The sequence below is a fragment of the Streptomyces anthophorae genome (assembly GCF_049310305.1).
Lineage (GTDB): Bacteria > Actinomycetota > Actinomycetes > Streptomycetales > Streptomycetaceae > Streptomyces.
Genome location: NZ_JBLWQQ010000001.1, coordinates 5,209,967 through 5,266,321, shown reverse-complemented (window position 1 = coordinate 5,266,321; position 56,355 = coordinate 5,209,967). Strand labels below are relative to the sequence as shown.

Genomic DNA, 56,355 nt, shown 5'->3' with positions numbered 1-56,355 from the left:
GTCCTTCACGCCGTAGTCGGCGAGCGGGGATTCGGAGGAGGCGTGCTCCTTCGTCTTCTGGTCGATGCCCTTGTCGTGGGCGACCTTCTCCAGTCCGTCGGGGTCGGCCGAGGCGTAGAAGGAGACGAAGCCGGCGAGGACCACGGAGGCGGCCAGGCCGATGGCCCAGACCTTGCGGTGCGAGCGGGCGGCAGCCACCGGAGCCGCCGCGGGCGCGTCGACCAGTTCCCCGTTCACCCTCAGTTTCAGCGGCTGGTGCAGGCCCCGGGCCCCGTACACGAGGTCGGGCCGCACGGCCACGACGGCGCCGACGGTGAGCGCGGTGATCACGGCCTCGCCGATGCCGATGAGGACGTGCACGCCGACCATCGCGGTGGCGACCTTGCCGATGGAGACGTCGGTCGTCCCCCCGATGGCGTAGATCAGGGTGAAGACGACGGCGGCGGCCGGGACGGACAGCAGCGCCGCGACGAAGGACGCCACGGTGATCGAGCGGCGGGTGCGCGGCAGCAGCTTCACGAGGCCGCGGAAGACCAGGTAGGCGACGACCGTCGTGGTGATCGCCATGTCGGTGATGTTCACGCCGAGCGCGGTCAGGCCGCCGTCGGCGAACAGCACGCCCTGCATGAGAAGGACCACGGACACACAGAGGACCCCGGTGTAGGGGCCCACGAGTATCGCGGCCAGCGCCCCGCCCAGGAGATGTCCGCTGGTGCCCGCCGCGACGGGGAAGTTGAGCATCTGCACGGCGAAGATGAACGCCGCGACGAGGCCGGCGAGCGGCGCGGCCCGCTCGGAGCCCAGCTCGCGGCGGGCGCCGCGCAGGCTGACGGCGACGGCGCCCGCGGCGACGACGCCCGTGGCGGCCGACACGGGGGCGTTGATGAATCCGTCAGGGACATGCATCGTTCGATGATAGAGGCTTGTTGCGAATGCCTTGCAAGAGCCTCCCGGCACCAATTGGCCCCGATCTTCCCCGGTCGTCCCTGGTCTGTACACCTCTACATATGCGACATTTGTGAACATGACGGTTGTCGAGCAGTACGTAGAGCAGTACGCCCGGGCGCGAGTCGTCACCGACTCCCCCGAGGCGCACCGGGCGGTCCCCGTCGTACTGCGCCACGAGGGCGGCACGGTCCGTGTCGCCCTGCCCGGCTCCGGCGAGTGGGGGGCCTTCCCCCGCGACCTCCTCGAAAGCGGACTGCGCACCCCGGTCTCCGGCGGCACCGTCCGGATCTGGCCGTGCGGGCGCGTCCAGACGGTCATCGAGTTCCACGCCCCGCACAAGCCGAGCGGGGTGACGGTCGTGCAGTTCGACACGAAAGCGCTGGTCCGCTTCCTGCGCCGCACCCACACGGCCGTCACCCCGGCCCGAGCCCCTCAGGGCGTCACGCGCTGACGAGCTCCCGGTCCTCCTCGGGACGCTGATCGCCGGAAGCCGTCCGCAGGCCCTCGCCCTCGACGTCCACGTTCGGCAGCACCTTCGCCAGCCACTTCGGCAGCCACCAGGCCTTCTTGCCGAGCAGCGCGAGCACGGCGGGCACGAGCGTCATGCGCACGATGAACGCGTCGAAGAAGACGGCGATGGCGAGGCCGAAGCCGATCATCTTCACCATCTGCTCCGAGCTTCCGATGAAGCCCGCGAAGACCGCGATCATGATGACCGCCGCGGCCGTGACCACCCGCGCCCCGTGCCGGAACCCGGTGACGACGGCCTGCGCGGGCCGCTCGCCGTGCACGTACGCCTCCCGCATCCGGGTCACGAGGAACACCTCGTAGTCCATCGCGAGGCCGAAGACCACGCCCACCATGAAGATCGGCATCATCGACATGACCGGACCGGTCTGCTCGACGCCGAACAGCGAGCCGAGCCAGCCCCACTGGAAGACGGCGACGACCGCGCCGAGCGCCGCGAGAACCGAGAGCAGGAAGCCGAGCGCCGCCTTCAGCGGAACCAGGACGGACCGGAAGACCACCATCAGGAGCAGGAACGCGAGGCCGACGACGAGCGCCAGGTACGGGATCAGCGCGTCGTTGAGCTTCTGCGAGACGTCGATGTTCATGGCGGTCGAGCCGGTGACGCTCAGCTCGGCGCCGGTGTCCGCCTTGATGTCCTTGCCGGCGTCACGGATGTCGTGCACGACGTTCTCGGTGTCGACCGACGACGGCTTGTACTTCGAGACGACGCTGATGACGGCGGTGTCCCCCGCCTTGTTGAACGTCGCCGGGGTGACGGCCGCGACGCCGTCCGTGCCCTTGATCTCGCGGACGACCTCGGAGACGGCGGCCTTCGGGTCGGCCGCGCCCTTGGCGTCGACGACCGTCATGAGCGGCCCGTTGAAGCCGGGCCCGAAGCCCTCGGAGAGCAGGTCGTACGCCTTGCGCTGGGTGGTGCTGGTGGGCTGCGAGCCGTCGTCGGGCAGGCCGAGTTCGAGCGAGGCGACCGGGACGGCCATGGCGCCGAGGCCGAGGATGCCCGCGATCAGGACGGTGACCGGGCGGCGCAGCACGAAGCGGGCCCAGCGGGTGCCCATGTTGACCTTGGGCTCCTTCTGCTCGCCCAGATCCTTGCGGGCCTTGCGGCCGTGCACGCGCTTGCCGACGTAGCCGAGCAGCGCCGGGATCAGGGTGAGCGCGATGAGCACCGCGATGGCGACGGTGCCAGCGGCCGCGACGCCCATCTTGGTCAGCATCGGGATGTTGACGACGGCGAGACCGACGAGCGCGATGACGACGGTCAGGCCCGCGAAGACGACGGCCGAACCCGCGGTCCCGACGGCCCGCCCGGCCGCCTCCTCGCGCTCGCGGCCCTCGGCCAGTTCGGCCCGGTACCGGGACACGATGAACAGCGCGTAGTCGATGCCGACCGCGAGGCCGATCATCATCGCGAGCGTGGAGGTGGTGCTGCCCAGGTCGAGCACGTTGGCCAGCGCCGTGATGGTGGAGACGCCGATGCCGACACCGATCAGCGCGGTCAGCAGCGGGAGCCCCGCCGCGATCAGCGAGCCGAAGGTGATCACCAGGACGACGGCCGCGATCGCGATGCCGATGATCTCGGTGGCGCCGGTCTCCGGCATGGCCTGGAGCGCGTCACCGCCGACCTCGACGGTCAGACCGGTCTGCTTCGCCTCGTCGATGACGTCCTGGAGCGCGTCCCGGTCGGCATCGGTCAGCTCCATGGAGGAGACCTTGTACGAGGCCGACGCGTAGGCGATCCGCCCGTCCTTGCTGATCGTCTTGGCGGCGAACGGGTCCGCGACGGAGGCGACCTGCTTCGAGCTGGACTTGAGGGAGGCGACGGTGTCCTGGATGTCGGCCTTGTTGCCGGCGTCGGTGAGCTTCTCCCCCTTCGGCGCCTCGAAGACGACGCGGGCGGTGGCCCCGTCGGCGGCGGAGCCGGGGAAGCGCTGGTCGAGCAGGTCGAAGGCCTTCTGGGCCTCGGTCCCCGGTATGGAGAAGGAGCTGGAGGCCGCGGTCGGCGCGGAGGCGGCGCCCACGCCCGCGAGCGTGAGCAGGGCCACCCAGATCAGCGCGACGAAGTGCCGTCGACGGAAGGCGAGTTTGCCGAGTTTGTAGAGGAATGTGGCCACGGAGGCGTACTCCCGGTCAGGTCGTGGGTCCAACAGGACAGCAGGGCATGGGTGATCGGCCCGACGACATGAGCGGTTGTGCGTCAGGTGGAACAGCTGGGGAGTCGGGGAACGGTCAGGCGCTGAGGGCGGGGAGGACCACAGCGTCGATGTACGAGACGAGGTACTCCTGCGTCGGCGGCTCTTCGTCGATGAGCGTGCGGGTGGCGAACGCGCCGATCAGCATGTGGATCAGATAGCCGAGCGCCGGGTTGTCGGCCCGGACCTCGCCCCGGTCCACCGCTCTGCGCACCATCCGGTCGACGCCCGTCATCTCGGGCTCGACGATCCACTCCTTGAAGGCCGCGAGCAGATCCGGATTGGCGTGCACGGCCACCATCAGGCCGCGCATCAGGGCGCTGTTCTGCTCCATGTGACAGTCGTCCTCACGGAACGCGATCGCATGCAGATCACCGCGCAGCGAGCCGGTGTCGACCTCGTCGAAGTGCGGCTTCTGGCTCCGCAGCGCCTTCACCACCAGCTCGGCCTTCCCGCCCCACTGGCGGTAGAGCGTCGCCTTGCTCGAGCGCGTGCGGGTGGCCACGGCGTCCATCGTCAGGGCGTCGTAGCCGACCTCACGGAGAAGTTCGAGCACGGCGCCGTACAGCTCGGCCTCGCGCTCGGGCGTGATCCGGCTGCGACGCGTCGTTGCCTCCGCGACCATGTCACCCACCTGACCTCTCCGTATGCGTACGCCATAAAAGTACCCTGCCCGCTAGCGAAACGAAACGGTTTCGTACGTGCGCTGCGCCACACCGGTCCCGGCCACCCTTCTCAGCGAGTCCCGGTTGCCGGAGCCCGCCTCGCGGAAAAGCATGAGGAGGTGACTGAGGTGACTGAGGAATCCGATGCTGCCGACGGCCGGGCGTACCTGCGCTTCCCCCACATCAGCGGCGAGCGGCTGTGCTTCGCCGCGGAGGACGATCTGTGGGTCGCGCCGCTCGACGGCTCGGCGCGGGCCTGGCGGGTCACCGTCGACCGCACCAAGGTCAGCCACCCGCGCTTCTCCCCCGACGGCCGGCACATCGCGTACACGACGTGGCGCAGCCTCGACCCGGAGATCCATGTGGCGCCGGTCGACGGCGGCTCCGCGCGACGCCTGACGTACTGGGGCAGCGTCGACACCCAGGTGCGCGGCTGGTCGCCCGACGGGGACATCCTCGCGGTGGCCTCGCACGGCGAACCGTTCTCGTACTTCACCTTCGCCTACAGCGTCCCCACCGACGGCTCCCCCGGCGGCAAGCTGCCCTGGGGCCCGGTCTCCGACATCCAGGTCGCCGACATCGACGGGGAGCGGCAGACCCTCCTGCTGACCGGTACGCCGCCGCACGAGCCGGCCGCCTGGAAGCGCTACCGGGGCGGCGCGCAGGGCCGGCTCTGGGTGCACGGGCAGCGCATCCTCGCCGACCTCGACGGGCATCTCGACGACCCGATGTTCGTGGACGGCCGCATCGCGTTCCTCTCCGACCACGAAGGCATCGGCAACGTCTACTCCTGCCTCCCCGACGGCACCGACCTGCGCCGCCACACCGACCACGACTCGTTCTACGCCCGGCACGCCACGACCGACGGCAGCCGCGTCGTCTACCAGTGCGCGGGCGACCTGTGGATCCTCGACTCGCTGTGCGCCGACTCCGCGCCGCGCAGGCTGCGGGTCCGGCTCGGCGGTCCGCGCGCGGGCCGCCGCAGCTACCAGGTGCCCGCCGCGAACCACGTCGACTCGCTGTCCGTCGACGAGACGGGCCGGGCCAGCGCCGTCGTCGTCCGCGGCAGCCTGTACTGGCTCACGCACCGCGACGGCCCCGCCCGCACCATCGCCGACACCCCGGGCGTGCGCGTGCGCCTGCCCGAGATGCTGGGCTCCGGCGGGCAGGTCGCCTACGTCACCGACGCCGACGGCGAGGACGCGGTCGAGATCGCCTACCTGCCACGGGCCAGCGGCGACCGGCCGCCGCGCCGGTTCGCCTCAGGGCAGCTCGGCCGCGTCCAGGAGCTGGTCTCCGACCCGGCGGGCGAACGCCTCGCGGTCGCCTCGAACGACGGGCGACTGCTCCTCATCGACGTCGGCGAGGACGAGGGCGGCGAGGCACCGCTGGAGGAACCCACCGTCACCGAGCTGATCCGCTCCACGAACGGCCCCGTCCGCGATCTCGCCTTCTCCCCCGACGGCGCCTGGCTGACCTGGTCGCACCCCGGCATCGGCCGCTCGCTGCGGCAGATCAAGATGGCCCGGATCAACCGGGGCGGCGGCTCCACCGCGCTCGGCGCGCCCAAGGCCGAGACCGCGACGGTCGTCGACGTCACCAACGGCCGCTTCGAGGACGAGAACCCGGTGTTCACGCGGGACGGCCGCTACCTCGCCTTCCTCTCCTGGCGCGGCTTCGACCCGGTCTACGACGTGCACACCGGCGACCTGTCGTTCCCGCTCGGCTGCCGCCCCTACCTCGTACCGCTGTCGTCCGCGACGCCGTCGCCCTTCGCGCTCTCCCCCGACGGGCGGACGGCGGCGGGCGGCCTGGACCCGGTGGAGGACGCGGGCGGCGACGGCACGCCGACCGTGGAGATCGAGGGGCTCGCCAACCGTGTCGTGCCGTTCCCCGTCTCGGCGTCCAAGTACTCGTCGCTGCACGCCGTGGCCGGCGGCGGCCTCGTCTGGCTGCGCTGGCCGATCTCGGGCGCGCTCGGCGAGACCTTCGCCAACCCGGCCGACCCCTCGGCCCAGCCCACCCTCGAACACTTCGACCTGGTGAAGGGGAAGAAGTCCCAACTCGTCGCCCACATGGACTGGTTCGCGGTCAGCGGCGACGGCACCCGGCTCGTCGTCGTCGACGAGGGCGAACTGGAGGCCGTGCCGTCCACCGAGGCGGGCGACAACGACACGACGGTCTGGATCGACCTGCGCCGCATCCTGCACGAGGTCGACCCGGCGGCCGAGTGGCGGCAGGCCTACGACGAGGCGGGCCGGATCATCCGCGCCTACTTCTGGGAGCCGCACATGTGCGGCATCGACTGGGACGCCGTTCTCGACCAGTACCGGCCGCTCGTCGAACGCGTCGCGTCCCCCGACGAGTTCGCCGATCTCCTGCGGGAGGTCCTCGGCGAACTCGGCACCTCCCACGCCTACGTGGCCGCCGCCCGCCGCAACGAGGGCCCGCCGCACTACCAGCGCGCCCAGGGCCTGCTCGGCGCCAACTTCGTCTGCCGCGACGGGCATTGGACGCTCCAGCGGATCCTGCCCGGCGACTCGTCCGACTCCAAGGCCCGCTCCCCGCTCGCCGGTACCGGCATCCGCGACGGCGCCGTCCTCACCCACATCGACGGCCGCCCGGTCGACCCGGTCAAGGGCCCCTACCCGCTGCTCGCGGGCGCGGGCGGCACGACCGTCGAGCTGACCTTCACGCCCGCCGAGGGCGGCGGCCGGCCCCGCCGCGTCGCGATCGTCCCGCTCGTCGACGAACGCCCGCTGCGCTACCAGGACTGGGTGGCCAAACGCCGCGCCGTCGTCCGCGAGCTGAGCGGCGGCAAGTGCGGTTACCTGCACATCCCCGACATGGGCGGCTCCGGCTGGGCCCAGTTCAACCGGGACCTGCGCATGGAGGTCTCCCGGCCCGCCCTCATCGTCGACGTGCGCGGCAACGCGGGCGGCCACATCAGCGAGCTGGTCGTCGAGAAACTCACCCGGAAGATCATCGGCTGGGACCTGACGAGGAACGCGCAGGCCGTCTCGTACGCCTCGAACGCCCCGCGCGGCCCGGTCGTCGCGCTCGCGGACGAGGCGACCTCGTCGGACGGCGACATGATCGCCGCCGCGTTCAAGCTGCTCGCGCTCGGCCCGGTCGTCGGCCAGCGCACCTGGGGCGGCGGCGTCGGCATGACAGGACGGCACAAGCTCGGCGACGGCACGGTGATCACGGTGCCGATGAACGCGGCCTGGTTCCCCCAGTACGGCTGGTCCATCGAGAACCGGGGCGTGGAACCCGACATCGAGGCCCTGCGCACCCCGCTCGACTGGGCGGAGGGCCGCCACGCCCAGCTCGACGACGCGGTGGAGCTGGCGCTGAACCTGCTGGCGGAGCAGGGCGCGACGACCCCGCCCGACTACTCGGACGTCCCGGACCTGCGGCGGCCGCAGCTGCCGCCGCGGTGACCGGCCCCTCCGCGGGACCAATGTCCTGCGGAGGGCTTACCCCGTTCCGCCCCGGCATGACAGATTCTGGGCGCGCACATGGCGATGTCACGCTCAACTGCCGTTCACCCAGGGGGCTTTCATGTCGCACGGCTCACGAAGAGGAATCCTGCTCGGCGCCGCGGGAATCGGGGCGGGCCTCGCGCTCGGCGGCGGGAGAGCCGCGGCGTCGGCCCCCGGCCTGCCGCCCGTCCTCATCACCGAACAGGCGAGCAAGCGGCTGCTGGTGATGGACCCGCGGGTACGGGTGTGGGACCCGGCCGCGGACCCCGGCGTGGTGCGCTGGGCGTTCTCCCCCGTGGGCGACGCCCGGTACCGGGACACCGAGCCCGACATCAGCTGGGTGTACCCGAGCGAGGCGAAGGTGCGGCGCCATCGCGGGCGCACCTACGTGCTGACCACGGCCTCGTTCGGGTTCGTGGGCGTGGTCGAGTGGCCGAGCGGGCGGCGGTACTGGGCCGGGGCGCTCGGCCCCGGGGACGACCTGATCAACCCGCACACCGCCGAGATCCTCCCCGACGGGAACGTCGCCGTCGCGTGCAGCACGGGCGCGCGCGTACGCCTGTACGCGGCCTCCCTCGGCCCGCACTCCACGCGGTACACGGAGGCCGAGCTGAAGGGGGCCCACGGGCTGCACTGGGACCCGGTGCGCGAGGTGCTGTGGGCCATGGGCGACGACGAACTGGTGGCCTACCGCGTGGAGGGAACGCGCGTACGCCCCTCGCTGGCGCGGCAGTACGCGGTGGCCCTCCCTGTCGCCACTGCGGGGAAGTCCGCCGGTGGACACGACCTGTTCCCCGTGGCGGGGGTGCCGGCGCGGATGTGGGTGACGACCAGCGCGTCCGTGTTCCAGTACGACATCGTCGGCCAGGGCTTCACACAGGACTTCGCGGGGGCCTCGGAGATCGTCCGCAAGTCCGTGAAGTGCGTGGGGGACGATCCGCGCACCGGGCGGGTGGTCACCACCGTGCCGGAGAAGGGGCTCGGCGAGACGTGGTGGACGACCACCGTGAGCCTGCACCGGCCCGCCGGGGCCTTCCGTTACGTCAACGGCGGTATTTACAAAGCCCGTTGGTGGCTACCCAGGTGACCCGTCGGGCGCGTCCAGCCTGCGGTCGAGCGCCAGGGACAGCTCCGCCTCCACCACACCCTTGGCGAGCGGGCGCAGCCGGCCGATGTCCTTGTCGGAGGCGTGCTCGGCGACGAGGTCGGTGAAGAGCGCGGCCAGCGCCTCGGCGTGGTCGCGCACCCGCCTGGCCGCCGCGAGCACGTCGGCCAGCGGGATGCCCTCGCGGACCAGGGCCGCCGAGATGTCGAGGAGCCGGCGGCTGATGTGCACGATCTCCTCGCCGTCGATGCCCAAGTAGCCGAGATCCAGGGCGGCCTGGAGGTTCTCGGGCGTGACGTCGTCCGCGAAGTAGTCGGCGAGTTCGGCGGCGGAGAGCCGGACGGGGACCTCCTCCGTGGGCTGCACGCCGAGGAGTTCGCCGACGTCGCGGCCGCGGTCGAAGGCCTCGGACAGCTCGCTGATCCCGCTGAGGGTGTGGCCGCGGTCCAGGAGCGAGGCGATCGTGCGCAGCCGGTCCAGGTGCGTCTCGTCGTACCAGGCGATGCGGCCCTCGCGGCGGGGCGGCTTGATGAGCCCGCGCTCACGGTAGAAGCGCACGGTGCGGACCGTGATGCCGGCCGCCTTCGCCAGCTCCTCCATGCGGTACTCGCGCCTGCCCACGTCTTCTTTCACGTCTCCTCCCACGCGGGGAACCCTATGACAAGTACTGCGGCCCGGAGGGCCCCGTTGAGGGGCGGTGGTCGGGCGACGGGCGGGCGTACCGGGAGTAACTTTCCTCGGTCCGACCCCTACCCATGAGTACGTACAGCCTCTACTCTCCGAATTACGCCAGTGTTCACTGGCAGAGTCGCAGCGGCAAGGGAGGCGCCGGGATGCCCGAGCAGGAGCACGAACACGTACGAGTGGCGGTGATCGGATCCGGCTTCGGCGGCCTCGGCGCGGCGGTCAGGCTGCGCCGCGAGGGGATCACCGACTTCGTGGTCCTGGAGCGGGCCGGCTCGGTCGGCGGGACCTGGCGCGACAACAGCTACCCGGGATGCGCCTGCGACGTGCCGTCCCACCTCTACTCCTTCTCCTTCGCGCCCAACCCGGACTGGCCGCGGACGTTCTCCGGACAGGAGCGCATCCAGGAGTACCTGGAGCACGTCGCCGACACCTTCCGGCTGCGCCCGCACATCCGCCTCGATTCCGAGGTCGAGCAGCTGCGCTGGGACAACGAGAAGCTCTGGTGGGAGATCGACACCGCGAAGGGCACACTCACCGCCGACGTCGTCGTCTCCGCCACCGGACCGCTCTCCGACCCGAAGACACCCGACATCCCCGGGATCGACACCTTCCCCGGCAAGGTCTTCCACTCCGCGCGGTGGGACCACGACTACGACCTGCGCGGCAAGCGCGTCGCCATGATCGGCACGGGCGCCTCCGCCATTCAGATCGTGCCGGCCATCCAGAAGGAGGTCGGCAAACTCACCCTCTTCCAGCGCACGCCGCCCTGGGTGATGCCGCGCGCCGACCGGGCCATCACCAAGGCCGAACGCTGGCTGCACCGGCAGCTGCCCTTCACCACCCAGGCCCGCCGCGGACTCCTGTGGGGCATCCGGGAGTTGCAGGTCCAGGCGTTCACCAAGCACCCGAACGAACTCGGCATGGTCGAGCAGCTCGCCAAGCGGAACATGCACCGCGCGATCAAGGACCCGGGGCTGCGCGCCAAGCTCACCCCCGACTACCGCATCGGCTGCAAGCGGATCCTGCTCTCCAACACGTACTATCCGGCGCTCGCCCAGCCCAACGTCGACGTCGTCGCCTCAGGACTCAGCGAGATCCGCGGCAACACCCTCGTCGCCTCCGACGGCACCGAGGCCGAGGTCGACGCGATCGTCTTCGGCACCGGCTTCCACGTCACCGACATGCCCATCGCCGACCGCGTCATCGGCGCCGACGGCGACACCCTCATGCAGTCGTGGAAGAACGGCATGAAGGCACTGCGCGGCGCCACCGCCGCCGGATTCCCGAACTTCATGACCGTCATCGGCCCCAACACCGGCCTCGGGAACTCCTCGATGATCCTCATGATCGAGGCCCAGCTGAACTACCTGGCCGACTACATGCGCCAACTGCACGTCCTCGGCGGCCGCGTCGCCCTCACCCCGCGCGAGACCGCCGTCACCGGCTGGAACAACCGCGTGCAGGACCGCATGAAGCGCACCGTGTGGAACACCGGCGGCTGCAACAGCTGGTACCTCGACGAGAACGGGGTCAACACCACGGTGTGGCCCGGCACGACCACCGAATTCCGGCACGCCACCCGGCATGTCGACGTAGGCGAGTACGAGGTGGTGCGCGCACCCGCCGAGCCGGCCGCGCCCACGACACGTACCAAGAAGAAGGCCAAGGTGAACGCCGCATGAGCCGCCTGATGCGCCATGTCACGACGGGACCGTACGCACCGCCCGTCGCCACCCGCGAGCTGACCGTCACCTCCGCGGACGGGGCCCGGCTGCACGTCGAGGTGCACGGACCCTCCGAGGACACGGCTGCCCCCGCCGTCGTGCTCTCGCACGGCTGGACCTGCTCGACGGCGTTCTGGGCCGCGCAGACCCGCGCCCTCGCCACCGACCACCGGGTGATCGTCTACGACCAGCGCGGACACGGCCGCAGCCCCGCCGCCACCACCCTCCCGTACACCACCGACATGCTGGCCGACGACCTGGAGGCCGTGCTCGGCGCGACCCTGGAACCGGGCGAACAGGCGGTGCTCGCCGGGCACTCCATGGGCGGCATGACGATGATGGCCGCCGCCGGACGTCCCAAGTTCCAGGAGCACGCGGCCGCCGTCCTGCTGTGCAGTACCGGAAGCTCGCAGCTCGTCGCCGAGGCCACCGTGGTGCCGCTGATGCGCGCGAGCAACCTGCGCACCCGCTTCACCCGCGCGATCCTCGGCTCCAAGGCACCGCTCGGCCCCGTCACCCCCATCGGCAAGCGGGTCCTCAAGTACGCGACGATGGGCCCGGGGTCGGCCCCCGACAAGGTCGAGGCCTGCGCACGGATCGTGCACGCCTGCCCGCGCGGGGTCCGGTACGGCTGGTCGCACGTGCTCGAACACCTCCAACTGGACGCCGGTGTCGCACAGCTGACGATGCCCGTCGCCGTCGTCGCGGGAACCGCCGACCGGCTCACCCCGGTCGCGCACGCCCGGCGGATCGCCGCCGCGCTGCCCGACTGCGCGGGCCTGACCGAGCTCGCGGGGCTCGGCCACATGACCCCCGTCGAGGCCCCGGACGCCGTCACATCGAAGATCCGCGAACTCTCCACCCAGTACGTGAAGTCGCAGTCGCAGTCGGACAAGGGAGCAGACGCCGCATGAGCAAGGTCAGTCTCGAAGGACAGGTCGCGGTCGTCACGGGAGCCGCACGCGGCGTGGGCGAACTCCTCGCCCGCAAGCTGTCGGCACGCGGCGCCAAGATCGCACTGGTCGGCCTGGAGCCGGACGAACTGAAGCAGGTGGCCGCACGGCTGCACTCCGACGCCGACTGGTGGCACGCGGACGTCACCGACCACGTGGCCATGGCCCAGGTCGCCCAGGAGGTCAAGGACCGCTTCGGCAAGGTCGACATCGTCGTCGCCAACGCGGGCGTGGCGACCGGCGGCCCCTTCGCCGAATCCGACCCGGTGGCATGGCGCCGCGTCATCGAGGTCAACCTCATCGGCTCCGCCGTCACCGCCCGCGCCTTCCTCCCCGTCCTGACGGAGTCCCGCGGCTACCTGCTCCAGATCGCCTCCCTCGCCGCGATCACCCCCGCCCCGATGATGACCGCCTACTGCGCCTCCAAGTCGGGCGTCGAGGCCTACGCACACAGCCTGCGCGCCGAGGTCGGCCACAAGGGCGTCCGCGTCGGCGTCGGCTACCTGTCCTGGACCGACACCGACATGGTGCGCGGCGCCGACCAGGACGACGTGATGCGCGAACTGCGCCAGCAGCTCCCGTGGCCGTCGAACAAGACGTACCCCCTCGGCCCGGCGGTCGACCGCCTCGTCGCGGGCATCGAGCGCCGCTCGCCGCACGTGTACGCGCAGTGGTGGCTGCGCGGCATGCAGGGCATACGCGGCTACCTGCCCTCGGCGATCGGCATCGTGGGCCAGCAGCGCGTGAAGCGCTTCGAGGGCCGCATGGGCGGCATCTCCAAGGGCCTCGTGGGCGCGGGCGGAGCCGCCGACGAGGCCTCGCGAGGCCGCTGACCTGCGACTTCCCACACCCACCCACGGTCCGTCACTGATCGAAATGCGACATATCGGCCGCCATGTCAGTCTGATCGAGGCCCACCCCCCATCCTTCATGGAGTGCATCAAATGGGTATCTCTGACCAGTTCAAGGACAAGGCCGAGCAGCTTCAGGACAAGGCCAAGGAAGCCATGGGCGGCTCCGAGGGCAAGACCGAGGAAGGCAAGGACCGCGCCAAGGAAGGCATGGACCAGGCCAAGGACAAGGCACAGGACGCCGCCCAGGAGGCCAAGGACCGCTTCCAGCAGTGACGCCACCTGAACACACATGACGGGGCCCCGCCCGGAGATCCGGACGGGGCCCCGTCATGTCGCCTCACCGGCGCCGACGCCTACTCGTACACGACGGTGACGGGCGCGTGGTCCGACCAGCGCTCGTCGTGCGTGGCGGCCCGCTCGACGAAGCCCTTCACCGCTCGCCCGGCGAGCCCCGGCGTCGATACGTGATAGTCGATGCGCCAACCTGAATCGTTGTCGAAGGCCCGCCCCCGGTACGACCACCACGAGTACGGTCCCTCGACGTCCGGGTGCAGGGACCGGACCACGTCGACGTAGCCGCCGTCGGACGGGGCGAAGACGGAGGACAGCCACTCGCGTTCCTCCGGGAGGAAGCCGGAGTTCTTCTTGTTGCCCTTCCAGTTCTTGAGGTCGGCCTCCTGGTGGGCGATGTTCCAGTCGCCGCAGACCACGACCTCGCGGCCGTCGGCGGCGGCCCGCTCGCGCAGTTCCTTCAGGTAGGGCAGGAACTCGCCCATGAAGCGGATCTTCTCGTCCTGGCGCTCCGTGCCGACCTCGCCGGACGGGAGGTAGAGGCTGGCGACGGTGACGCCCGGCAGGTCCACCTCGACGTAGCGGCCGCTGTCCGCGAACTCGGCCGAGCCGAAGCCGATCTGCACGCGCTCCGGCTCGCGCCGCGTATAGAGGGAGACACCGGCCCGGCCCTTGGCGGCGGCCGGCGCGTGCACGACGTGCCAGCCCTCGGGCTCGCGCACGTTCTCGGGCAGCTGGTGCGGCTCGGCGCGCACCTCCTGGAGACAGACGGCGTCGGCGGAGGTCTCGGCGAGCCACTCCACGAAGCCCTTCTTGGCGGCGGCCCGGAGCCCGTTCACATTCACAGAGGTCACAGTCAGCACCCCGGCACGATACCGGCAGACTGGACGGGACAGCCGCAAGCACCCGCATAGAGTTACGATGTTCCGTATGACTATTCAGCTTCCCGGAGTCGGGGCGCCCAGCCTGCGCCCCACCTCGTTCGGCCACCGCGACGCGATCGCGCTGAACGACCGCGTCCAGCTCGAATACGCGGAGCGCTACGGCGACGAGGGCGATGTCACGCCCCTTGACCCGACGATGTTCGAGCCGCCGCGCGGCCTCTACCTGATCGCGTACGACGCCGCGGGCACGCCGCTCGCGACCGGCGGCTGGCGCGGCCAGGAGGCGAACGACGAGGGGTACGCGGACGGCGACGCCGAGCTGAAGCGCATGTACGTCACCCCGGAGGCGCGCGGCCTTGGCCTCGCCCGGCAGATCCTCGCGGCGCTGGAGGAGGACGCCCGGGCGGCGGGCCGTACCCGCATGGTTCTGGAGACGGGCCTCAAGCAGCCGGAGGCGATAGCCCTCTACACGTCGAGCGGTTACGAGCCGTGTGCGAAGTTCGGTCACTACCGGTTCGACGAGTTGAGCCGGTGCTTCGCGAAGAGGCTCTGAGCAGAAGGGGCGCCGACCGGAAGAAGCTCCGGACAGAAGAGGTTCTGGACAGAAGAGGCTCTGGACATGCGAAAACCCCGGCGGTTTCCCGCCGGGGTTTTCGTTGCTGTGGACGTGAGGGGATTCGAACCCCTGGCCCCCTCGATGCGAACGAGGTGCGCTACCGGACTGCGCCACACGCCCTTGCAACGAGTGAAACTCTAGCACCCCGATCCGGGTGCTTGGAAATCCGTTCCCTGGCTGGTCAGCCGGGCGGGCTCCGAAGTGGTCCGGCTCACTCGTTGGCGGCGCGCGGACGCCCGTCGGCGTCGTCGTCGAACTGGTCGAAGAGCGGCGTGCGGCCGCGCTCGCGGGAGCGGCGCGCGGAGGCGGCGCGGCGGGCGTCGCTGCGGCCGTCGTCGGCGGCCGGCTCGGCGGATTCCGCGGCGGACTCCTGGGCGCGCTCCTCCTGCGCCTGCTGCTGCGCGGCCTGTTCGGCGGCGGAGGAGCGGGCGGAGCTCCACGTCTCGGGCGCGTTGTAGTCGATGCCGCCGGTGGCGCGCGGGGCGACGGGGGCGGTGACGTAGGTGGGCAGCGGCACGGGGACCGGGTCCCAGCTGTCGCCGGGTCCGGGGTGGCGCTGCCGTTCGCGCTGCTGGTCGACCCACTCCTGGTGGTCGGTCTGTTCGACGAGGGCGCGGCGGTCGGCGGCGAGGGCCTCCAGGCCGGGGTCGGTGGCGGTCTCGTCGACCGCTGGGCCGCCCTCCTGGTCCTCGGCCGCGGCGCGTGCCGCGGCCGGCTGCCGCCTGCGGGGCTGGCGTTCGCGCAGTCGTTGCGCGGCGACCTCGGCGCGGCGGCGGTCCATGACGTAGGCGAAGCGGCGGCGTTCCTGGGTGCGCAGGTAGACGATGTACGCGCTGAGGAGCAGGGCGGGGGCCGCGGGCGCCCAGAGGAACGCGACGCCGCCGACGGCGGCCACGACGGCGCCGACGGTGAAGGCGGCGAAGAGCAGCACGGTCGTGCGGCGGCGGCGCGCGAGCACCTTGGTGCGCCGGGCGCGCGCGGCCTGCGCCTCGGCCGCGGCGGCGGAAGTGGCGCGGGCGGCGCGGGGCTTGGCGGGTGCCGGGGGTTCGGCCGCCGGTTCGGGTTCGCGGGCGGGTTCCGCGCGCTCGTGGGCCGGTTCCGCGAACTCTCGGGCGGAATCGGGGTGTTCACGGCTTTCGCGGCGTTCGCGTCCCGGGTGCGGCGCGCGCCGCTCCCCGGACGGAGACATGCCGACGTCCCGGACGTCCACCCCTTCGGTGGGTGCGTCCGGGTCGACCGGGTCGCCGCGCCGCTCGTCCGACTCGGGCGAGCGCGCCTGCAGGTCCTTGGCGTACCGGCGCTCCATGCCCGCCCGACCGGAGAGAAGCCGGATGGCGGTGCTGAAGCGTTCCGTCGGACGAGCTTCGTTCAACTCGTCCTGCCTACGGAGCCACATCGGCACCAAGTAGGCGGCCCAGGCCCCGACGATGACTGCGTAGATGAGGCCGCTGCTGCTCACGGACACACCGTAGAGGGGTTTACGCGGGGCCATCCGCCAATTGAGCCGGTGTGTCGCACGATCTGGCTGATAATCCGAGCTTTTTTGCGATGGATGTGATCAACGGGCCGACCTTCGGGGGAATTCAATGACCCCTGACGGTGCCTCATCGATCAATTTCGAACATTTATTTCATTTCCAGGGGGTGCCCGGATCGACCGCATTGGGGGCACTCGGACCTGCGGTACCGCGCCGCTCACGACGGCGTCGCCTCAGGAGCCCCTCCGGGACCTCTTCGGCGGTGAGCGCGAAGACGAGATGGTCGCGCCAGGCCCCGTCGATGTGAAGATATCGTGGACGCAGGCCCTCCTCGCGGAATCCGAGTTTCTCCACGACCCTGCGGCTCGGCCCGTTCTCCGGCCGAATACAGACCTCGATGCGGTGCAGGCCCACGGTCCGGAAGCAGTGGTCGACCGCGAGCGCGACGGCCGTCGGCATCACGCCGCGGCCCGCCACCGACTGGTCCACCCAGTACCCGACGTGGCCCGAGCACATCGATCCCCAGGTGATCCCGGCGACGGTCAACTGCCCGACGAGGCGGCCCTGGTACTCGACGACGAAGGGCAGCATCCGGCCCGCGTTCGCCTCCGAGCGCAGGTGCCGCACCATTTGACGGTATGTCGGGCGGTGGGTGATCGGTCCGCTCGGCGTGGGCGGCGGGATGGTCGCCTCCCAGGGGCGCAGCCAGTCGCGGTTGCGCCGGTTCACTTCGCGCCAGGCACGCTGGTCGCGCAGCCTTATGGGGCGGAGGACGACTTCGCCCTCCACCAGCACGACGGGCCACGACGGGCTGTTCAGTGCGCACCCCCGGGTGCCTGGGCGTCGGGTCTGGACCCGCTTCCGTCGGGTCCGGAATCGCTTCGCGGATGGTCGCCGCCGTGGATCTGGTCGACGGCGTGGGTCAGCAGCGGCCCGAGGACGGCGAGCCCGTCCTTCACACCCCCGCTGGAACCGGGCAGGTTCACGATCAGTGTGCGCCCGGCGACCCCCGCGAGGCCACGCGAGAGCGCCGCCGTGGGCACTTTCTCCCGGCCGTACGCGCGGATCGCCTCCGGAATGCCGGGTACCTCGCGGTCGAGGACGCGGGCCGTCGCCTCGGGGGTGCGGTCGGTGGGCGAGATGCCGGTGCCGCCGGTGGTGATCACGACGTCGTACGCCGCCCCGACCGCGGCCCGCAGCGCTGCCTCCACCGGATCGCCGTCCGGAACCACCTGGGGGCCCTCGACGGCGAAGCCCAGCTTTCTGAGGCCCGCGGCGATCAGGGGGCCGCCCTTGTCCTCGTAGACCCCTGCGGCGGCCCGGTTGGAGGCCGTGACGACGAGGGCGCGGTAGCCGTCGGTCATGACCGCGCCTCCCGGTTCCAGACCCCGGACTTGCCGCCGGTCTTCTCCTCCACCCGTACGTCCGAGATGACGGCTCCCTTGTCTACGGCCTTGACCATGTCGACGACGGTGAGCGCGGCGACGGAGACCGCGGTGAGCGCCTCCATCTCGACGCCCGTGCGGTCCGTGGTCTTCACGGTGGCGAGGATCTCCACGGCGTCGTCCGCCACGGACAGGTCGAGCTTGACCCCGGACACGGCCAGCGGGTGGCAGAGCGGGATCAGGTCGGGGGTGCGCTTGGCGCCCATGATCCCCGCGATCCGCGCCGTGGCGAGCGCGTCGCCCTTGGGCACGCCCTCGCCGCGCAGCAGCTCCACCACGCGCGGCGAGACGAGCACGCGGCCGCTGGCGCGGGCGGTGCGTGCGGTGACGTCCTTCTCCGATACGTCGACCATGCGGGCGGCACCGGCCTCGTCGATGTGCGTGAGCCGGTCGGTCTGGTCCTGCTGATGCTGCGAAGTGCTCATGGTGCTGTGGCGCTCCCGATCCGAGCCGTGCGCGGTGCGGCGCGCCGGACGATTTGTGCGCGACACGCTATCGCGAGCCTCCGACAGTCGGCCCTGTCAGCCCAGCAGGACCACGTCCACCTCGGCGCCGGGTTCCACCGACGTCGTGTCCTCGGGGACCACGATCAGCGAGTCGGCCTGCGCGAGCGCCGCGATGAGGTGGGAGCCGGCGCCGCCGACGGGGGCGACCTCGCCGGCCTCGGCGTCGTACACACCGCGCAGGAACTGGCGGCGGCCGGAGGGCGAGGTCAGCGCCTTGTCGGCGGTGAGGGTCGCGCGGGCCTTCGGGCGGTGCACGGCGTCCTCGGGCAGGCCCATCAGGGCGCGGATCGCGGGGCGTACGAACAGTTCGAAGGAGACGTACGACGACACGGGGTTGCCCGGCAGCGCGAGCAGCGGGGTGTGGTCGGGGCCGATGGAGCCGAAGCCCTGCGGCTTGCCGGGCTGCATGGCGAGCTTGCGGAACTCGACGCCGCTGCCGGCCCCGATGCCCTCCTCGTCGTCCGGGTCGCCGATGCCGCTCAGGGCCTCCTTGACCACGTCGTACGCGCCGACGCTGACGCCGCCCGTCGTGACGATGAGGTCGGCGCGGATGAGCTGGTCCTCGATGGTGGAGCGGAGCGTCTCGGCGTCGTCGGAGACCGCGCCCACCCGGTAGGCGATGGCTCCGGCGTCGCGGGCGGCGGCGGTGAGGGCGAAGCTGTTGGAGTCGTAGATCTGGCCGGGCGCCAACTGTTCGCCGGGCTGGACGAGTTCGGTGCCGGTGGAGACGACGACCACGCGCGGGCGCGGGCACACGCGTACGGTGCCGCGGCCGATGGCGGCGAGCAGCGCGATCTGCGGCGGGCCGAGGACGGTGCCGACGGAGAGCGCCCGGTCGCCCGCCTGCACGTCGCTGCCCTGTGCGCGTACGTGCGCGCGTGCCTCGGCGGGGCGGTGCACGCGGACCTCGCCCGACGCACCCTCAGGGGCCGTGCTGTGGGCGGGCATCGAGGTGACGGGGCCCGCGCCGAGTCCTCCGTCGGTCCACTCGACGGGGACGACGGCCTCGGCGCCGGGCGGCAGCGGGGCGCCGGTCATGATGCGGGCGGCCTCGCCGGGGCCGACGGTGGGCTGTTCGGCCTGGCCCGCGGCGACGTCCCCGATCACCGTGAGCACGGCGGGGAACTCCTCGCTCGCGCCCGCGATGTCCGCGACGCGCACCGCGTAGCCGTCCATCGAGCTGTTGTCGAACGGCGGCAGCGACAGCGGGACCGTCACCTCCTCGACGAGCACACAGCCCTGTGCGTCGAGGAGTTGGAGCTCGATGGGGTCGAGAGCGTGGACGGCGGCGAGGATGTCGTCCAGATGCTCGTCCACCGACCAGATCTGCGCCTGGTCCTCGGTGGCACTGAAACTGTTCACTGCTGCTCCCCTGCTCCTCGTGCCGGTGTACTGAATCTTCGGCGTATACCGGTGTTACTACCACGGGCGATATGTGACGCCCCGGAGGCGGTGTGCCGTACCGGGGCGCAGGTCCACCGGGGAGCGGGTGCCGGACCTCGTCGGGTCAGACCTCCTCGGCGACGTAGCCGCGCAGCCAGGTCCGGAACTCCGGTCCCAGGTCCTCACGTTCGCATGCGAGGCGGACGATCGCCTTGAGATAGTCGCCGCGGTCGCCGGTGTCGTAGCGGCGGCCCTTGAAGACGACGCCGTGCACGGGGCCGCCGATCTTCTCGTCGGCGGCGAGCTGCTGGAGCGCGTCGGTGAGCTGGATCTCGCCGCCGCGGCCGGGCTCGGTCTTGCGCAGTATGTCGAAGACGGCGGGGTCGAGGACGTAGCGGCCGATGATCGCGTAGTTGGAGGGGGCGTCGGCCGGATCGGGCTTCTCCACCAGGTCGGTGACCTGGACGACGTCCCCGTCCTCGGTGGCCTGGACGGCGGCGCATCCGTAGAGGTGGATCTGGGAGGGCTCCACCTCCATGAGCGCGATGACGCTCCCGCCGTGCTCCTCCTGGACCTCCACCATCTTCTGGAGCAGCGGGTCGCGGGGGTCGATCAGGTCGTCGCCGAGCAGTACCGCGAAGGGTTCGTTGCCCACGTGCGGGGCGGCGCACAGGACCGCGTGGCCGAGGCCCCTGGGGTCGCCCTGGCGCACGTAGTGGATGGTGGCGAGGTCGTTGGACTCCTGGACCTTGGCCAGGCGGCCCGCGTCGCCCTTCTTCTGAAGCGCCGCCTCCAGCTCGTGGTTGCGGTCGAAGTGGTCCTCCAGCGGGCGCTTGTTGCGACCTGTGATCATCAGTACGTCGCCGAGCCCCGCCGCCGCGGCCTCTTCGACCACGTACTGGATCGCCGGCTTGTCGACGACCGGGAGCATCTCCTTGGGAGTCGCCTTCGTGGCGGGCAGGAACCGGGTGCCGAGGCCCGCGGCGGGGATGACAGCCTTGGTGATCCTGGTGTGCGCGTCAGTCATGCGGGTCACCATATCCGGCTGCTATGGGCGGAATCTGTGGGTCCGCTTTGTAGGCACATATATGCGTCGAATAGGAGAGGTTTGTGACCCGGCTATGAGTCCGCACACCGATGAGCCCGCAGCTGAACCGCGCGGCGTCCACCCTGACAAGCGTTCCTTGCGCAGGGAGTTCCTCCAGGTGAGGAACGCATTGACGGAGGATGACGTACGGGAGGCGGAGCGGGCCGTGGCCCGCCGGGCTCTCGAACTCGACGAGTTGGCGAAGGCCCGCACGGTGGCGGCGTACGTCTCCGTGGGCGGCGAGCCCGGGACCGGCGCGCTCCTCGACGCCCTGCGCGCGCGGGGTACGCGCGTGCTGCTGCCGGCCCTGCTGCCCGACAACGACCTGGACTGGGGCGGGTACGACGGGGCGGCCTCGCTCGTCACGGTGCGGCACCCGGGAAAGATGGCCCTGTCGGAGCCCGGCGGCGAGCGGCTCGGCCCCGATGCCGTCCTGGAGGCGGACGTGGTGCTGCTTCCGGGGCTCGCCGTGGACGCGCGCGGGATGCGGCTCGGCCGCGGCGGCGGCTCGTACGACCGGGTGCTCGCGCGCCTGGAGGCGGCCGGTGCGCGGCCCGCGCTGGTCGTGCTGCTCCACGACAGCGAGGTCGTCGCACACCTCCCCCAGGAGGCTCACGACAAGGCCGTGGACGCGGTGGTGACGCCCTCGGGCGTGCGGCGCTTCTAGACCCCCGCGCCCCACATGCCGAAGGGGCCTGCACGCGCGCGTGCAGGCCCCTTCGGCATGGTGCGCTGTTATGGCTTCAGCACCAGTGAGTCCTCGGTGCTGTCACCGACGGCCTTCTCGGAGAAGTTCCACGGCAACAGGTCACCCTTGATCCACTTCTCGGTCTGGTCCGTGTAGTGGTCGCTGAAGGTGTGCCCCGAAGCGCCCGTGAGGTTGATCCACTTCGACTTGTCGAGGTCCGCCATGTTGACCACCATCCGCATGGACGGCACCCAGTCGACCCCGTAGCCGCCCGCCGCGTTCCAGCCGGTCGCGTTCACGGCCGCCTCGCCGCCGCCCAGCTTCCAGGGGCCGCGGTTGAGCACGTACTGGAGCCAGCCCGGGCCCTCGGTGCCGAGGGTCTGGTTCTTCAGCTCCAGCTTGTGCAGCCGGCCCCAGCTCCAGGTGTCGATGTCCTTGCCGAGCTTGGCCGTGAGGTCCCAGCGGGCGTCCTCCATGGCGCGCGCGAACAGCTGGTCACGGTTCTCGGTGGGGGCGTTCGTGCGGCTGCCCGGCGTCTTCCACCAGTCGTTCTTCGGATCCTTGATGATCTTGCGGACGACCTCGAACCAGCGGTCGCCGCCGTCCGGCTGCGCCGAGTGCGTGTCCCGCTCGCCGCACTCGCGGACCTTGCGGTCCTCGTCGGCGGGGCCCGTCTTGTCGACCGGCTCGACGCTCAGGCACTGGCCGTCGACACGCAGCTCCTTGGGCAGCTTGTTGCCGAAGGCGAGCTTGAGGATGTTGCGCCACACGGCGTTGAAGTAGGCCGCGGCGGCCGAGTCCGGGTTCTGGGTGTAGTCCCAGTTCTCCAGGAGCTGCTGCGCGTCCCTGACGTCCTTGTCCTGGACGTCGATCTTTTGCAGGTAGGGCACCAGGAGCTTCGCGATCTCGCTGCTGTTGTCCATCTGCATGGTGCGCATGTCGTTGGTGGAGACCTTCCCGCCGTCCTTGATCTTCGACTCGATCAGGTCGGTGATGCGCTGGCTGCGGGTGCCGTAGCCCCAGTCCTTGGTCAGCGTGTACGGGTAGCTGTCGTCGACCACGGCCTGGTTGGCGGTCACGATGTAGCCGCGCTTCGGGTTGAACTCGTAGGGCAGCTCGTTCTGCTTGATGTAGCCGGTCCAGCGGTACTTGGAGTCCCAGCCGGGAGACGGCAGGGAGCCGTCGCCCTCGCCTCGGGTCGGGATCCGGCCCGGCAGCTGGTAGCCGATGTTGCCCTCGGTGTCGGCGTAGGTGAGGTTCTGCGAGGGCACCTGGAAGTCGGCGGACGCCTTGCGGAACTCGGACCAGTTCGACGCCTTGTCGAGCCCGAAGACGGCGTCCATGGTGTTGCCCGGCTGGAGCGCGGTCCAGCGCAGCGCGATGCCGTAGCCGTCGCCGCGGTCGGGGGCCGCCGCGTCCACGCCGGCCTTCTTGCCGACCTTCACGAGTTCGGAGTTGCGGTCGGACAGCAGCGGCCCGTTGTCGGTCTCGCGCACCGTGATCGTCTTGGAGTCGCCGCCCGCGACCTTGATGGTCTCCTTGCGGGTCTTGAACGGCACCGTCTTGTCGTCGACCAGATAGCCGTCGCCGCTGAACTTCTCCAGGTAGAGGTCGGTGACGTCGACGCCCGAGTTGGTCAGGCCCCAGGAGATGTTCTGGTTGTGGCCGATGACCACGCCCGGCATGCCCGCGAAGGTGTAGCCCGAGGTGTCGTACTGGCACTTGCTGGAGACGCTCGTGCAGTGCAGGCCCATCTGGTACCAGACGGACGGCAGTTGCGGCGCCAGGTGCGGGTCGTTGGCGAGCAGCGGCTTCCCGGTGATGGTGTGGTCGCCCGAGACCACCCACGAGTTGGAGCCGATGCCGTTGCCGTTGGGTCCGAGGCCCGCGGAGTCGGGGATCTCGTCCAGGACCTTGGAGAGGCCGCCCAGCTGCCCCTGGAGGCCGCTGGGGGCCTGTGCGTCGCCCGCCAGGCCGGTGCCCGCCGCCCCGGCCGACTGGGTGCCCGTACCGCCGCCGGAGGACGCGTCGAACGACTTCGTGGCGCTGTCGTAGCCGCCCTCCTGCACGATCGGCTTGTGCCGCGTGTACGGATAGTCGGGGTACAGGTCGGCGATCTGCTTCGGGCCGAGCCGGCTCGTCATCAGCGAGCGGTCGATCTCCTCCTGCATGTTGCCGCGCAGGTCCCAGGCCATCGCCTTGAGCCAGGCCACCGAGTCCACCGGCGACCACTTCTGCGGCTTGTAGTCGTTCTCGAAGCCGAGCGCGACGTACTCCGCGGAGATCGCCTTGCCGCTCTTGCCCCCCAGGTAGGAGTTGACTCCCTTGGAGTACGCCTGGAGGTACTTCTTGGTCGAGGGCGACAGCTTGGTGTCGTACTCCTTCTGCGCCACGCGATGCCAGCCCATGGTGCGCAGGAACTCATCGGTCTTGACCTGGCCCCTGCCGAACATCTCGGAGAGCCGACCGGAGGTCGTATGGCGCCGCACGTCCATCTCGTAGAACCGGTCCTGCGCCTGCACATAGCCCTGCGCCATGAACAGGTCGTGGTCCGTGGACGCGTAGATCTGCGGGATCCCGTAGCTGTCCCGCTTGACCTGCACCGGTCCGTCGAGCCCGTCGAGTTGGATGGACCCGGTCGTCTGCGGCATGGACGCCCGCACACTGTCGACGCTCCAGTAGGCACCGAATCCGATGCCCGCAAGGACGGCCAACACGAGGACGATCACGATCAGTCGGGCTCGGCGCCCCTTCTTCTTGCCGGGCGGGCGGCCGGCAGAGGCGTTCGTAGTGGAGGGCATCGCGGTCCTTGCTGTCCTTCGCTAACCGGGCTGGGCGAGAGCAACCTTACGAGCAGTGCGCTGTGGCTCCGGACGCGGAGTCGAGAAGCAGGGTTCTACGGAGAACGGCGTGACGTATCCGGCATCAAGAAAGCGTTAACGATTAGGTAAGGTAACGAAGTAACTTGCCTGTCGCAGTGCCCCTCCTGGAAGGAACGGCCCCTGACTGTCCACCAGCTCAACCAGCTCCTGCTCGTCGGCGCCCTCGTGCTGCTCGTGGCGGTCGCCGCCGTGCGCATCTCCTCGCGCAGCGGACTGCCCAGCCTCCTGCTCTATCTCGGCATCGGCGTCGCCATGGGCCAGGACGGGTTCGGTCACGTCGACTTCAGCAACGCCGAAATGACGCAGGTCATCGGCTATGCGGCGCTCGTCGTGATCCTCGCCGAGGGCGGTCTGGGCACGAAGTGGAAGCAGATCAAACCCGCGCTCCCCGCGGCCGCCGCCCTGTCCCTCGTGGGCGTCTCGGTGAGCGTGGGTGTGACGGCGGCAGGAGCGCACTACCTGGTGGGCCTCGCGTGGCAACAGGCACTGATCATCGGCGCCGTGGTCTCCTCCACGGACGCGGCGGCGGTCTTCTCCGTTCTCCGTAGGGTGCCGCTCCCCGCGCGCGTGACCGGCGTCCTGGAAGCGGAGTCCGGCTTCAACGACGCCCCGGTCGTCATCCTCGTCGTCGCGTTCTCCGCCGCGGGCCCCATGGAGCACTGGTACGTCCTCGTCGGCGAGATCGCCCTGGAGCTCGCCATCGGCGCCGCCATCGGCCTCGCGGTCGGCTGGCTGGGCTCCTTCGGCCTGCGGCACGTGGCCCTGCCCGCCTCCGGCCTCTACCCGATCGCCGTCATGGCCATCGCCACCTCCGCGTACGCCGCGGGCGCCATGGCCCACGGCAGCGGGTTCCTCGCCGTCTACCTGGCCGCGATGATGATGGGCAACGCCAAGCTGCCGCACTGGCCGGCCACCCGAGGCTTCGCCGAGGGGCTCGGCTGGATCGCGCAGATCGGCATGTTCGTCCTGCTCGGCCTGCTCGTCACCCCGCACGAGCTGGCCGACGACATCGTGCCCGCGCTCCTCATCGGCCTGGTCCTCACGATGGTCGCGCGACCCCTGTCGGTCGTCGTCAGCCTGGTGCCCTTCCGCATACCGTGGGCGGAGAAGGCCCTCATGTCATGGGCCGGGCTGCGCGGCGCCGTGCCCATCATCCTGGCGACCATCCCGATGGTCACGGGCGTCGCCGACAGCCAGCGGATCTTCAACATCGTCTTCGTCCTGGTCGTCGTCTACACCCTCATCCAGGGCCCGACACTGCCCTGGCTCGCCGGGAAGCTGCGCTTGGCCGGCACCTCGGACACCGCCGACCTCGGCATCGAATCGGCGCCCCTGGAGCGGCTGCGCGGGCACCTGCTGTCCGTCTCCATTCCGGAGGGCTCGCGGATGCACGGCGTGGAGGTCGGCGAACTTCGGCTGCCCAAGGGGGCCGCCGTCACGCTCGTCGTCCGCGACGGCGCCTCCTCCGTGCCCGCACCCACCACCGTGCTGCGCAAGGGCGACGAACTCCTGGTCGTCGCCACCGACCCGGTGCGGGACGCGGCGGAGGCGCGCCTGCGGGCCGTCGCCCTCGGCGGAAAGCTGGCCGGATGGTTGGGCACGGCGGGCCCGGGAGCCCGTTAGCATGGATGCACAGACCATGTACGACCGACTCTGCCTGACGTAGAGCCGGCGCGACCGCAAAGCGGCCGCGGTCCCCTTGCAGCGCCGTGCTTCACGGCCTGACCTGCTTGGCCCAGGGCCTCTCCTGGCGCGGACCGTAGGTATCACTCGGTTCCCGGCGCATGAGGACGGCTCTCGGCGCGCACCCCTCAACCAGGAGGACCGCGCGCTACCAGGCGGCAGAAAGGCAAGGACCGTGCCACAGAAGGACACGGTCACCGAACCCGGCACCCAGCGGGCCGCACGCCCCGGCTACGGGCAGCTCCTGCGCACCCGCGGGGCCTGGACGTTCCTGCTTCCCGGCTTCGCGGCCCGCCAGCCGTTCGCGATGCTCACGATCTCCATCGTGCTGCTCGTGCAGCACACCACCGACTCCTACGGCACCGCGGGCGCGGTCTCCGCGACGACCGGTGTCGCCATGGCGCTGTTCGCGCCCTACAGCGGTAAGCTGGCCGACCGCTTCGGGCAGCGTGCCGTGCTGCTGCCCGGCGTGCTCGTGCACTCCGCGGCGGGTCTCACGCTCACCGCGCTCGCGCTCTCCGGGGCGCCCACCTGGACGCTGTTCCTGGCGGCCGTGCCCACGGGTGCCTCGACACCGCAGATCGGGCCCATGGTGCGGGCCCGCTGGGGCGTGAAGCTCCAGGGTTCGCCCCTGATGCAGACGGCCGCCGCCTTCGAGTCGGTCACCGACGAGTTCACGTTCGTGCTCGGACCGCTGTTCGCGACGGCCCTGTGCACCGGCATCGACCCGGCCGCGGGCCTGCTCACCGAGGCGGCGCTCACGCTCGTCGGCGGCCTCCTGTTCGCCACCCAGAAGGCCACCCAGCCCCCTGTGGCCGGCCTGGAGGGGCACGCGCGCGTGCAGCACGCCTCCGCGCTCCGCGTCCCCGGTGTGCGCGTCCTGATCGTCACGTTCCTCGGCATCGGTTCCGTCTTCGGCGGCATGCAGGTCTCGCTCGCCGCGTACACCGAGTCGATCGGCGAGCCCGGCCTCAACGGCGTCCTGTACGGGATCTTCGCCGCGGGCAACATGCTCTCGGGCCTGGTCTGCGGCGCCATCGCGTGGAAGATCGCCCCGCAGCGCCGGCTCCTCGTCGGCTACACGGCCCTCGCCGTCATGGCCTCCGGGCTGTGGGCGGCGCAGTCCGTGGTGCTGCTCGCCGGGCTCGGTCTGCTGGTCGGCGTGTGCATCGCGCCGTCCCTGATCACGGGCTACACGCTGGTCGAGAAGATCGTCCCCGTGGGCTCCCGCACCGAGGCCTTCACCTGGCTGACCGGCGCGGTCGCGCTCGGTCAGGCGGCCGCCGTGTCGGTGGCCGGACAGCTGGAGGACCGCCTCTGGGACGGCGCCGGATTCCTCGTCCCGATGGGCGGCACCGTGCTCGCCCTGATGGTCATGTTCCTGCTGCGTTCGCGGCTCACTCCGACCTCGGTGGGGCGGACCGTGGCACGTGGTGTGGGTCACCGCGAGCCCGTGGCAGTGGACTGATCCCGCGGAATAGGTCACTATGGATCGTCGTTAGCACTCAACGAGTGAGAGTGCCAGGAGGAAGACACAGTGCCGACTTACCAGTACCAGTGCACCGAGTGCGGCGAGGGCCTCGAGGCGGTGCAGAAGTTCACCGACGATGCCCTGACCGAGTGCCCCAGCTGCAACGGCCGCCTCAAGAAGGTGTTCTCGGCCGTCGGCATCGTCTTCAAGGGCTCCGGCTTCTACCGCAACGACAGCCGCGGTTCCTCGTCGAGCAGCAGCCCGGCGTCGGCCTCGAAGTCGTCGACCGGTTCCGAGTCGAAGTCCTCTGACTCGAAGCCGTCCTCGGACTCCAAGCCGTCGACGTCCGCTTCGTCCGCGTCTTCGTCGAGCTCGTCGAGTTCTTCGACGTCCTCCGCCGCGTAAGCAGCGCGACCAGCGCGAACAGCGCCGCGAATTCTTACGAGACCCTGTCGTCTTCGGACGGCAGGGTCTTCGGCGTTCCCCGCGTGACTACCGTGCTGCACCATGGCGACCAACTCAGGCAACACGAACGCAAGCGCCGCCGCCGAGATCGGCGTGATCGGCGGCTCCGGCTTCTACTCGTTCCTGGACGACGTGACAGAGGTCCACGTCGACACCCCCTACGGGCCGCCGAGCGACTCGCTCTTCCTCGGTGAGGTGGCGGGGCGCCGGGTCGCCTTCCTGCCCCGGCACGGCCGCGGCCACCATCTGCCGCCGCACCGCATCAACTACCGCGCCAATCTGTGGGCGCTGCGCTCCGTGGGCGTGCGCCAGGTCCTCGGCCCGTGCGCGGTGGGCGGCCTGCGGCCCGAGTACGGGCCGGGGACGCTGCTCGTGCCCGACCAGTTCGTGGACCGTACGAAGTCGCGGGCGCAGACCTACTTCGACGGCCGGCCGCTCCCGGACGGGACGGTGCCGAACGTCGTGCACGTGTCGCCCGCCGACCCCTACTGCCCCACCGGGCGCAAGGTCGCCGTGAAGGCGGCACGCGGCAAGGACTGGGAGCCGGTGGACGGCGGGACGCTCGTGGTCGTCGAGGGGCCCCGGTTCTCCACCCGCGCCGAGTCCCGGTGGCATGCCGCCATGGGCTGGTCGGTGGTCGGGATGACCGGGCACCCGGAGGCGATGCTCGCCCGTGAACTGGAGCTCTGCTACACGTCGTTGACCCTCGTCACGGACCTGGACGCGGGCGCGGAGAGCGGCGAGGGCGTCTCGCACGACGAGGTGCTCCAGGTGTTCGCGGCCAATGTGGACCGGCTGCGGACGGTGCTGTTCGACGCGGTGGCGGGGCTGCCCGCGGAGGCGGAGCGGGACTGCCCGTGCACGGGGGCGCTCGGCGGGATGGACCCGGGGTTCCGGCTGCCGTGACGCCGGGCTCCCGGTACCGGAACTCCCACTTCGGGTGAGGGAGTTGTCCACAACCGCTCGGTAGTGCACGGGCTCCGGCGGGATGCGGCGCGGAGGCGGATCGTGAGCGGCGAGACGGGCGAGGTGCCCGTCCGGCCCGACCGATCCGCAGGCGGTGACGACTGTGTCCGCATCTGTACCTGTCCCGTACGAGCTCGGCATTCCCCCGACGTCCGAGGTGCCGCCCTTCCCTCCCGTGCGGGTGCGCGGCGCGCGGTGGCGGCCGGGGCGCTCGGGCCGGCGTCGGCGCCGTCCTGCCGTGGCGGCGGGGCTCGTCCTGGCCGCCGCGGCGCTGGCGGCCGCGGTGCCGTCCTCCGGCGCGGGAGGCGGTCCCGAGCCCCCGCACGCGGGAGCGGCGCCGGGCGGTCGGGCCGCCGCGTCCGCCGTGACGGTGTCGGCGCCGGTGCGGATCGCGGACGCGGGTGCGGTGCGGCTGCTGCGGCCGGGCGACCGGGTCGACGTGGTGGCGGCGCGGGCGGACGGCGGGCCGGGGGTGCGGGTGCTCGCGTCCGGCGCCCGCGTGGCATCCGTTCCGAAACCGGGGCCAACTCTCGGTCAAGGCGGCGATGTCGGCGAAACCTCGGCTGCGGGCGGGGCGTTGGTGGTGCTGACGGTGGAACGCGCGACCGCGGCGCGGCTCGCGGGCGCCGGAGCCGCCTCTAGGTTGGCGGTGACGGTGTGGTGACGTATATCTCGTCAAGTCCCCCGATCGAGCTACTGAATTGGACAGGTCTGACCCGAACTGTCGTAGGTTGCGGAAGCGTTTGCTCCACAACCTGGACATGTGAAGAGAGGCCTTCTGGTGAGCGAGAACAACGGACCGAGCCTGTGGGAGGGCTTCAAGGCCTTCCTCATGCGGGGCAATGTGATCGACCTCGCGGTGGCCGTGGTCATCGGCGCCGCATTCACCAACATCGTGAACGCGGTGGTGGAAGGGGTCATCAACCCGATCGTCGGCGCGTTCGGCACGCAGGACCTGAACAAGTACGCGTACTGCCTGAAGGGCACGTGCGAAAAGGGCAGCGACGACAGCATCCAGATCATGTGGGGCACGGTTCTCAGCGCCGCGATCAGCTTCCTGATCACGGCCGCCGTCGTCTACTTCCTGATGGTGCTGCCGATGGCCAAGTACCTCGCCCGGCAGGCCGCGAAGAAGGCCGAGAAGGAGGGCACCCAGGAGGTCCTGGAGGTCTCCGAGCTGGAGGTGCTCAAGGAAATCCGCGACGCGCTCGTGGCGCAGCGCGGTTCGGGGCACACCGAGCCCTAGCAGGGCTCGCCGCGGCCCTTCAGATGTGGTGGGGCGGCTTCTCGTCGAGGAAACGGGCCAGGTCGGCGGCGCTGTTGTCGCCGGCTGCCGGCCGCTCGCCCCAGCCTCGGTCCGTGTCGTCGGAGGACTGCGCCGTCAGCGGATCGTCGAAGATCAGCGCGGCCTTGGGGTCACGCTTCTTCGGATCGCGCTTCTTGGGGTCGGGGGCGGGGCTGCTCATGGCTCCAGGGTACGTCGCCGGGGGCGGCGGCCCCCTGGGCGCCGGGTCAGACGGCCGTGAGGCCGTGGGACTCGAAGATCGCCTTGGCGGAAGCGACCTGCTCGGGGGTGGGCGAGGGGGTGTCGTGCAGCGTGAAGGTCTTGCCGAGCGCCTGCCACTTCGCCTCGCCGAGCTTGTGGAAGGGCAGCACGTCGACCCGGGAGACGTTGCCGAGGGAGCCCGCGAAGGCGGCGACGCCCTCGATGTTGGCGGGGTCGTCGGTCAGGCCGGGGACGAGCACGAAGCGCACCCACACGTTCTTGCCGAGGTCGGCGAGGCGGTGCGCGAAGTCGAGGGTGGGCTGAAGCGGGCGCCCGGTGACGTGCTTGTACGTGGCGCGGTCCCAGGACTTGATGTCGAGCAGCACGAGGTCCACGTCGCGCAGCAGGGCGTCGGTGGCGCGTACGCCGAGGAAGCCCGAGGTGTCGAGGGCGGTGTGCAGGCCCAGCTCGTGCTTGAAGCGGTGCAGCAGCTCGCCGGCGAAGACCGGCTGGAGCAGGGGCTCGCCGCCGCTGATGGTGGCGCCGCCGCCGGCCGCCTCGATGAACCGGGTGTACTTGGCGGCCTCGGCGACGATCGCGTCGGCTGCGGTGCGCTTGCCGTCGCGCATCTTCCAGGTGTCGGGGTTGTGGCAGTACAGGCAGGTCAGCGGGCAGCCGGAGAGGAACGTCACGAAGCGGGTGCCCGGCCCGTCGACGCCGGTCGACAGGTCCCAGGAGTGCACCGAGCCCTCGATGGGGCGACGGGTCGCGGCGGCGGCCGGGGTGGCGGCGTCGTTCGCGGTGAGGTTCTGGGTGAGCAGCACGGTCATGGCGTTCCTCCTCGTGTCCTACGGGGTGTCTCGGTCGGGAGGAGCGGCTCAGAGGGAGCCGTGGAAGGTGCGGTGGATGACGTCCAGCTGCTGCTCGCGCGTCAGGCGGACGAAGTTCACCGCGTACCCGGAGACCCGGATGGTGAGCTGCGGGTAGTTCTCCGGGTGCTCCATGGCGTCCTCGAGGGTGGCCTTGTCGAGGACGTTGACGTTCATGTGGAAGCCGTCGCTGGCCATGAAACCGTCGAGCACGCCGGACAGGTTGCCGATCCGCTCGGTGGGCGTGCGGCCGAGTGCGTCCGGGGTGATCGTGTTGGTCAGCGAGATGCCGTCCTCGGCGTCGTCGTAGGGCAGCTTCGCGACCGACAGGGCGGAGGCGATGTAGCCGTGCTCGTCGCGCCCGTTCATCGGGTTGGCGCCGGGGGCGAAGGGGGTGCCGGCGCGGCGGCCGTCCGGGGTGTTGCCGGTCTTCTTGCCGTAGACGACGTTCGAGGTGATCGTGAGCACCGACTGGGTGTGCACGGCGTTCCGGTAGGTCGGGTGCTTGCGGACCTTCTCCATGAAGCCGTGGACGATGCGCTTGGCGATGTCGTCGGCTCGGTCGTCGTTGTTGCCGTAGGCCGGGTAGTCGCCCTCGATCTCGTAGTCGACGGCGAGGCCGGTCTCGTCACGGATCACCTTGACCCTGGCGTGCTTGATCGCCGACAGGGAGTCCGCGGCGACCGACAGACCCGCGATGCCGCACGCCATGGTGCGCAGGATCTCCTGGTCGTGCAGGGCCATCTCGATACGTTCGTAGGCGTACTTGTCGTGCATGTAGTGGATGACGTTGAGGGCGTGGACGTACGTCTTCGCCAGCCAGTCGAGCATCGCGTCGTAGCGGGCGGCGACGGTCTCGTAGTCGAGGTATTCGCCCTCGATGGGCTCGAAGCCCTCGACGACCTGCTTGCCGGACTTCTCGTCGCGGCCGCCGTTGATCGCGTAGAGGAGCGCCTTGGCGACGTTCACGCGGGCGCCGAAGAACTGCATCTGCTTGCCGACGGCCATCGCGGAGACGCAGCAGGCGATCGCGGTGTCGTCGCCGTACTTGGGGCGCATCAGCTCGTCGGACTCGAACTGGATGGCCGAGGTGTCGATGGCGACCCGGGAGGCGAAGTCCTTGAAGCCCTTGGGGAGTTCGCGCGACCAGAAGACCGTCAGGTTCGGCTCGGGGGCCGGGCCGAGGTTGTAGAGAGTTTGCAGGGCGCGGAAGGTGGTGCGCGAGACGAGCGGGCGGCCGTCCTCGCCGATGCCGGCCATCGACCAGGTGACCCAGGTCGGGTCGCCGGAGTAGAGGTCGTTGTACTCGGGGGTGCGCAGGAAGCGGACGATGCGGAGCTTGATGACGAAGTCGTCGATGAACTCCTGGGCCTCGGACTCGGTGATCCGGCCGGCCTCGATGTCGCGCTGGAGGTAGATGTCGAGGAAGTTGTCGATGCGGCCGATCGACATGGCCGCGCCGTTCTGCTCCTTCACGGCGGCGAGGTAGGCGAAGTAGAGCCACTGGACGGCCTCGCGTCCTGTGGTGGCGGGTCCGGAGATGTCGTAGCCGTACGACATGGCCATGGCCTTGAGCTCGTTCAGCGCCTTGATCTGCTCGGAGATCTCCTCGCGGTCCCGGATGACGTGCTCGGTGGGCCAGGCGGCGGCGAGTTCGTCCTTGTCGGCCTGCTTGGCGGCGATGAGGCGGTCGACGCCGTAGAGGGCGACGCGGCGGTAGTCGCCGATGATGCGGCCGCGGCCGTAGGCGTCCGGCAGTCCCGTGATGATGCCGGAGGAGCGGCAGGCGCGGATCTCGGGGGTGTAGGCGTCGAAGACGCCCTCGTTGTGGGTCTTGCGCAGGTGGGTGTAGATCTCGCGGACCTCGGGGTCGGCCTCGTAGCCGTAGGCGTTCAGGGCGCCCTCGACCATCCGCCAGCCGCCGTTGGGCATGATCGCGCGCTTGAGCGGGGCGTCGGTCTGGAGGCCCACGATGAGGTCGTTGTGATTCGCGGGCGTGCCGTCGATGTAGCCGGGCCTGAACGCGTCGATGCGGGAGGGGGTCTTCACGTCGACGTCGTGGACGCCGCGCTCGATCTCCGCGGGGAACATCCCGAGGAGCTTGTCCCACACGGCGGTGGTGCGCTCGGTCGGTCCGGCGAGGAAGGAGCCGTCGCCCTCGTAGGGGGTGTAGTTCCGCTGGACGAAGTCGCGGACGTCGACGGCGTCGCGCCACAGCCCTCCCTTGAAGCCGTCCCAGGCCTCGCCGTGCGTCGTCTTTTCCGCGGGAGTGGCAGTCATCTGCGGCACCTTCCCCATCTCTTCGACCGGTGGGTTGCTACGTGTTCATTGCACTCCTGCGGGGCCCCTTGGAGGGGCGGCGATGGTCCTGAGTTCAGGACCATAAGGCCCTGCTTCGGGCCCAAATCCGCCACAACATGCGGGCTGACCTGGGGGTTTCCTCGGGACTTTCGACCCATGTCCGCTTGTGAACGCATTCACAAGAAATGTGCCGGATTTCCGTGGTACCGGCCGCGGCCGCACATGCGTGGACTGCGTGCCGATTCCCCCACGCCGCGGCCCGATCTGCTGGGGTGGACCCATGACGTCCACGCCAGACAAACGCTCCCCGATCCGCCGCATGGTCGAAAGGGGGCGCGACGAGGAACACCGGGCCGCGTCCCCGCTGGAGCTCTTCTTCGACCTCTGTTTCGTCGTCGCCGTCGCGCAGGGCGGGGCGGAGCTGGTGCACGCGGTCGCGGAGGGCCACTCGGGCGCCGGCGTGATCGACTACGCGCGCGTCTTCTTCGCGATCTGGTGGGCGTGGATGAACTTCACGTGGTTCGCCTCGGCCTACGACAACGACGACGCGGTCTACCGCGTGATCACGCTCGTCCAGATCGCGGGCGTCCTGGTGCTCGCGGCCGGCGTCTCACAGGCGTTCGCACACGACAACTACATGGTGGTCTGGCTCGGCTACCTGATCATGCGGGTCGCGATGGCCACGCACTGGCTGCGGGCCGCCGCCTCCACCACGGGGGCCGAGCGCCGGGTGGCGCTGCGGTACGCGGGCGGGGTGCTCGCCTGCCAGATCGGCTGGCTGGCCCTGCTGTTCACGCCCAAGGCGGCGCAGGGCTGGGTGTTCCTCGCGATGGCGATCCTGGAGATGTGCGTGCCGGTGTACGCGGAGCGGGACCGGCAGACGTCCTGGCACCCGCACCACATCGCCGAGCGCTACGGCCTGTTCACGATCATCGTCCTCGGCGAGTCGATCGCCGCGGCGACGGTCGCGGTGAAGTCCGGCATCGAGGAGAACGACGCGCTCGGCGAGCTCCTGCCGATCGCGGCGGGCGGCCTCCTCATCGTCTTCGCGGCCTGGTGGATCTACTTCGCGGTGCCGATCCACGACCGGCTGCGCAGCAACCGGCAGGCGTTCGTGTGGGGCTACGGCCACTTCTTCATCCTCGCGTCGGCGGCGTCCATCGGCGCGGGCATCGAGGTCGCCGTCGAGCAGGCGGTGGGCGAGGCGCACATCTCCACGGCCGCGGCCTCCGCCGCCGTGACCGTCCCGTCGGCGGTGTTCCTGCTCCTCGTGTGGGCGCTGCACGCGCGGTTCTTCAAGGTGGGGGCCGCGCAGCAGATGGCGTTGCCGGTCAGCGCGTTGCTGGTGCTCGCGTGCACGTTCGCGGGGCACTGGGCGGTGCTCGCGGCGGGGATCGTCGCGGCGCTCACGGTGGCGGCCGGGGTGACGCTGTCCTCGCGCGGGAGCGAGCCGCAACCGGCCTGACCGGCCTGACCGGCCGCGAACGGCACCCCGGGCGGCACCCCGGCCGGGAGCCAACTCCCGTGGTAGGCATGGCACATGACGACACGCAACGATGCCCTCACCGACGTCCGCGGCCTGCGCGTCGGACACGCCACCCGCGTCGGGGACGGATTCCTGACCGGTACGACGGTCGTGCTCGCCCCCGAGGGCGGCGCGGTCACCGCCGTCGACGTACGCGGCGGTGGCCCCGGCACGCGGGAGACCGACGCACTCGACCCGCGCAACCTCGTGCAGCGGATCGAGGCCATCGTGCTCACGGGCGGCAGCGCCTTCGGGCTCGACTCCGCGTCGGGCGTGATGGCGTGGCTGGAGGACCAGGGGCGCGGGGTCCCGGCCGGCGCCCGCCCCGGGGACGTCGTGCCGGTGGTGCCCGCGGCGTGCGTGTTCGACCTCGGCCGGGGCGGCGACTGGCGGGCCCGGCCGGACGCGGCGACGGGCCGCGCCGCCATCGAGGCCGCCGCCGCGACGGAGCCCTGCTCCCCCGTCCAGGAGGGCAACGTCGGCGCGGGCACCGGCACGCTCGTCGGGAAGCTGCGCGGCGGCATCGGCACCGCCTCCACGGTCCTCGACTCCGGGATCACGGTCTCCGCCCTGGTCGTCGCGAACGCCGCGGGCTCCGCCGTGGACCCGGCCACCGGGGCGCTCTACGGCGAGTTCTTCGCGGAGCGCGGACCGGTGACGTACCCGACGCCACAGACGCACGAGGCGGCGGGCAAGCGGATCGCGGAGGCGGCCGCGGCCAACGGGGTGCAGCCCCTCAACACCACCCTCGCCGTCGTCGCCACCGATGCCGACCTCAGCCGCGCCCAGGCGCAGAAGGTCGCCGGTACCGCGCACGACGGGATCGCCCGGGCCGTACGCCCGGTGCACCTGCTCAACGACGGGGACACGGTGTTCGCGCTCGCCACCGGGGAGCGGCCGCTCGACGCCGCGAACCCCCTCGCCCTCAACGAGGTGCTCGCGGCCGGTGCCGACCTCGTGACGCGGGCGATCGTGCGGGCCCTGCGCACGGCGGAGTCCGTGTCGGTCGACGGCCGCACCCACCTCTCGTACAGCGACCTCTACGGGGGCCCGGCCGACGCCGTGTAACAGAGATCCACCGCCGCGTAACAGAACTGTCCCTGTGGCTGCGTTCACAACAAGCGGAGGGAACCCTTCCGCCCTTCTCACGCTCTTCCCCCACATCGGTAGAGAACCTGCGGAACAGCAGAAACCACGAAAAGGGGAGCAGACCGTGAGCAGGCAGAACATAGCCGTCGTGTGCGCGACCATCGCCGTCGGCGCACTGACCCTCACGGCCTGCGGGGGCGACGCCACCGCCAGCGACGACAAGGGCGGCGACGCCCCGAAGATCGCCATCTCCGCCAAGGACGGCTCGACCGGCGCGTCGATCAACGCGACCGGCGTGAAGGTCAAGGACGGCAAGCTGACCACGGTGAAGATGACCGAGTCGGCGAGCGGCAAGACCGTCCCCGGCACGATCACGGCCGACGGCGCGGCATGGAAGCCGAAGGAGCAGCTGGAGCGCGGCACCAAGTACCGGATCTCCGCCTCCGCCAAGGACGACGGCGGACACAAGGCCGCCGCCAACTCCATCTTCACGACCGTCTCCAGCGCCAACAGCTTCATCGGCACGTACACGCCGGACGACGGATCGACCGTCGGGGTCGGCATGCCGGTCTCGTTCACGTTCGACAAGGCGATCACCAACAAGAAGGACGTGCAGTCGCACATCACGGTGACGTCCAGCGGCGGCCAGAAGGTCGTCGGCCACTGGTTCGGTGCACAGCGCCTCGACTTCAGGCCCCAGGAGTACTGGAAGGCCGGCTCCAAGGTCACCATGAAGATCGACCTCGACGGCGTCGAGGGAGCGAACGGGGTGCACGGCGTGCAGGACAAGACGGTGAGCTTCACCGTCGGCCGCGCGCAGGTCTCCACGGTCGACGCGAACACGCAGAAGATGACGGTCGTCCGCGACGGCAAGACGATCAAGTCGGTCCCCGTCTCCACCGGAAGCAACCAACACCCGACGTACAACGGGCAGATGGTGATCTCCGAGAAGTTCGTCCAGACGCGCATGAACGGCGACACCGTCGGCTTCGGCGGCGAGTACGACATTGCGGACGTGCCGCACGCGATGCGCCTGTCCCAGTCCGGGACCTTCATCCACGGCAACTACTGGAGCTCCCCCGGCATCTTCGGCTCGCAGGGCACCAGCCACGGCTGCGTCGGCATGCGCGACGTGAAGGGCGCGGGCGGCGACACGACCGCCAAGTGGTTCTACGACAACTCGCTCGTCGGCGACGTCGTCGTCATGAAGAACTCGCACGACGAGACGATCGCCCCCGACAACGGCCTGAACGGCTGGAACATGGCGTGGGACCAGTGGACCGCGGGCAGCGCCGCCTGACCCGCACGCGTCCTCACCGCCCCACACGCACGCTCTTTGACACGGGCCGCGCGGGAACCTCCCGCGCGGCCCGCGCGTTGTCCAGGCACGTTGCTCAAATCCCGTCCCCCGTTTGTCATTTCACGGACACGAAGTCCGGCCGAAGGACTACGGTATGCACCCACGAGGTGACACGAAGCAATACTGGGAGGTGCCTTGAGCGCTCCGTATGACTCCGGGCCCGAGACCGGGTTCGGGACCGAACCGGACGCGTCACCCGAAGCACAGCTCGGGCGGCTCCTCGGCCGTGCGCTCAACTCCTTCGACCTGCCCGACGAAGCACTGGAGCGGCTCGACGGTGCACTCGCGTACGCGGGCTCCCTGCACTCGGCCCACCACAGCGCGGGCCGCCACCGCGAGACCTACCGGCACAACTGGCTGCTGGTCGACGGCGGCTCCCTCACCCTCTGGGAGCTCGTGCACAACACGGGACGCGACGGCACCCCGCAGCACGAGGTCTACGTCTCCGAGGACGAGCTGCACCTCGCGACGGGACGACTTCCGCTGCCCCAGGACGCCGAGCCGGAGTTCGACCTCCACGTCCCCATGACCCCCGTCAAGCTCCCCGCACCCCCGCCGATACGCCGCACCTTCGGCGCCGCGGACCCGGACAGCTCCGCCGACCACGCCCGCCGCCTGCTGCGCCGCGCGGAGAACCCGGACGCCACGACGCGCCCCGGCCCCGGCACGGCGCGGCTGCTGCAAGAGGCGTGCGCACACCACATCACCCAGGCCTTCGGCTGCCGCGTCAGCCACGGCTTCGCGCTGTACGAGCACGCGTTCCTGCTGCGCGACGACTGCGAGCTCAGCCTCTGGGAGGTCGAGCACACGGCGACGCCGGACGGCCGGCACATGTGCGAGGTGTACGCGACGCAGGAGGCGGCGCGGGCCGCGATGGAACACCGCGCGGCGTCCCACCCGCGGGCCCGCGGGTAGCACTCGCCCTACCGGCGGCTGAACTCCCGTACAAGACCGGCGAAAGCGTCCTGCTCGTCGGCCGTCAGCGGCACCGACTCCAGGGCGGGCGCCCGCGACTGCGTCGGAAGCACGCCCATCGGCAACTGCGGCCGCGGCCGCGGCGGATCGAAGGCGACGGTACGCACCAGGCGGGCCAGACCGACCACCCAGGCCACGGCCGCGAGAGCGACCAGGGCCAGACCCAGCTGCTGAAGGATCGACACGTGCTCAGGCATGCGGTCCAGTGAACACCACAGTCCGGGACTTTGGTCCCGGACCGTGACGTATCTCGCAAGACTCCTCAGGCCTCGCCAACCATGCCAACCCCGTCCATCACACCAAGCGCGGCAAGCCTCACACCTTCGCGGGCTGCGCCACCTCGGGCTCCGTGGCGGTCACCGTCCGCGACGGGGCCTGCACGGTCTCCGGCTGCCCGGCGGCGGCCGGCTGCTTGCGCACCGACTTGAGCAGCACGGTCAGCGCCGCGGTGACGCACGTGCCCGCCGCGATCGCCAGCAGGTACAGCCAGGCGTTGCCGATCAGGGGGACCACGAAGATGCCGCCGTGCGGGGCGCGGAGGGTGGCGTCGAAGGTCATGGAGAGGGCGCCGGTGATGCCGCCGCCGACGATCGACGGGACGATCACGCGAAACGGATCGGCCGCCGCGAAGGGGATGGCGCCCTCGGTGATGAAGGAGGCGCCGAGGACCCAGGCCGCCTTGCCGTTCTCCCGCTCGGCCTTGGTGAACAGCCTCGACCGGACGGTCGTCGCGAGTGCCATGGCCAGCGGCGGGACCATGCCGGCCGCCATCACGGCGGCCATCACCTTGAGGGAGCCGTCGTTGGGGTTGGCGAGGCCGCCCACCGCGAAGGCGTAGGCGACCTTGTTGAGCGGGCCGCCCAGGTCGCTGGCCATCATCACGCCGAGCACGACGCCCAGAATGATCGCGTTCGAGCCCGACAGCGAACCCAGCCAGTCGGTCAGCCGCGTCTGCACCCAGGCGATCGGCTGGCCCACCACGGCGAACATCAGGAAGCCGACGAGCGCCGACGAGACGAGCGGGATCACCACCACCGGCATGATGCCGCGCAGCACATCGGGCACCTTGACCCGCTGGATCGCCATGACCAGCGCACCGGCGATCAGACCGCCGACCAGTCCACCGAGGAATCCCGCGTTGATCGTGACCGCGATCGAGCCCGCGACGAAGCCGGGCACCAGGCCGGGCCGGTCGGCCATGCCGTATGCGATGTAGCCGGCGAGGACCGGGACCAGGAAGGCGAAAGCGGCCTTGCCGGTCCAGAACATCAGGGCCGCCCAGCTGTGCATCGAGCCCCAGTTGAAGGCGTCGACGACGGACTGGACGTCGGTGTTGGCGATCTTATAACCGCCGAGTGCGAAGGAGATCGCGATCAGCAGTCCGCCCGCCGCCACGAACGGCACCATGTAACTCACGCCCGACATCAGCCACTTGCGGAGCTTTGTGCCGTAACCGTCCGTGGAGTCGCCGGAGTTGTCCACAGGTGTGGACGACGCGTCGGCGTGGGCCGTGGTCTCGCCGCGGGCGGCCTTCTCGCGGACCTCGGTGATGAGTTCGGCGGGGCGGTTGATGCCCGCCTTGACGCCGACGTCGACCGTGGGCTTTCCGGCGAAGCGTTCCTTCTCGCGCACGGGGACGTCGTGGGCGAAGATCACGCCGTCGGCGGCGGCGATGACGGCCGGGTCGAGGCGGGTGAAGCCGGAGGAGCCCTGCGTCTCGACGACGAGTTCGACGCCTTCGGTGTCGCGGCCGGTGTTCTCCAGGGACTCCGCCGCCATGTAGGTGTGGGCGATGCCAGTGGGGCAGGAGGTGACCGCGACGATCTTGAAGGGGGCGTCGCTCTCGTCGGGTTCCGCGGGCTGTTCGGGGACCGCGGGTTCCGGTATGGGTTCCGGTACGGGTTCCGGGGCCGGTTCGTCGCCGCGTATCAGGGCTGCCGTCGCCCCGGCGTCCGTCGCCGCGCGCAGGGTCGCCTTGAAGTCCTCGTCCATCAGCTGGCGGGCCAGGGAGGACAGGATCGTGAGGTGGGCGTCGTCCGCACCCGCCGGGGCCGCGATCAGGAAGATCAGGTCGGCGGGGCCGTCCGGGGCGCCGAAGTCGATGCCCTCGGCGCTGCGGCCGAAGGCGAGCGTCGGCTCGGTGACGTGCTCGCTGCGGCAGTGCGGGATGCCGATGCCGCCGTCGAGGCCGGTCGGCATCTGGGCCTCGCGGGCCGCGACGTCGGCGAGGAAGCCGTCGAGGTCGGTGACCCTGCCGAGGGCCACCATCCGTTCGGCCAGCGACCTGGCCGCCGCTTCCTTCGTTCCGGCGGACAGGTCGAGGTCGACCAGGTCCGCGGTGATCATCTCCGTCATCGCGGGCTCCTTTGCCTACGCAGGGGTGGGGTGACTGTTCGGGTCCGGGCTGCCGTCGTCATCGCACGGGCTCCTTCAGGGCGCGGTCCACGGGGACCTCGGCCGTCAGTTCCACCGCGTCCGGACGGAGGTCCCGCGGCGTCGGCATGGCGCTGCCCGGCAGCTGGACCGCCGCCGCGCCGTGGGCGACCGCCGAGGCGAGCGCCTTGGGGCCCTCGCCGCCCGCGATCAGGAAGCCGGCGAGGGAGGAGTCGCCGGCCCCGACGTTGCTGCGCACCGCGTCGACGGGGGCCGAGGCGAACCAGGCGCCGCTCGCGTCGACCAGGAGCTGGCCGTCCGCGCCGAGGGAGGCGAGCACGGCGACCGCGCCCAACTCCCGCAGTTCCTCCGCCGCCTTGACCGCGTCGCCGACCGTGGTGAGCGGGCGGCCGACGGCCTCGGCGAGTTCCTCGGCGTTGGGCTTGACGACGTCGGGGCGCATCCGGAGCGCCGCGAGGAGTGCGGGGCCCGAGGTGTCGAGCGCGATGCGGGCGCCCTCGGCGTGCGCGCGGGCGACCAACTCGGCGTACCAGGAGGGCTCAAGGCCGCGCGGCAGGCTGCCGCAGCAGGCGATCCAGTCGGCGCCCGCCGACTGCTCGCCGATCGTCGCGAGCAGCGACTCGGCCTCACCGGCGGAGAGTTCGGGGCCGGGCGCGTTGATCTTCGTGAGGGTGCCGTCGGCTTCCGCGAGCGCGATGTTCGAGCGGGTGTGGCCCTCGACCGGGACCGGGGCGACCTTGATGCCCTGCCCGTCGAGGAGTTCGGCGACCAGGGCGCCGGGGGCGCCGCCCAGCGGGAGGACGGCGAGCGTGGGGGCTCCGGCGGCGGCCACGGCCCGCGACACGTTGACTCCCTTGCCGCCCGGGTCCATGCGCTCGCCGCCGGCGCGGACGACCTCGCCGCGGTCGAGGCCGGGGATCTCGTAGGTGCGGTCGAGGGAGGGGTTGGGGGTGACGGTGAGGATCATGCGGGTGCCGTTGCCTTCGTGCTCGGGGTGGTGCGGGTGGGGCGTGCCGGTCATACGCGGTGCACCTCCGTGCCGCCCGCCTCGATCGCCGCGGCGTCCTCGGGGGCGAGGCCGGTGTCGGTGATCAGCAGGTCGACGTCGGCGAGGTCGCCGAACCGGGCGAAGTGCTCCTGGCCCCATTTGCCGGAGTCGGCGAGCAGCACGACGCGGCGGGCCGCGGCGACGGTGGCCCGCTTCACGGATGCCTCGGCGAGGTCGGGTGTGGTGAGTCCGGCCTCGGCGGAGAAGCCGTTGGCCGCGAGGAAGAGGACGTCCGCGCGGATCTCCCCGTACGCGCGCAGGGACCAGGCGTCGACGGCGGCGCGGGTGCGGTGGCGGATGCGGCCGCCGACGAGGTGCAGCTGGATGCCGGGGTGGTCGGCGAGCCGGGCCGCGGTGGGCAGCGAGTGGGTGACGACGGTCAGTTCGGATTCCAGCGGGAGCGCGGTCGCGAGCCGGGAGACCGTCGATCCGGCGTCGAGGATCACGCTGCCCTCGGCCGGGAGTTCGGCGAGCGCGGCGTGGGCGATGCGGTCCTTCTCGTCGGCCGCGGTGCCCTCGCGCTCGGCGAGGTCGGGCTCGAAGTCGAGTCGTCCGGCGGGGATGGCGCCGCCGTGCACGCGGCGGACGAGGCCCGCGCGGTCGAGGGCCTTCAGGTCGCGCCGGATGGTCTCGGCGGTGACCTGGAACTCCTCGGCGAGCGTCAGCACGTCGACCCGGCCGCCGTCGCGGGCGAGGCGGAGGATCTCCTGTTGGCGCTCGGGTGCGTACATGTCCGTTTACCTGTGTCCTCGTCTGCGGGTCTGCCCGAATGTGTTGCTCGCCTCTGAGGCTACGACCGGATTTCGGGAAAGTAAACAGGTTCGGGCATGTGGCAGACACAAACGGGCATCCGCTGCGAGATCACCGCCGTCCGCACGACGCAGGGCCCGGCCCTCCGGCGAGGAGGACCGGGCCCTGTGCGGGGTGGGGCGGCGGGCGCCTACTGCCCCATCACGTACTTCACCGTCGGACCCGTGGTCCAGCCGCCGTCCACGGCCAGCTCGGCGCCGGTCATGTACGAGGAGTCGTCCGAGAGCAGGAACACGACCGCCTTCGCGATCTCGTCGGCCTCTCCGACGCGGCCCATCGGGGTGTTCGGGTAGTTGCCCTCGCCCTGCTGGATGCCGACCTGCGCGGTCATCGGGGTGTACGTCATGCCGGGGTGCACGGAGTTCACGCGGATCCGTGCGGTGCCCTGCTCGACCGCGGCGATCTTGGTGAGGCCGCGGACACCCCACTTCGAGGCGCCGTACGAGGAGGTGAGCGCGAGGCCCATCAGGCCGGCCGCGGAGGAGATGTTGACGATGGAGCCGCCGCCCGCCTCCTTCATCGCGGGGACGACGGTCTTCATGCCCGCGAAGACGCCGACGAGGTTGACGTCGAGGACCTGGCGGAAGCGCTCCACGCTCTCCGTCTCGAACGGCATGCCGGTGGAGATACCGGCGTTGTTGACCAGGCCGTCGATGCCGCCGAACTCGGTGGTGGCGTGGGCGAGCGCGGCCTGCCACTCGTCCTCCGACGTCACGTCGAGGTGGGTGTAGCGGGCGGTCTCGCCGAGTTCGGCGGCGAGGGCCTTGCCCTCCTCGTCGAGTACGTCGCCGATGACGATGTTGGCGCCGGCGGTGGTGGCGAGGCGGGCGATTTCGGCGCCTATGCCGCGGGCTCCGCCGGTGACCAGGATCGTCTTGCCGGTGAGGTTGTTCATTTCGGCTCCCTTTGGGTTACGTCCCCGTGGATGTGTTGCGGCCCCGTGGTTGACGACTCGGGGCTCTGCCCCGGGCCCCGCGCCTCAAGCGCCGGCGGGGCTTGATCGATGTGGATTGCGCCCCCCGTGGTTGACGACTCGGGGCTCTGCCCCGGGCCCCGCGCCTCAAGCGCCGGCGGGGCTTGATCGATGTGGATTGCGCCCCCCGTGGTTGACGACTCGGGGCTCTGCCCCGGACCCCGCTGCTCAATCGCCGCAGGGGCTTGATTTGCCTGCGGCTCAAGCGCCGCAGGAGCTTGATGTGCCCGCCGCTCAAGCGTCGGCGGGGATTGATGTGGCCGCCGCTCAAGCGCCGCAGGAGCTTGATGTGCCCGCCGCTCAGGCGTCGGCGGGGATTGGTGTGGCCGCGGCTCAATCGCGGAAGGGGCTTGATGGGGGGAGTGACTGGGTCAGGCATTCGAGGGCCAGTGCTGCTGGGCCGGTCGGGCCCGTGGGGGGTGCGTCCGAGTGGGACCAGGCTTCGACCGCGACGCGTACCGCCGTCGTCGCCAGGCCCGCGAGCAGGCGCAGGTGCAGGTCCGGGGCGGTCGTCGGGCCCGTCCGTTCCGCGAGGACCGTGAGGAGGGTCGACTCCGAGACGCGGCACGTGTCGCTCCAGACGGCTCGCAGCGCCGGGCTCTCCTCGGCGAGGCGGAGCAGGGCGCGGACCCAGCCGAGGGACGCCGCGTTCGCCGGGTCGGCCCCGGTGAGGGCGCGCTGCGCGGCGTGCCGCAGCACGGCGGGGACCGGCAGGTCCGCGGGTGCCTCGCGGACGGCCTCGGCCCACTGGCGGGCCCCGGCGTCGAGGAGCGGTGCGACCGCCTCTTCCTTGGTCGCGAAGTAGCGGTAGAAGGTGCGCGGCGCGACACCCGCCGCCCGCGCGATGTCCTCGGCGCGCGTGGCCCGCAGACCGTCCCGCGTGAACAGTTCGGCCGCGGCCCGGGCGATGTCCAGGCGCGTGGCGGCCTTGCGCCGCTCCGTCAGCGTCGGGATCGCCGTCGCAGTACCTGCCATGCGGACATGGTATGCCGCTATGGCACAATCTGCCACCGCCGAGTAATGATCATGCCAAGGGCTCGGCCATCAACCCACGTGAGCGAGGCGAGAGCAGTGCGGCGGCGGCACTTTCTGAGGACGACGGGCCTGGCGGGGGCGGGCGCGGGCGCCCTGGCCCTGACCGGCTGCGGTTCGGGCGACGGGAGCGCCGACGGCGACAAGGTCACGCTCGACCTCCTCGTGTCGAGCTACGACAAAAGCGTCGGCGCCTCCATCGGTGACCAGTGGGACGACGTCGCACGGGCCTTCGAGAAGAAGCACCCGGACATCCACGTCGAGGTGGAGCGCGTCCCGTTCCTCAAGATGGACGCGGTCCTCGCCCGCCGGGTCAAGGACGGCCGCGCGCCCGACATCGCGCAGGGCCACCTCTTCGCCCCGTACGCCGAGGACGGCCTGCTGTACCCGGCGGAGCGGCTCTTCGACGTCCCCACGCAGGCGAACTTCGTCCGCTCCTTCGCCGACGCGGGCCGGGTCGACTCCGTTCAGTACGGCATCCCGATCCTCGCCAGCACCCCGCGCCTCTTCTACAACACGGACCTCTTCGAGCAGGCCGGGATCGCGGGGCCGCCCCGATCCTGGGCCGAACTGCGCGCGGCCGCACAGGCCTTGAAGGCCATCGGCGTGCCCACCCCGTACGCCCTTCAGTTCGGCCCCGAGGCCGCGGAGGACGAACTCCTCGCGTGGCTGCTCTCGGGCGGCGGCGGGTACGCGGACCTCGGCGGGTACGACTTCGGCTCCGCCGAGAACAAGGCGACGCTGACCTGGCTCCGCGACGAGCTGGTCAGGCCCGGCCTCGCGGGCGCCGACCCGGGCAGGCTCACCAGGACGCAGGCCTACACGCAGTTCCTCGGGCGGAAGGCCGGCATGATCATCGCCCACCCCGTGCTGCTCGGCGCCGCCGACAAGGCGCGGCTGCCGTACGCGCACGCCGCGTTCCCGCTCAAGTCCGGGACCGAGGCGGCGCCTCCGGTGGGGCTCAACGACTGGATGATGGCGTTCAGGAGCGGCGGCCACGTGACGGAGGCCGGGAAGTTCCTGACGTTCCTGTTCAGCACCGGTTCGGCGAAGACGTACGGGGGCGCGCAGGCCACGCTCCCGGTGACCGTGACGGCCTCCGACGAGCTGCGGGCCGACCGTTCGCAGCGGAAGCTGTGGAAGTTCGTCGACCAGATGCCGGACGCGGAGTTCCACCCGGTGGGCCTTCGCTCATGGCCCAAGGTGCGCTCCGCGGTACGCGAGCGGATCGGCGCGGCGGTCGCCCCGGGCGGCAACCCCGCCCAGGTCCTGGAGGACTTGGACGGGGTCAGCCCCGCCGGCGATTGAGGCACGACCCATCAAGCCCCGCCGGCGATTGAGGCGCGGGGTCCGGGGCGGAGCCCCGAGGCGTCACACCAACTCGCGCTCCCGGTCCGGCTCCGCTTCCTCCACGTCCCCCGAAACAACCTCCCCCGCACCGCCGGAGGCCTTCGGCAGGGCGAACATCAGCAGGAAGATCCCGACGAGGACCCCCGCCACCCACACCAGCGCGCTGCGGAACCCGTCCACGAACGCCGCGTTGCCGATGCCCTGCGCGAACTTGTCCTCCACCACGTTGAAGAAGACGACGGAGACGAGGCTGAGGCCGAGCGCGTTGCCCATCTGCATCACCGTGTTGATGAGCCCGGACGCCGAACCCGCGTGCGCGCGCGGCACCTCGGAGAGCACCGCGTCGGTCAGCGGCGCGACGACCAGGCCCATGCCGAGCCCCATCACGACCAGCGGCAGCGCCATCTGCCAGGAGGCGATACCGAGCCCGTAGTGCCCGGCCTGCCATACGTAGATCAGCACACCGGCCGCCATCGTGAGCGCGCCCGTCTGGAGCACCTTGCGTCCGAAGCGCGGCACCAGCTTCTGCACGGAGATCCCGGCGGCGACCGACACCGCGATCGAGAACGGGACGCCCGTCAGACCCGCCCGCAACGCGCTCCAGCCGAGGCCGAGTTGCATGTAGAGGGTCCAGGTCAGGAAGAAGATGCCGGTGGCGATGCCGAAGACGGTCTGCACGGCGATGCCCGCCGCGAAGCTCTTCACCTTGAACAGCGACAGCTCGATCAGCGGCGACCCGTCGCGCCGCGTCTTCGCCCGCTCGTACGCGACGAGTACGCCGACGATCACGACGGACGCCGCCATCATCGCGTAGCCCCACAGCGGCCAGCCGTTCTCGCGGCCCTGGGTGAGCGGGTAGACGAGCGCCAGCATGGCGAGCGTGACGAGGACGACCCCGACGAGGTCGAGCTTGAGCGCCTTCGGCGCCTTCGACTCGCCGATGACGCGCGCGCCGAGGATGAGCGCGGCGATGCCGACGGGCAGGTTGATGAGGAAGATCGGGCGCCATTCGAGACCGGCGACGTTCCACTCGGTCAGCAGCGCGCCGAGCAGCGGACCGGTCACCGCGCCCATGCCGACGATGGCGCCGAACAGGCCGAAGACCTTTCCGCGTTCGTGCGCGGGGAATGTCGCGTGCACGATCGAGAGGACCTGCGGCACCATCATCGCCGCCATGCCGCCCTGGAGGATCCGCGAGGCGACCAGCATCTCCGGGTTCGCGGCGAAGCCGCACAGCGCGGAGGCGATCGTGAAGCCGCCGACCCCGAGCAGGAACAGGCGCTTGCGGCCGAAGATGTCGCCGAGCCGGCCGCCCGTGATCAGCAGGGCGGCGAAGGCGAGCGCGTACCCCGCGGTGATCCACTGGAGCTGCCCGGTCGAGGCGCCCTCGTCGTGCTGGATGGTCGGCAGGGCGACATTGACGATCGTGACATCGACGAGGTCCATGAAGGCCGCCGTCATCACGATGGCGAGGGCGAACCAGCGCCTGCGGTCCGCCTCCGGCCGGGCATCTGGAGAAGTGCTGGTGGAAGAACTCATGCCGGAAGGCTAGGAGGGATATAGGTCATAAGAGGTCCTAGTTCCCGGGCATGCTGGTGCCATGACGATGACGGCAAGCACCTCCGTCGCTGCGGAGGCACAGCGATGACCGGGGCGACCGGCGCCCAGACACCCGTACGGCTGCTGCAACTGCTCTCCCTGTTGCAGACGCCCCGCGAATGGCCCGGCAGCGAGCTCTGCGAACGGCTCGGGGTCAGTCGCCGCACCGTGCGCCGCGACATCGACCGGCTGCGCGACCTCGGCTATCCCGTGCAGGCCACGCTCGGCGCGGACGGCGGCTACCGGCTCGTCGCGGGCAAGGCGCTGCCGCCGCTCGTGCTCGACGACGAGGAGGCGGTGGCCATCGCGGTGGGCCTGCGGGCCGGGGCGGGCCACGCGGTCGAGGGCGTCGAGGAGGCCTCGGTACGGGCGCTCGCCAAACTCGAACAGGTGCTGCCCTCGCGGCTGCGCCACCGGGTGGCCACGCTCCAGGCGGCCACCATCCCCCTGACCTCGGGCGACGGCGCCACGATCGCGCCGGAGACGCTCACGGTGATCGCCTCGACGGCGGCGGGCGGCGAACGGCTGCGCTTCACGTACCGGGCGCGCGACACCGCGGAATCGCGCCGCCTGGTGGAGCCGCACCGGCTGGTGTCGACGGGCCGCCGCTGGTACCTCGTCGCCTACGACATCGACCGCGAGGACTGGCGCACCTTCCGCGTCGACCGCATCTCGGACCCGTTCGCCACGGGCGCGCGGTTCGCTCCGCGGGACGTCCCCGGGGGCGACGCGGCGGAGTACGTACGCCGCTCGGTGTCCTCACGGGGCGCGGGCACGTCGTACGACCTAGACGTCGAATTCGCGGCCCCGGCACAGACCATCGCGGAACACATCCCGCCCACGGTCGGAGTCCCGGAACCACTTTCGGACAACCGCTGCCGTCTGCGGACCACGTCATCGGACCCGGTGCAGTGGACGGCGGTCCGCCTGGCGATGACGGGTTACGACTTCACGGTCCGAGGACCGGACGAACTCATCACAGCAGTACGGGAATTGGGTGGGCGGCTGGTGCGGTCGAGCGCATCCAATCCTTGAGCCCCGCCGGCGATTGAGGCGCGGGGCCCGGGGCAGAGCCCCGAGACCGCGACCCCGCTGCGGCGCAACAAGGAACGGGTCACGCCGCCGCGTCGAACCCCGTGTCCCGCGCCAGCTTCTTGAGCTCGAGAAGCGCATGCTTCTCGATCTGGCGAATCCGCTCACGCGTCAGGCCGTGCTCCTTGCCGACCTCCGTGAGCGTCCGCTCGCGCCCGTCCTCGATCCCGTACCGCATCTTGATGATCGACGCGGTGCGCTGGTCGAGCCGGCCGATGAGGTCGTCCAGCTCCTCGCTGCGCAGCAGCGTGAGCACGGACTGCTCGGGCGACACGGCCGAGGTGTCCTCGAGGAGGTCGCCGAACTGGGTCTCGCCCTCGTCGTCCACCGACATGTTCAGCGAGACCGGGTCGCGGGCCCAGTCCAGGACGTCGACGACGCGCTCCGGCTTGGCGCCGAGCTCGGCGGCGATCTCCGTGGGCTCCGGCTCGCGGCCGTGCTCGCGGTTGAACTCGCGCTGGACACGGCGGATCCGGCCCAGCTCCTCGACCAGGTGGACGGGGAGGCGGATGGTGCGGGACTGGTCGGCGATCGAGCGCGTGATGGCCTGGCGGATCCACCACGTCGCGTACGTGGAGAACTTGAAGCCCTTGCGGTAGTCGAACTTCTCGACCGCGCGCACCAGGCCCGCGTTCCCCTCCTGGATCAGGTCGAGCAGGGGCAGGCCGGACCGCGGGTAGCGGCGGGCGACCGCCACGACCAGGCGCAGGTTCGACTTGATGAAGATGTCCTTCGCGTTCTCAGACGCCGCGACCAGAGCCTCCAACTCCTCGCGGGACGCCTCGACCGCGGCCTTGCTGTCGGAGACCGTGCCGTCGAGTATCTGCTGGGCGTAGACGCCCGCCTCGATGGTCTGGGACAGCTCGACTTCCTTGGCGGCATCGAGCAGCGGTGTGCGCGCTATCTCGTCGAGGTACATGCCGACCAGGTCGCGGTCGGCGATCTCCCCGCCTCCGGCGCGAACACTGCGTGCCGTGTCGGTCTCACCAGTAGTGGCGGACTTACGACGGGCTACGGCACGGGTTGCCATGCGTGCTCCCTTGCGGTGGTAGGTCGGCTGTACGCCCCTTCCGGGGCCTTACGGGTGCCCTGCATCCGATGGAATCAACGACTGGAATCCGGACAGAATTCCCAAGCCGCCCATCTTTTTTGTGATCATGCAGTACCCTGTCGCGCCACACCGCGCGAAGAGGGGAGACAGGATGGTGTCCGGTTCCACAGAGGTGCAGGTCAGGCCGGGAGTCGAGGACGACCTCAAAGCCCTCACGGACCTCTACAACCACTATGTGCGCGAGACGCCGATCACGTTCGACACGGCCGTCTTCACTCCCGAAGAGCGACGTCCTTGGCTGCTCTCCCATCTTGAAGACGAACGACACCCACTCCTGGTTGCCACTGAGGCCACCTCTAACCGGATCCTCGGGTACGCCACGGCCAGCGCGTTCCGCGCGAAGGCCGCGTACGACACCTCGGTGGAGGTCACGGTCTACCTGGCACCCGACGCGGGCGGCCGCGGCGTCGGCACGCTTCTCTACAAGGCGCTCTTCGAGGCGCTCGCCGACCAGGACGTCCACCGTGCCTACGCGGGCATCGCCCAGCCCAACGAGGCCTCCGGCCGCCTCCACGCCCGCTTCGGCTTCCGCCACGTGGGCACGTACCGGGAGGTGGGCCGGAAGTTCGGCCGCTACTGGGACGTGGCCTGGTACGAGAAGGAGCTGTGAGCCCGGCGCTCAGCCGAACTGCACCGACCGCTTCGCCAGCCCCATCCAGAACCCGTCGATCACGCTCCGCTGGCCCGCGAGGTCGCCGAAGGCGTCCGCCGCGCCCATCGTCACGAACAGCGGGGCGAAGTGCTCGGTGCGCGGGTGCGCGAGCGCGCCCGCAGGGGACTTGTGGGTGAAGTCGAGCAGTCCGTCCACGTCACCGGCCTCCAGCGCCCGGTGCCCCCAGTCGTCGAACTCGGAGGACCACGCCGGGATCCCGCCCTGCCGCAGCGCGGCGAGGTTGTGCGTGAAGAAGCCGGAGCCGACGATCAGCACGCCCTCGTCGCGCAGCGGCGCGAGGCGGCGGCCGATGTCCATGAGCCGGGCCGGGTCGAGCGTCGGCATGGAGATCTGGAGGACGGGGATGTCGGCGTCCGGATACATCTCGACGAGCGGGACGTACGCACCGTGGTCGAGCCCGCGGTCCGGCACGTCCTGGACCGGGATGCCGGGTGCGCGCAGCAGCTTGCGCACGGAGTCGGCGAGCTCGGGCGCGCCCGGCGCCGCGTACGTCACCTCGTAGTAGTGCTCGGGAAAGCCCCAGAAGTCGTACACGAGCGGCACGGTCTCGGTGGCGCCGAGGGCCAGCGGCGCGTTCTCCCAGTGCGCGGAGACCATCAGGATGGCCCGGGGGCGCGGGAGATCGGCCGACCACTCGGCGAGCTGTCCCGGCCACAGGGCGTCGTCGGCGAGCGGCGGCGCACCGTGGGAGAGGTAGAGCGCAGGCATCCGGTTCACGACGACCTCCTTGAAGTTTCAAGCTCTTGTTACCGACAAAAGTAAGCCTTCTTTGTTTAATATTCAAGGAGGAGGTCTACGATGGGAACCATGGAGCAGCGGCACACGGGCAGCGACGGACGCGACGCGAAGGGCGCGGAGGCCGCTCCCTGGCTCAGCGAGGACGAACAGCGCACGTGGCGCGCGTACCTCCATGCCACCACGCTCCTGGAGGACCACCTCGACCGGCAACTCCAGCGCGACGCGAAGATGCCGCACATCTACTTCGGCCTTCTGGTGAAGCTGAGCGAGTCGCCCCGGCGGCTGCGGATGACCGAGCTGGCCCGCGAAACGAAGATCACCCGCTCCCGGCTCTCGCACGCGATCGCCCGCCTGGAGAAGAGCGGATGGGTGCGGCGCGAGGACTGCCCCTCCGACAAGCGCGGACAGTTCGCGATCCTCACGGACGAGGGCCTCGAGGTCCTGAAGAAGACCGCGCCCGGGCACGTCGAGACCGTCCGCCAGGCGCTCTTCGCGCGGCTCACCCCCGAACAGCAGAAGTCCCTCGGCGAGATCATGATGATCGTCGCCGAGGGACTTCAGCCGAAGGACGCCGGGGCGGACCTTCCCTGGCTCAGGTGAGATCCGCCCCGTACGCAGGGGTGGTCAGTGCGCGACCACCGGAACCAGCAGCTCGTCCTCCGCACCCTCCGTGTCGCCGGAGGCCGCGGGCGAACCCGTGCCCGGAACCCCCGTGTTGACGAGCGTGAAGGCGATCAGGGAGGCGGCGGCGAGGATGCCGACGGCCCACCAGATGGCGTGGGTGTAGCCGCTCACCATGGCCTGCGCCTGAAGCAGCTGCCGGCTCGTGGCTCCGGCCGCGTGGTCCGCGATGTACGCGGTGGTGGCCGAGGCCGCGATCGTGTTCAGCAGGGCCGTGCCGATGGCGCCGCCCACCTGCTGCGAGGTGTTGACCATCGCGGAGGCGACACCCGCGTCCCGGGGCTCCACGCCGAGCGTGGCGAGCGACATGGCGGGCATGAACGCCGTACCCATGCCGAGGCCGAGCAGCAGTTCGGCGGGCAGGATCAGACCGGCGTACGAGGAGTCGACGGACAGCTGGGTCAGCATCAGCATGCCGAGCGCCGCGACCAGGAAGCCGGGGCCCATCAGCAGGCGCGGGCGGACCCGCGTCATCAGGCGGGCGCCGATCTGCGTGGAGCCCGTGATCATGCCGACGATCATCGGCAGGAACGCGAAGCCCGTCTTCACCGGGGAGAAGCCCTTCACGACCTGGAGGTAGTAGGTCAGGAAGAGGAACAGGCCGAACATGCCGATCACGGCGAGACCGAGGGAGGCGTAGACACCGCCGCGGTTGCGGTCGGCGACCACGCGCAGCGGCAGCAGCGGGTGCTTCACACGGGCCTCGACGGCGACGAAGGCGACCAGCAGCACGGCCGCGGCGACGAACATGCCGATGGTGGTCGCGTCGGACCAGCCGTTGGTCTCGGCACGCGTGAAGCCGTAGACGAGCGAGACCAGGCCGAGCGTGGAAAGGAGCACGCCGGGGATGTCGAGCGGCGAGCGGTTGCGCGAACCGGCCGGCTCACGGATGACGAAGTACGCGCCCGCGGCGGCGACGATCGCGAACGGGATGTTCACGAAGAACGTCCAGCGCCAGTTCAGGTACTCGGTGAGGAAACCGCCGAGGATCAGGCCGACGGCGCCACCGCCACCGGCGATCGCACCGTAGATGCCGAACGCCTTCGCGCGCTCCTTGGCGTCGGTGAACATGACGGCGAGCAGGGACAGGGCGGCGGGCGCGAGCAGCGCGCCGAACAGGCCCTGGAGCGCACGGGCGCCGAACATCATGGCCTCGTTGGCCGCCGCGCCGCCGAGCGCGGAGGCGAGGGCGAAGCCGATCAGGCCGGTGACGAAGGTGCGCTTGCGGCCCCACAGGTCCGCGATGCGCCCGCCGAACAGCAGCAGACCACCAAAGGCGAGCGCGTAGGCCGTGATGACCCACTGCTTGTTGCCGTCGGATATGCCGAGGTCCTGCTGCGCGGCGGGCAGGGCGATGTTCACGATGGTGGCGTCGAGGACCACCATCAGCTGGGCGAGCGCGATGAAGGCGAGGGCCTTCCAGCGCCGCGAATCGGGTGCCGTTTCCGGCAAGGGGGTACCCACAGCGGGACTCCAAGTCGTGAATAAGCGTGAGAAATCGGGTTGCTACGAATCTCTACGGTGAAGGTGAAGGTGAGGACGAAGACGAAGACGAAGACGAAGCTCTACGAAGAGGGGGAGGGGCCCGGACGTCAGTCCTGGCGGAGGTCCTCCAAGGTCGCGGGCTCGCCCGGGAGTTCCGAGCGGGCGGGTGCCATCAGGCCGTCCAGGAACAGCTGAAGATGACGGTGGACGTACCGGTCGAAGTCCAGACAGCCGGTGCCGGGCAGCGGCCGGGTGAGCTGGGAGAGGGCGACCATCAGATCGCCGACGCCGACGTCGGGCCGCAGTTCACCGGCCGTACGGGCCCGTTCGGTGAGCTGCTCGACGGCGCCGGTGAGCCGGTCGCGGGAGGCGACCAGATCCGGATGGTCCTTGTCGAAGGTGGCGTTGAGCATCGGGCACAAGGCGCCGATCCGCTCCTCGGCGGCGGCGTGCACGAAGGTCCGCAGCGCGCCGAACGCGGTCGTCTCGCCGGCGTCCTCGGCGGCGAGCCCCTGCTCCGCGTGCTCGGTGATGGTGTCGGTGACCGTGAGGACCACGTGGTGCATCAGCTCGCCGCGGTCCTTGAAGTTCCGGTACAGCGTGGCGTTGCCGACGCCTGCGCGGCGCGCGACCTCGTCGAGCGGCAGGACCGGGCCGTGCTCCACGAGCAGCTCGCGCGCGGCGGCGACGATCCGCTCCCGGTTGCGCACGGCGTCGGCCCGCGGGCGCGGGACGCGGCGCTGCGGCTTCTCGGTCGCGGTGGTCACGGCGGTCTCCTTCACGGTCCGGGTGTACGAGCTACGAGCTTCACGGTCTGGGTGTTCGGGGTGTTCGGGCCGCACGGGCTTCGGATGAAGTGGGGAGCTGGTCCCCGGTTCGTGCGGACACGGGTCTAAACGGGGAGAGCGTCCCCGGTTATTTCCCGGGCCTGATGTGACCTGCCTCACACGCCTCTGACCTCGGAAACCCACGATCGGCGCACCCAGCGAGCGGCCCGCCACACCTCACCACAGGGTGATCGAAAGGGACCCGAGCGTGAGGCGGTGCGGATGCGGATGCGTCGGATACGCAGGGGCCGGCGGGGGGCGCTGCTCGCCGTGAGCACGGCCGTGGCGCTCACCGTGACGATGACCGCGAGCACCGGAAGGCTCCTCGACGACTCGACGACCGCGGCGGGTCCCGTCGCCGTCTCGCGCACGACCTCCCTCGCCCCCTGCATGATCCGCGGCTCGTTCGGCGTCCAGATGTCGGAGGGCCTGCCCACCGCCCCCGGCTACGCCCGGTCCACCGGCACCGTGCGCGCCCTCAACCTCATGGTCGACTTCCCGGACGCACCGGGGCAGGGCCCCGCGAAGGACCGGTTCCGCGAGTTCTTCCCGCAGACCCAGGACTGGTTCCGCACCGGCTCGTACGGGAAGCTCGACTACGTTCCCGAGGCCCCGGTCGACCACTGGCTGCGGATGCCCAAGCCGTTCACCGCGTACGGGATAGACCGCGGCGCCCCCTTCGACCCCGGCTACCGCGAGCTCGCCGACGACATCGCGGCGGCGGCCGACCCCGAGGTGGACTTCCGGCGGTACGACCTGGTGAACATCCTCGTCACCCCGAACGCGGGGCCCTCCGCGCTGGACACCGTGCTGTCCGTGACGTTCGCGGGCAACCACGAGGCGCCGGTCGCCGACGGGGTGCCGCTGTCCAACGCGTCGTTCGTGTACTCCCGTCAGGACGACGGATCGGGGTCGTACGCGAAGACCGGGTACCGGGTGCTGCCGCACGAGAACGGGCACGTGTTCGGGCTGCCGGACCTCTACACGCAGGACGGCGGCGGTGCCGCCGGGCACTGGGACATCATGAGCGAGGACTGGGGGGCCGGGAACGATCTGCTCGGCTGGCACAAGTGGAAGCTCGGGTGGCTCGACGACAGCCAGGTCGGCTGCGCCGCGCAGTCCGGTACGACGGAGTACCGGCTGTCTCCGCTGGCCCGGAAGGACGGCGGGTCGAAGCTGGTGTTCGTGCCGCTGACCCGGAAGTCCGGGTACGCGGTCGAGGTGCGGACGCAGGAGGGCAACGACGAGGCGGTGTGCCGGTCCGGAGTCCTGGTCTACAAGGTCGACGCGGATGTGGACACCGGGCAGGGCCCGGTCAAGGTCGAGGACGCGAAGCCGGACAGCGGGGGCTGCACGCGGCAGCCCAACGTCCACGCGGAACTGTCCGACGCGGCGTTCCAGTCGGGCGAGGTGTTCCGCGACAAGTCGGCGGGTGTGCGGGTGACGGTGGGCGGGATCACGTCCACCGGCGACTACCAGGTCTACGTCACCCGAAAGTAGGCCACGGGCTCCGCCCCGCCGAGCTGGACCGTCCCCACGCCACGGGGCTCCGCCCCGGACCCCGCGCCTCAATCGCCGGCGGGGCTTGAAATGCCCATCCGTCCACGGGACTTGATCCCCCACCGCCCAGCGGGGCTTGAAATGCCTGCCCATCCGCGGGGCTTGATCCCTCACCGCCAGGTGGGGCTTGAAATGCCCGCCCATCCGCGGGACTTGCCCCCCTCTGCCCAGCGGGGCTTGGCTCGCCCCGCCGCCTCGCGGGCAATGGCGACGGCCATCTCCCACCCACCCGCCCCCTCCAGGGGCGTAGGCCCGACGGGGTGTCGCACCCGCCTCGGCAATCTGCCACGAACCCGTCCGCCCCGCCCATCCCGACGACCGACCGACACCCCACCTCGGCCGAGTCACCGCATGCCCGGGCCCCACCCTCGATGGTCCGCTTCCACGGGCAG

General features: G+C 70.8%; 50 protein-coding genes and 1 tRNA gene (1 of these 51 running past the window's edge). 24 read left to right on the top strand and 27 right to left on the bottom strand.

Annotated features, from left to right (window positions below; genetic code table 11):
* Positions 1-906 carry the 5' portion of an energy-coupling factor ABC transporter permease gene (locus ACNYS0_RS24065; protein ID WP_422476559.1) on the bottom strand. The gene continues 156 nt to the left of window position 1, outside the view, so only the first 906 of its 1,062 coding nucleotides appear in the window; it begins with the start codon at positions 904-906; its stop codon lies off the left edge, out of view.
* A gap of 118 nt (positions 907-1,024) precedes the next feature.
* On the opposite strand from ACNYS0_RS24065, the gene ACNYS0_RS24060 reads away from it, so the two are divergent.
* The gene (locus ACNYS0_RS24060) at positions 1,025-1,399 is read left to right on the top strand and encodes an SsgA family sporulation/cell division regulator (RefSeq protein WP_422476558.1); all 375 of its coding nucleotides are present in this window, start codon (positions 1,025-1,027) and stop codon (positions 1,397-1,399) included.
* Here ACNYS0_RS24060 and ACNYS0_RS24055 read toward each other — a convergent pair.
* Positions 1,389-3,590: an MMPL family transporter gene (locus tag ACNYS0_RS24055; protein WP_422476557.1), complete on the bottom strand. Its 2,202-nt coding sequence runs from the start codon at positions 3,588-3,590 to the stop codon at positions 1,389-1,391. The genes ACNYS0_RS24060 and ACNYS0_RS24055 overlap by 11 nt on opposite strands.
* 115 nt (positions 3,591-3,705) lie before the next feature.
* Positions 3,706-4,293, bottom strand: coding sequence for a TetR/AcrR family transcriptional regulator (locus ACNYS0_RS24050; protein WP_326021473.1), 588 nt, complete (start codon positions 4,291-4,293; stop codon positions 3,706-3,708).
* A gap of 168 nt (positions 4,294-4,461) precedes the next feature.
* Here ACNYS0_RS24050 and ACNYS0_RS24045 point away from each other — a divergent pair, with 168 nt between their 5' ends.
* The gene (locus ACNYS0_RS24045; RefSeq protein WP_422476556.1) at positions 4,462-7,776 is read left to right on the top strand and encodes a S41 family peptidase; all 3,315 of its coding nucleotides are present in this window, start codon (positions 4,462-4,464) and stop codon (positions 7,774-7,776) included.
* Between the two features lie 121 nt (positions 7,777-7,897).
* Positions 7,898-8,905: a DUF6528 family protein gene (locus ACNYS0_RS24040; RefSeq protein WP_422476555.1), complete on the top strand. Its 1,008-nt coding sequence runs from the start codon at positions 7,898-7,900 to the stop codon at positions 8,903-8,905.
* On the opposite strand, the gene ACNYS0_RS24035 is transcribed toward ACNYS0_RS24040, so the two are convergent.
* Positions 8,894-9,523, bottom strand: a complete 630-nt coding sequence (locus ACNYS0_RS24035; RefSeq protein WP_422482763.1) for a MerR family transcriptional regulator — start codon at positions 9,521-9,523, stop codon at positions 8,894-8,896. The genes ACNYS0_RS24040 and ACNYS0_RS24035 overlap by 12 nt on opposite strands.
* Before the next feature lie 233 nt (positions 9,524-9,756).
* Here ACNYS0_RS24035 and ACNYS0_RS24030 point away from each other — a divergent pair, with 233 nt between their 5' ends.
* From ACNYS0_RS24030 to ACNYS0_RS24015, 4 genes are all read left to right on the top strand, one after another.
* On the top strand, positions 9,757-11,292 hold the full coding sequence (locus ACNYS0_RS24030) for a flavin-containing monooxygenase (RefSeq protein ID WP_422476554.1): 1,536 nt from the start codon (positions 9,757-9,759) through the stop codon (positions 11,290-11,292).
* Positions 11,289-12,248 (top strand): alpha/beta fold hydrolase, encoded by a 960-nt coding sequence (locus ACNYS0_RS24025; protein WP_422476553.1) that lies wholly within the window; start codon positions 11,289-11,291, stop codon positions 12,246-12,248. Before ACNYS0_RS24030 ends, ACNYS0_RS24025 begins: the two co-directional genes overlap by 4 nt.
* Positions 12,245-13,120, top strand: a complete 876-nt coding sequence (locus ACNYS0_RS24020) for an SDR family oxidoreductase (RefSeq protein WP_422476552.1) — start codon at positions 12,245-12,247, stop codon at positions 13,118-13,120. Before ACNYS0_RS24025 ends, ACNYS0_RS24020 begins: the two co-directional genes overlap by 4 nt.
* Positions 13,121-13,231: 111 nt before the next feature.
* Positions 13,232-13,414 carry a hypothetical protein gene (locus ACNYS0_RS24015; protein WP_422476551.1) on the top strand — a complete coding sequence of 61 codons (183 nt, stop codon included), beginning with the start codon at positions 13,232-13,234 and terminating at the stop codon, positions 13,412-13,414.
* Between the two features lie 80 nt (positions 13,415-13,494).
* Here ACNYS0_RS24015 and ACNYS0_RS24010 read toward each other — a convergent pair whose 3' ends face one another.
* Positions 13,495-14,295 (bottom strand): exodeoxyribonuclease III, encoded by an 801-nt coding sequence (locus tag ACNYS0_RS24010; protein ID WP_422476550.1) that lies wholly within the window; start codon positions 14,293-14,295, stop codon positions 13,495-13,497.
* 67 nt (positions 14,296-14,362) lie between these two features.
* Between ACNYS0_RS24010 and ACNYS0_RS24005 the strand changes: the two genes are divergently transcribed.
* Complete coding sequence (locus tag ACNYS0_RS24005) at positions 14,363-14,869, top strand: GNAT family N-acetyltransferase (protein ID WP_422476549.1); 507 nt, start codon at positions 14,363-14,365, stop codon at positions 14,867-14,869.
* 109 nt (positions 14,870-14,978) lie between these two features.
* Here ACNYS0_RS24005 and ACNYS0_RS24000 read toward each other — a convergent pair.
* The 7 genes from ACNYS0_RS24000 to galU all read right to left on the bottom strand — a co-directional run bounded on the left by ACNYS0_RS24000 (position 14,979) and on the right by galU (position 20,770).
* A tRNA-Ala gene (locus ACNYS0_RS24000) sits at positions 14,979-15,052 on the bottom strand.
* A 91-nt stretch (positions 15,053-15,143) separates the two neighbouring features.
* Positions 15,144-16,391 carry a divisome protein SepX/GlpR gene (gene sepX / locus ACNYS0_RS23995; RefSeq protein WP_422476548.1) on the bottom strand — a complete coding sequence of 416 codons (1,248 nt, stop codon included), beginning with the start codon at positions 16,389-16,391 and terminating at the stop codon, positions 15,144-15,146.
* Between the two features lie 171 nt (positions 16,392-16,562).
* Positions 16,563-17,204: a GNAT family N-acetyltransferase gene (locus tag ACNYS0_RS23990; protein ID WP_422476547.1), complete on the bottom strand. Its 642-nt coding sequence runs from the start codon at positions 17,202-17,204 to the stop codon at positions 16,563-16,565.
* Between the two features lie 20 nt (positions 17,205-17,224).
* Positions 17,225-17,773, bottom strand: coding sequence for a MogA/MoaB family molybdenum cofactor biosynthesis protein (locus tag ACNYS0_RS23985; RefSeq protein ID WP_422476546.1), 549 nt, complete (start codon positions 17,771-17,773; stop codon positions 17,225-17,227).
* Entirely contained in the window at positions 17,770-18,279 is a 510-nt protein-coding gene (moaC, locus tag ACNYS0_RS23980; protein ID WP_422407909.1) for a cyclic pyranopterin monophosphate synthase MoaC, read from the bottom strand. Before moaC ends, ACNYS0_RS23985 begins: the two co-directional genes overlap by 4 nt.
* A gap of 96 nt (positions 18,280-18,375) precedes the next feature.
* Positions 18,376-19,722 (bottom strand): molybdotransferase-like divisome protein Glp, encoded by a 1,347-nt coding sequence (gene glp, locus ACNYS0_RS23975; protein ID WP_422476545.1) that lies wholly within the window; start codon positions 19,720-19,722, stop codon positions 18,376-18,378.
* Between the two features lie 145 nt (positions 19,723-19,867).
* Positions 19,868-20,770 (bottom strand): UTP--glucose-1-phosphate uridylyltransferase GalU, encoded by a 903-nt coding sequence (gene galU, locus ACNYS0_RS23970; protein WP_422476544.1) that lies wholly within the window; start codon positions 20,768-20,770, stop codon positions 19,868-19,870.
* A gap of 94 nt (positions 20,771-20,864) precedes the next feature.
* Here galU and ACNYS0_RS23965 point away from each other — a divergent pair, with 94 nt between their 5' ends.
* Entirely contained in the window at positions 20,865-21,497 is a 633-nt protein-coding gene (locus ACNYS0_RS23965) for a 5-formyltetrahydrofolate cyclo-ligase (protein WP_422476543.1), read from the top strand.
* 68 nt (positions 21,498-21,565) lie between these two features.
* Here the strand turns inward: ACNYS0_RS23965 and ACNYS0_RS23960 are convergent, their stop codons facing one another.
* Positions 21,566-24,319 (bottom strand): penicillin acylase family protein, encoded by a 2,754-nt coding sequence (locus ACNYS0_RS23960; RefSeq protein WP_422476542.1) that lies wholly within the window; start codon positions 24,317-24,319, stop codon positions 21,566-21,568.
* A gap of 246 nt (positions 24,320-24,565) precedes the next feature.
* Here ACNYS0_RS23960 and ACNYS0_RS23955 point away from each other — a divergent pair, with 246 nt between their 5' ends.
* From ACNYS0_RS23955 to mscL, 6 genes are all read left to right on the top strand, one after another.
* Positions 24,566-26,023 (top strand): potassium/proton antiporter, encoded by a 1,458-nt coding sequence (locus ACNYS0_RS23955; RefSeq protein ID WP_422476541.1) that lies wholly within the window; start codon positions 24,566-24,568, stop codon positions 26,021-26,023.
* 235 nt (positions 26,024-26,258) lie between these two features.
* Complete coding sequence (locus ACNYS0_RS23950; RefSeq protein WP_422476540.1) at positions 26,259-27,551, top strand: MFS transporter; 1,293 nt, start codon at positions 26,259-26,261, stop codon at positions 27,549-27,551.
* 69 nt (positions 27,552-27,620) lie between these two features.
* Positions 27,621-27,959 carry an FmdB family zinc ribbon protein gene (locus ACNYS0_RS23945; RefSeq protein WP_422476539.1) on the top strand — a complete coding sequence of 113 codons (339 nt, stop codon included), beginning with the start codon at positions 27,621-27,623 and terminating at the stop codon, positions 27,957-27,959.
* 102 nt (positions 27,960-28,061) lie between these two features.
* The gene (locus ACNYS0_RS23940; RefSeq protein WP_422476538.1) at positions 28,062-28,925 is read left to right on the top strand and encodes an S-methyl-5'-thioadenosine phosphorylase; all 864 of its coding nucleotides are present in this window, start codon (positions 28,062-28,064) and stop codon (positions 28,923-28,925) included.
* 163 nt (positions 28,926-29,088) lie between these two features.
* Positions 29,089-29,649 carry a hypothetical protein gene (locus tag ACNYS0_RS23935; protein ID WP_422476537.1) on the top strand — a complete coding sequence of 187 codons (561 nt, stop codon included), beginning with the start codon at positions 29,089-29,091 and terminating at the stop codon, positions 29,647-29,649.
* A 117-nt stretch (positions 29,650-29,766) separates the two neighbouring features.
* Positions 29,767-30,231: a large conductance mechanosensitive channel protein MscL gene (mscL, locus tag ACNYS0_RS23930; RefSeq protein WP_422476536.1), complete on the top strand. Its 465-nt coding sequence runs from the start codon at positions 29,767-29,769 to the stop codon at positions 30,229-30,231.
* A gap of 19 nt (positions 30,232-30,250) precedes the next feature.
* On the opposite strand, the gene ACNYS0_RS23925 is transcribed toward mscL, so the two are convergent.
* The 3 genes from ACNYS0_RS23925 to pflB are packed head-to-tail and all read right to left on the bottom strand — an operon-like array spanning position 30,251 to position 33,620.
* On the bottom strand, positions 30,251-30,451 hold the full coding sequence (locus ACNYS0_RS23925) for a hypothetical protein (RefSeq protein ID WP_422476535.1): 201 nt from the start codon (positions 30,449-30,451) through the stop codon (positions 30,251-30,253).
* Between the two features lie 46 nt (positions 30,452-30,497).
* Complete coding sequence (gene pflA, locus ACNYS0_RS23920) at positions 30,498-31,301, bottom strand: pyruvate formate-lyase-activating protein (protein ID WP_422476534.1); 804 nt, start codon at positions 31,299-31,301, stop codon at positions 30,498-30,500.
* Between the two features lie 48 nt (positions 31,302-31,349).
* The gene (pflB, locus tag ACNYS0_RS23915) at positions 31,350-33,620 is read right to left on the bottom strand and encodes a formate C-acetyltransferase (protein ID WP_422476533.1); all 2,271 of its coding nucleotides are present in this window, start codon (positions 33,618-33,620) and stop codon (positions 31,350-31,352) included.
* 301 nt (positions 33,621-33,921) lie between these two features.
* On the opposite strand from pflB, the gene ACNYS0_RS23910 reads away from it, so the two are divergent.
* From ACNYS0_RS23910 to ACNYS0_RS23895, 4 genes are all read left to right on the top strand, one after another.
* On the top strand, positions 33,922-35,106 hold the full coding sequence (locus ACNYS0_RS23910; protein ID WP_422476532.1) for a low temperature requirement protein A: 1,185 nt from the start codon (positions 33,922-33,924) through the stop codon (positions 35,104-35,106).
* Positions 35,107-35,181: 75 nt separating this feature from the next.
* Entirely contained in the window at positions 35,182-36,234 is a 1,053-nt protein-coding gene (locus ACNYS0_RS23905) for a P1 family peptidase (protein WP_422476531.1), read from the top strand.
* A gap of 145 nt (positions 36,235-36,379) precedes the next feature.
* Positions 36,380-37,555 carry a L,D-transpeptidase gene (locus tag ACNYS0_RS23900; protein ID WP_422476530.1) on the top strand — a complete coding sequence of 392 codons (1,176 nt, stop codon included), beginning with the start codon at positions 36,380-36,382 and terminating at the stop codon, positions 37,553-37,555.
* Between the two features lie 195 nt (positions 37,556-37,750).
* Positions 37,751-38,530 carry a DUF6227 family protein gene (locus ACNYS0_RS23895; RefSeq protein WP_422476529.1) on the top strand — a complete coding sequence of 260 codons (780 nt, stop codon included), beginning with the start codon at positions 37,751-37,753 and terminating at the stop codon, positions 38,528-38,530.
* 8 nt (positions 38,531-38,538) lie between these two features.
* Here ACNYS0_RS23895 and ACNYS0_RS23890 read toward each other — a convergent pair whose 3' ends face one another.
* The 6 genes from ACNYS0_RS23890 to ACNYS0_RS23865 form a co-directional block, all read right to left on the bottom strand.
* The gene (locus ACNYS0_RS23890; protein ID WP_422476528.1) at positions 38,539-38,787 is read right to left on the bottom strand and encodes a hypothetical protein; all 249 of its coding nucleotides are present in this window, start codon (positions 38,785-38,787) and stop codon (positions 38,539-38,541) included.
* Between the two features lie 118 nt (positions 38,788-38,905).
* Positions 38,906-40,945, bottom strand: a complete 2,040-nt coding sequence (locus ACNYS0_RS23885; RefSeq protein WP_422476527.1) for a PTS fructose transporter subunit IIABC — start codon at positions 40,943-40,945, stop codon at positions 38,906-38,908.
* Positions 40,946-41,003: 58 nt separating this feature from the next.
* Complete coding sequence (gene pfkB, locus ACNYS0_RS23880; RefSeq protein WP_422482762.1) at positions 41,004-41,951, bottom strand: 1-phosphofructokinase; 948 nt, start codon at positions 41,949-41,951, stop codon at positions 41,004-41,006.
* 50 nt (positions 41,952-42,001) lie between these two features.
* Positions 42,002-42,763 carry a DeoR/GlpR family DNA-binding transcription regulator gene (locus ACNYS0_RS23875; RefSeq protein ID WP_422476526.1) on the bottom strand — a complete coding sequence of 254 codons (762 nt, stop codon included), beginning with the start codon at positions 42,761-42,763 and terminating at the stop codon, positions 42,002-42,004.
* Between the two features lie 209 nt (positions 42,764-42,972).
* Entirely contained in the window at positions 42,973-43,737 is a 765-nt protein-coding gene (locus ACNYS0_RS23870) for a glucose 1-dehydrogenase (protein ID WP_422476525.1), read from the bottom strand.
* A 411-nt stretch (positions 43,738-44,148) separates the two neighbouring features.
* Positions 44,149-44,790: a TetR/AcrR family transcriptional regulator gene (locus ACNYS0_RS23865; RefSeq protein ID WP_422476524.1), complete on the bottom strand. Its 642-nt coding sequence runs from the start codon at positions 44,788-44,790 to the stop codon at positions 44,149-44,151.
* Positions 44,791-44,868: 78 nt separating this feature from the next.
* Between ACNYS0_RS23865 and ACNYS0_RS23860 the strand changes: the two genes are divergently transcribed.
* A complete protein-coding gene (locus tag ACNYS0_RS23860; protein ID WP_422476523.1) occupies positions 44,869-46,155 on the top strand; it encodes an ABC transporter substrate-binding protein in 1,287 nt (428 codons plus the stop codon).
* A 63-nt stretch (positions 46,156-46,218) separates the two neighbouring features.
* Here ACNYS0_RS23860 and ACNYS0_RS23855 read toward each other — a convergent pair whose 3' ends face one another.
* Positions 46,219-47,736, bottom strand: coding sequence for an MFS transporter (locus ACNYS0_RS23855; protein WP_422476522.1), 1,518 nt, complete (start codon positions 47,734-47,736; stop codon positions 46,219-46,221).
* 105 nt (positions 47,737-47,841) lie between these two features.
* On the opposite strand from ACNYS0_RS23855, the gene ACNYS0_RS23850 reads away from it, so the two are divergent.
* Positions 47,842-48,831, top strand: coding sequence for a helix-turn-helix transcriptional regulator (locus ACNYS0_RS23850; protein WP_422476521.1), 990 nt, complete (start codon positions 47,842-47,844; stop codon positions 48,829-48,831).
* Between the two features lie 79 nt (positions 48,832-48,910).
* Here ACNYS0_RS23850 and ACNYS0_RS23845 read toward each other — a convergent pair whose 3' ends face one another.
* Positions 48,911-49,918: a sigma-70 family RNA polymerase sigma factor gene (locus ACNYS0_RS23845; RefSeq protein WP_422476520.1), complete on the bottom strand. Its 1,008-nt coding sequence runs from the start codon at positions 49,916-49,918 to the stop codon at positions 48,911-48,913.
* A 172-nt stretch (positions 49,919-50,090) separates the two neighbouring features.
* Here ACNYS0_RS23845 and ACNYS0_RS23840 point away from each other — a divergent pair, with 172 nt between their 5' ends.
* Positions 50,091-50,609 carry a GNAT family N-acetyltransferase gene (locus tag ACNYS0_RS23840; protein ID WP_422476519.1) on the top strand — a complete coding sequence of 173 codons (519 nt, stop codon included), beginning with the start codon at positions 50,091-50,093 and terminating at the stop codon, positions 50,607-50,609.
* 9 nt (positions 50,610-50,618) lie between these two features.
* Here the strand turns inward: ACNYS0_RS23840 and ACNYS0_RS23835 are convergent, their stop codons facing one another.
* Positions 50,619-51,380, bottom strand: a complete 762-nt coding sequence (locus ACNYS0_RS23835) for a dioxygenase family protein (protein ID WP_422482761.1) — start codon at positions 51,378-51,380, stop codon at positions 50,619-50,621.
* 99 nt (positions 51,381-51,479) lie between these two features.
* On the opposite strand from ACNYS0_RS23835, the gene ACNYS0_RS23830 reads away from it, so the two are divergent.
* Complete coding sequence (locus ACNYS0_RS23830) at positions 51,480-52,010, top strand: MarR family winged helix-turn-helix transcriptional regulator (protein WP_422476518.1); 531 nt, start codon at positions 51,480-51,482, stop codon at positions 52,008-52,010.
* Between the two features lie 24 nt (positions 52,011-52,034).
* On the opposite strand, the gene ACNYS0_RS23825 is transcribed toward ACNYS0_RS23830, so the two are convergent.
* Positions 52,035-53,555, bottom strand: coding sequence for an MFS transporter (locus ACNYS0_RS23825; protein ID WP_422476517.1), 1,521 nt, complete (start codon positions 53,553-53,555; stop codon positions 52,035-52,037).
* A gap of 128 nt (positions 53,556-53,683) precedes the next feature.
* A complete protein-coding gene (locus ACNYS0_RS23820; RefSeq protein WP_422476516.1) occupies positions 53,684-54,343 on the bottom strand; it encodes a TetR/AcrR family transcriptional regulator in 660 nt (219 codons plus the stop codon).
* 282 nt (positions 54,344-54,625) lie between these two features.
* On the opposite strand from ACNYS0_RS23820, the gene ACNYS0_RS23815 reads away from it, so the two are divergent.
* Positions 54,626-55,903: a M6 family metalloprotease domain-containing protein gene (locus tag ACNYS0_RS23815; RefSeq protein ID WP_422476515.1), complete on the top strand. Its 1,278-nt coding sequence runs from the start codon at positions 54,626-54,628 to the stop codon at positions 55,901-55,903.
* The last annotated feature ends 452 nt before the right edge of the window (positions 55,904-56,355 follow it).

What these genes read in the sequence shown, in the direction of transcription:
- ACNYS0_RS24060 (WP_422476558.1), top strand. Translation starts at nt 1,025, where the DNA reads ATGACGGTTGTCGAGCAGTACGTAGAGCAGTACGCCCGGGCGCGAGTC.
- ACNYS0_RS24050 (WP_326021473.1), bottom strand. Translation starts at nt 4,293, where the DNA reads ATGGTCGCGGAGGCAACGACGCGTCGCAGCCGGATCACGCCCGAGCGC.
- ACNYS0_RS24040 (WP_422476555.1), top strand. Translation starts at nt 7,898, where the DNA reads ATGTCGCACGGCTCACGAAGAGGAATCCTGCTCGGCGCCGCGGGAATC.
- ACNYS0_RS24035 (WP_422482763.1), bottom strand. Translation starts at nt 9,523, where the DNA reads ATGGAGGAGCTGGCGAAGGCGGCCGGCATCACGGTCCGCACCGTGCGC.
- ACNYS0_RS24030 (WP_422476554.1), top strand. Translation starts at nt 9,757, where the DNA reads ATGCCCGAGCAGGAGCACGAACACGTACGAGTGGCGGTGATCGGATCC.
- ACNYS0_RS24025 (WP_422476553.1), top strand. Translation starts at nt 11,289, where the DNA reads ATGAGCCGCCTGATGCGCCATGTCACGACGGGACCGTACGCACCGCCC.
- ACNYS0_RS24020 (WP_422476552.1), top strand. Translation starts at nt 12,245, where the DNA reads ATGAGCAAGGTCAGTCTCGAAGGACAGGTCGCGGTCGTCACGGGAGCC.
- ACNYS0_RS24015 (WP_422476551.1), top strand. Translation starts at nt 13,232, where the DNA reads ATGGGTATCTCTGACCAGTTCAAGGACAAGGCCGAGCAGCTTCAGGAC.
- ACNYS0_RS24005 (WP_422476549.1), top strand. Translation starts at nt 14,363, where the DNA reads ATGACTATTCAGCTTCCCGGAGTCGGGGCGCCCAGCCTGCGCCCCACC.
- ACNYS0_RS23985 (WP_422476546.1), bottom strand. Translation starts at nt 17,773, where the DNA reads ATGACCGACGGCTACCGCGCCCTCGTCGTCACGGCCTCCAACCGGGCC.
- moaC (WP_422407909.1), bottom strand. Translation starts at nt 18,279, where the DNA reads ATGAGCACTTCGCAGCATCAGCAGGACCAGACCGACCGGCTCACGCAC.
- galU (WP_422476544.1), bottom strand. Translation starts at nt 20,770, where the DNA reads ATGACTGACGCGCACACCAGGATCACCAAGGCTGTCATCCCCGCCGCG.
- ACNYS0_RS23965 (WP_422476543.1), top strand. Translation starts at nt 20,865, where the DNA reads ATGAGTCCGCACACCGATGAGCCCGCAGCTGAACCGCGCGGCGTCCAC.
- ACNYS0_RS23960 (WP_422476542.1), bottom strand. Translation starts at nt 24,319, where the DNA reads ATGCCCTCCACTACGAACGCCTCTGCCGGCCGCCCGCCCGGCAAGAAG.
- ACNYS0_RS23940 (WP_422476538.1), top strand. Translation starts at nt 28,062, where the DNA reads ATGGCGACCAACTCAGGCAACACGAACGCAAGCGCCGCCGCCGAGATC.
- ACNYS0_RS23925 (WP_422476535.1), bottom strand. Translation starts at nt 30,451, where the DNA reads ATGAGCAGCCCCGCCCCCGACCCCAAGAAGCGCGATCCGAAGAAGCGT.
- pflA (WP_422476534.1), bottom strand. Translation starts at nt 31,301, where the DNA reads ATGACCGTGCTGCTCACCCAGAACCTCACCGCGAACGACGCCGCCACC.
- pflB (WP_422476533.1), bottom strand. Translation starts at nt 33,620, where the DNA reads ATGACTGCCACTCCCGCGGAAAAGACGACGCACGGCGAGGCCTGGGAC.
- ACNYS0_RS23910 (WP_422476532.1), top strand. Translation starts at nt 33,922, where the DNA reads ATGACGTCCACGCCAGACAAACGCTCCCCGATCCGCCGCATGGTCGAA.
- ACNYS0_RS23905 (WP_422476531.1), top strand. Translation starts at nt 35,182, where the DNA reads ATGACGACACGCAACGATGCCCTCACCGACGTCCGCGGCCTGCGCGTC.
- ACNYS0_RS23890 (WP_422476528.1), bottom strand. Translation starts at nt 38,787, where the DNA reads ATGCCTGAGCACGTGTCGATCCTTCAGCAGCTGGGTCTGGCCCTGGTC.
- ACNYS0_RS23885 (WP_422476527.1), bottom strand. Translation starts at nt 40,945, where the DNA reads ATGACGGAGATGATCACCGCGGACCTGGTCGACCTCGACCTGTCCGCC.
- pfkB (WP_422482762.1), bottom strand. Translation starts at nt 41,951, where the DNA reads ATGATCCTCACCGTCACCCCCAACCCCTCCCTCGACCGCACCTACGAG.
- ACNYS0_RS23875 (WP_422476526.1), bottom strand. Translation starts at nt 42,763, where the DNA reads ATGTACGCACCCGAGCGCCAACAGGAGATCCTCCGCCTCGCCCGCGAC.
- ACNYS0_RS23870 (WP_422476525.1), bottom strand. Translation starts at nt 43,737, where the DNA reads ATGAACAACCTCACCGGCAAGACGATCCTGGTCACCGGCGGAGCCCGC.
- ACNYS0_RS23865 (WP_422476524.1), bottom strand. Translation starts at nt 44,790, where the DNA reads ATGGCAGGTACTGCGACGGCGATCCCGACGCTGACGGAGCGGCGCAAG.
- ACNYS0_RS23855 (WP_422476522.1), bottom strand. Translation starts at nt 47,736, where the DNA reads ATGAGTTCTTCCACCAGCACTTCTCCAGATGCCCGGCCGGAGGCGGAC.
- ACNYS0_RS23850 (WP_422476521.1), top strand. Translation starts at nt 47,842, where the DNA reads ATGACCGGGGCGACCGGCGCCCAGACACCCGTACGGCTGCTGCAACTG.
- ACNYS0_RS23845 (WP_422476520.1), bottom strand. Translation starts at nt 49,918, where the DNA reads ATGGCAACCCGTGCCGTAGCCCGTCGTAAGTCCGCCACTACTGGTGAG.
- ACNYS0_RS23840 (WP_422476519.1), top strand. Translation starts at nt 50,091, where the DNA reads ATGGTGTCCGGTTCCACAGAGGTGCAGGTCAGGCCGGGAGTCGAGGAC.
- ACNYS0_RS23835 (WP_422482761.1), bottom strand. Translation starts at nt 51,380, where the DNA reads ATGCCTGCGCTCTACCTCTCCCACGGTGCGCCGCCGCTCGCCGACGAC.
- ACNYS0_RS23830 (WP_422476518.1), top strand. Translation starts at nt 51,480, where the DNA reads ATGGAGCAGCGGCACACGGGCAGCGACGGACGCGACGCGAAGGGCGCG.
- ACNYS0_RS23815 (WP_422476515.1), top strand. Translation starts at nt 54,626, where the DNA reads ATGCGGATGCGTCGGATACGCAGGGGCCGGCGGGGGGCGCTGCTCGCC.